The sequence below is a fragment of the Bradyrhizobium sp. NAS80.1 genome, from assembly GCF_001908205.1.
Classification (GTDB): Bacteria; Pseudomonadota; Alphaproteobacteria; order Rhizobiales; family Xanthobacteraceae; genus Bradyrhizobium.
The window spans coordinates 1-55062 of sequence record NZ_LGHL01000005.1; the positions used below are offsets into that span (position 1 = coordinate 1).

Below are 55062 nucleotides of genomic sequence, written 5' to 3' on the forward strand. Positions count from 1 at the left end.
TACCGAACTCGCTTTCCACGGCATCCACACCTCCCGCAGAACAAAAGCGGAAAGTGTAACCCATGTGTCCGGTACGTTCTGTCACCTATGTCTCGGGCCGCTCAAAAGGCTTAGTCGGGAATCGTTCGCTGGGTAGCGCGTACCGTCCTGTCATTTGCCAGCCAGCACGTGTTCGCAGAGCGGTTGGATCATGGCGCAAATTGCGTCCGGATTCCTTTCTGTCGAGTTCAGCATCTGGAACATGGCGTAGCTGGTCAGAGCAAAGAGTGTATCGACGACGTCGCGCTGACATTGTTCGTCGCGCCCGCCTTGCCGACGAACCAATACAGTCAAAGCCTTGCGACGACGCTCGTTTCGCGCGGCCAGGCTGTTGGCCAGCTCCTTGTCGATAGCCGCCGCTGCGTAGAGCCCGGCCAGAGCGTCGTCGGAACTCCAGAAGCCACAGAACACCATAACTAGTCGCGCCAGACCACCTTGAGGATCTGCGATCGCCATTGCGCTCGCGAGATCGTTCATTCCTCCCGCGACCGCAAGTGCGTCAAAGGCGGCTTCCAGCAGCCCATTCCGCGAACCGAATTGATTATAGACCGTCAGCCGCGTCACGCCGGCTGCCGTCGCCACTGCGTCGAGCGAGAAGCCCTCATTCTCCGGCCCACGCAGCAGCGCCAGAGCGGCCTGAAGCAGCCGCTCGCGCGTTTCAGCAGCCTTGGCATCCCGCTTGGTGCGCGAATACGACCTAGGGGGGGCGATCTTGAATCATGACTATACACTATGTATATGTAATTTGATGCTGCGCCAACACTCAAATTTTGGAGCCAATGGATGCCGTACTGGCTGATCGCGATTATTGCCCTTCACGTACTCTCATCCATTTTTTGGTCAGGCACGACATTTGTGCTGGCGTTGATGCAGGCTCATGCCGCGCACCTTGGTCACAGCGCCGCCGAGCGTCCGGATCGAGACGCCGAATTCATCGGCGAGATTGGCCGTATAGATCGGAGCGATTGGATCGGCGGCGATGTAATCGTCGATCTGCTGCACCAGCCTGACGGATCGCGCGCTTGCACTCGGGGCGTGGGGATCCGACAGCGGGTTAAGCCGAAACAGATCGTCGAAGGCGAGCAGCAGGCCCTCTTGGAGATGCGCGGCGACCTCCGTGGTTTCGAACCTATGCGGCTCGGCCGACGCGGTCCGCAGGATGTCAAGCACAAGCTGTCGCGCATAGAGATGAGCGGCGGGGTCGGCGATGCGAACCCATAATGTATCGGCGCGATCAAACCAGCCGCGATCCCTGAGCGCGGGTGAGAACATGATCAGCGCATGATGATTGATCTGGGGCTCGACGAAATGGCAATGATGATTGCCGCGCAAGGCGATGAAAAAGCGCGAGTCGAGGTCCATCCCGCTCGAGCTGGCCCGCAGATCGTCGGTCATCGGCAGGATCACCATGCCGCCCGGCGCGCGATAGACCGTATCGAGGATGCGCGCAAATGACCTTGCGACGATGATCCGGCACGCAGGCGAAGGACTCGAAGCTCCGGCCCTCGAGACTTGGCTGCTTCTCGAGGTGCGTCTGCACATTCATGCCCGTCTGAGGGCATCGGAAAACGATGAAATCCGCCATCAGCGTAGAATGACGATTCGGTGAATTTCATCTTTGATCTAGATCAGATTTGGAAACGCTCCAGGCGAACTGCTGACGCAACTGATCTAGATCTGGGCAATCCATGGTCTCGCAAAAGCGAAGGGGCCCCGAGGGCCCCTCCAGAAATCACCATCGACGATAGCCGTAGTAGTGGGGCCCATGGTGGTGGTGGTGGTGACCATAGTAACGGGGGCCATAATCGCGCGGTCCATAGTACCTGGGGCGGTAATACGGCGCCGGCGCGTAATACCCATAATAGTTCGGACGCCGGAAACAGCGCCCCCAGGCATCACAGACCATGTGGGCCTGCTCGACGTCAGAGACCTGCGGTGTCGCAGGCACTGGCGCGATAGGCATGGCGGACGCCGCCGGCGATGCCATGATGGCACCGAACAAGGATGCGGCGACGAGGCCAATCTTAAGCTTCATGATGTCTTCCTCTACTTACGCGATACAGGTTTATCGAAGATGTTCTGATCAAATTGTGGCGGGACGGAAATGTAATGCTGATGAACAAACCTTCAGCCAGTCCGCCGCAGGCCCGACTTCAACTGCGCTAGACTATTCTGGGTCGAACTCTTGACCGATGCTGTGCTTGCGTAGTTGCCTCGCAGGACGTCGTCGCCATGCTTTGATCCTGCGCAATTCGCCGGCACCGCTTCGCCCGTAGTCTTGCCGTTGTGGGCAGTTCTTCGAGGAATTCGAAGAGCAGGCTCATAGGTGTTTGGAGCTGTGCAATGGACAAGATGAGAATCGACAAGGGTGACTGGCTGGTCGTGTGCGACGGTCGTAAGGCGCTCATTCTGGAGAACCTCGGCGACGAGATGTTTCCGAACCTTCACACCAGGGAGGTGCATGAGCAGCCCAATCCCTCGACCAGCGCACAAGGGACCGATGCGCCGGGCCGGCTGCATGCCGCAGTCGGCGGCGCGCGTAGCTCGGTCGAGCAGACCGATTGGCACGATGAGGCTGAACGCGCCTTCCTGCGGAGCTTGGCCGGCCGGCTCGATGCCGCCGTCAACTCGGGCGAGACCTCGGCGCTAACCATGGTGGCCTCGCCACGCGCGCTCGGCATGATCCGCGCCGACTATTCGGACGTCGTGCGCAAGGCGCTTCAAAACGAGATCGGCAAGGACCTCGTCAAGCTGCCGGTCTACGAAATCGAGAAGCAGTTGCTGTTGTCGGGCGCCCCTAGGTAGGACGCCCGCGGAGGTCGGCGCCCCTCAGAAGCAGGGGTGCCGGCGGCCGTCCTGGCCGATATAGGCGGCCGAGCCTCGGTAGCAGTGGTTGGTCGACGGGCCATCGTAATAGGCGAAGGTGCCGGGGGTGATGCCGGGGCCGTAATTGTGCAGATAGCTGATCGGGTAGGGCAGCGCGTCGGCGTAATGGCGGTGGTACCGGTGATGTCCCCGCGCCTCCGCAAACGTGGGGGCTAGGATTGCAGCCGACAGGGCAGCAACCGCGGCTACAAGCTTCAACTTGCTCATCTCGATTCTCCGGAGCCCGCGCAAATAGGTCAGCCGTTTATAGCCATTTCGGCCGGCCAGGGCACCCGTCCGGCCTCCGGAAATCGGGGCTGACCCCGCAGATTTCCGGGTGGGTGTGACAGAATTGCCGGAAGTGCCGTCCAGGCCTGCCCATTTTTGGCCTTTTCGGGATGCTTAACGAATTCCCCACATAAGTATGACCAAAGAGAGTTCGGTTAAGAATCCTGTCGCCGGCCCCTGCACGTTTCCTTGGGGGTCTTTCGAGGCCGGTCCATTCTGAAGGCTTTCGTCGTCACGTCATCATGCGCATCACGCTCCTGAGCCTGCTGTTGCTGTTCGTCGCCGCCGCCACGCCGGCGCGGGCCCAATTGCACATCACCCGCGACCACGGCGGCTATGTCGAGGAGTACAAGGCCAAGTACAAGCGCGCCCGCGACAAGGGCGAGCGGGTCATCATCGACGGTATCTGCAATTCGGCCTGCACGCTGGTGCTCGGCATCGTGCCGATGAACAAGATCTGCGTGACGCCGCGCGCCAGCCTGGGCTTCCACCAGGCCTACTACGACAAGGCCTTCACCTTCGGCATCAAGGTCACCAGCGCGGAGGGAACGTCCGACCTGATGTCCTACTACCCCGACACAGTGAAGGACTGGATCCGCCGCAATGGCGGGCTCACCACCGACATGAAGAAGATCAAGAACGGTGTCGAGCTCTGGAAGATCATCGACCCCTGTCCGGAAGAATGGTGAGCGGCTGAGCTGAGCCGCCGCTTCCGCCGTCTGTCGCGGCGCAACATCGCTCGGGCAGAGATTCGCATTGCCGCATGGGCCCCGGTCGGGCAAGGAAGGCGGCAATGAATCATAATCAAGAAGCCCTGACCGCCCGCGCGGCGCCGGTCCTGTTCGTGGTGCTCTGGAGCACCGGATTCATCGGCACCAAATACGTCATCAACAACGCCGATCCCTTGACCTATCTCGCCATCCGCATGGCGGTGGTGGTCGGCCTGATGGCGATCTTCGCGGCGATTGCGCGGCCGAAATGGCCGGACCGCATCGGCATCGCGCATAGCGCGGTTGCCGGCATCCTCGTCCATGGCTTCTATCTCGGCGGCACCGCCATCGCGATCGCGCATTCGATCCCGGCCGGGCTCTCGGCGCTCATTCCTGGCCTGCAGCCGATCCTGACCTCGACCATCGCCAACCGCTGGCTCGGCGAGCGGGTGACGTCGGTGCAATGGGCAGGCCTCGTGCTCGGCCTCGGCGGCGTGGCGCTGATCCTGCACGACCGCCCTATGACCGGCGAAGCCGGGCTCGGCTGGCTTGCCTCGGTGGTTTCGCTGATCAGCATCACGCTCGGCACGCTCTATCAGCGCCGCTACTGCAATCACATCGACTGGCGCGCCGGCAATCTCGTGCAATACGTGTCCGTCACGATCTTCTTCACGGTCGGCGCCTTCCTTTTCGAGGACCGCGCGGTGCACTGGACGCGGGAGTTCGTGCTCGCGCTCGGCTGGCTTGCCGTGGCGCTCTCGATCGGATCGATCGGGCTGTTGTACTGGCTGATCCGCCACGCCGCGGCGACGTCGGTCGCGAGCCTGTTCTACCTGGTGCCTGCCGTCACGGCGCTGATGGCCTATTTGCTGTTCGGGGAAAAACTCGACCCGCTCGCGATCGCCGGCATGGCGATGTGCGCGGCGGCGGTGTTCGTGGTCAATCGCCGCTTCTAGGCAAACGCGGCCGGCTGATCTCGAAGACCGAGTATCACCCGGGCTGGCGCGCAGCCAAACGGCGAGGGTAGGGTATCGCGAGAGCGGTCTCCGGGCGCGCCGCCCGGATACCTGCTCGGGCGCTCCGATCAGCGCTTGGCCTTCTTCTTAGGCTTGACGGCTTTCTTCGCGGATTTCTTCACTGCCTTTTTCGCGGCTTTCTTGGACGCTTTCTTGGCCGCTTTCTTCGATGACTTCTTTGCAGCCTTCTTCGAAGCTTTCTTCGAGGCCTTCTTGGCCTTCTTCTTGGAAGGCTTCTTCGGCGCTACTTTCTTCGCGACCTTCTTGGCGGCCTTCCTGACCTTCTTGACGGCGGTGACTGCGGATTCCTTGGTCGCCTCCACTGCGGTGGTGACCGGCTCCATCGCCTGTTCGGTGATCGGCTTCTCGTCGTCCATATCGTCCCCCACGGTTTGTATGGAGCGATGACGATAGCGAGTTTCAAAGTTGTGTCAAAGTAACGCTCAACCTTTGCGGTTCTTTGCGTAGGCGGCCAACGCGCGCTCGCGGCCCTTGGCGTAATCGACGCGACACACAAGCAGAGTTTCATCTGCCGCGATCATGGCGGTCGGCTCGACCGAATCCCTATGCGCAATCGCGCATTGGGCAATTTCGCGATTCCGGGTTCGCTCGCCCCGGGATGAATTTGCGATTGCTATCCGCAACCGCAAAAAGTCACTTCGGCTGCGGGACGATGCGGATGTAGGGCTTCGGTTCCTTCCAGCCCTGCGGATAGATCGTCTTGGCTTCTTCGTTGGAGACCGAGCCGGCGATGATGACGTCCTCGCCCTGCTTCCAGTCGGAAGGTGTCGCGACGCGATGCTTGGCGGTGAGCTGGAGCGAGTCGATGACGCGCAGGATCTCCTGGAAGTTCCGGCCGGTGGTCATCGGATAGACCAGCACGAGCTTGATCTTCTTGTCCGGTCCGATGATGAAGACGTTGCGGACGGTCTGGTTGTCGGCCGGCGTGCGGGTGAGGGGGTCGCCCGAGGTCGAGGCCGGCAGCATCTCGTAGAGCTTCGAGACGTTGAAGTCGGTGTCGCCGATCATCGGGTAGTTCGGAGCGGCGCCCTGCGTCTCCTTGATGTCTTCCGACCACTTGGCGTGGCGGTCGACCGGGTCGACCGAGAGGCCCATTAGCTTGACGCCGCGCTTGTCGAATTCCGGCTTCAGCTTGGCGAGCGCGCCGAGCTCGGTCGTACAAACTGGCGTGAAGTCCTTCGGGTGCGAGAACAGTAGCGCCCAGCTATTGCCGATCCAGTCGTGGAACTTGATCTTCCCTTCGGTGGTCTCGGCTTCGAAGTCAGGGGCGGTGGCGCCGATCGGGAGTGTCATGATACTACCTCATCTCTTTGAATTTACTTGAGAATTCACCTCAGGCCGCAACCGCTATTATAGGGGCTCGGCGACGCCAAGGGAACCAGTTCAAGTAAAATATGTACTTCATCTCTGACGGGCCGATTTCCTAGCACCTTTCTGTTACAGGGGCGCCTGCGGCGAAACATCTCCACCGGGCTTCACGGTTTCATTGCCCCGATAAAGCCTTTTATGACCCGCATCACGCGCGCCCGATGCTCTCCGGAACCAAAATGGTCCTCGCAGCGACTAATCGGCAACCATCGAGAAAAGTCGCGATCCCCGTATCGAATCATTAACCACCCCTTTACGTCCGCATGAAAATGCTGGCCGATGAGAAGAAATCTGGAAGTGAACTATGTCTGCCGCTGCGCCTAAGTCTGCTGAGTCGCCGTCCCTCGAACCGTCCTGCCGCGATACTGCGGCCCATGCGCTGACCATCGTGCGCGACGGCGTGATCACGGGCGAAGGTCCCACCACAAAGGGCCGGGTGCATTTCTCCCGCTCGCTCGACGCCGATGATGCCGCCTGGTGCGTGCGCATCCTGACGGCCACAGCCGTTAACGACCAGCCGGTCAGCCGCGCCGAAGCCGAGGCGCTGTTCGAGATCAACGAGGCCGCGACCGAGCGTACCGACGGCGGCCGGTTCGACGATCTGCTCGCCAAGGCGGTTGCCCACTATGCCGCAAGCGCCTCAGGCCTGAAGGTGCCGCCGCGCAGCGTCGCGTTGTCGGCCGAGTCCGACGTCGACAGCTGGGCGCCGTCCTACGCCTCCAAGGTCAACAGCGAGATGCTGGAGTGGATCGCGGGCCAGATGCGCGGCAAGCGCCAGACCAACCGTCGCCTCATGGCGATGGTGGCGACCTTCCTGGGCGCCACCGCGCTGCCTCTGGCAGGCCAACTGCCGAACGTGTTCGACATCGGCATGTAAGATTTTGGTACTTGAGATTTTCGCGCCCCTTGCGGGGCGCGAGAGAAAGCGGCGGGGTCACTTCCCCGCCGTTTTTTGTTTGCCGGTCTCGGTCTCGAGTCCGAGCGTGCGGCCGGGGAAGCCGGCGGCGTCGAAATAGCGCTGGGTGCCGACGCGCTGGACGTTGAGCACGGTCTGCAGGCCGTTCTCGGACATCTTCGACTTCTCGACAGTCTTGAACGCCTTCGGCACGATGCCGTTGGGCAGGGCCTCCGACATCACCCGGCCGAGCAGGCCGCCGTTCTGTGAGCCGCGCAGGCCCATGAGCTGGACAGCCGTCATGCCGACGTCAGCATTGCTGACCGGCAGCTCGTCGACGAAGCCAGCTTTGAAGTCCGGTCCGATCGCGGCCATGAAGTTGAACGTGTCGCCCCGGCTGAAGCTGCCATGCATGCCCTGGCCCTGGCGCAGCACCGTGTCGGCCACCTGCACCGAGCAATTGGTCGGCGCCTCGCCGCACTCGCTGGCATAGGAGCGGAAGTTGACGACGATCGCCGGCGTCGGCGTCGCAGACTTGCCACGCAGGTTGATGCTCGACAGCGGCAGGGTGCCGGGGAAGCGGCCGAGCGAGTCGTCGACGAACAGACCGGAGATGTAATCCTGCTCGAGCAGCGCCTTGACGGTCTTCGCCGCCAGCTTCTTGTCCCTGTTCGGCAGATAGATCAGGTCCGAGCCGCCGTTGGTGGCGATGACGAGGTCAGGCTTGGTCGGATCCTCGCCGAGCACGCCGTTGCCGGCCTTCGGGTGGGCATTGCCGGTGACGGCGGCATTCTTGTCGTTCGGGTCGAACAGTGGCAGGTCGAGCGCTTTCGCAAGGTCGAGCGCCAGGAAGCCCATCGGCAGGAAGTCCTTCGGCGTGTCGTCATAGCTGACCTTGGCCGAGGGGCTGGTCTTGCTTTCCTTGGAGATGGTCGAGAAGCCGTGGTCGGCCTGGATCATGATGTTGGTGTTGGCGGCGAGCCCGAGCTCGTCCAGCGCCTTGCGGATCTGCGCAAGGTTGTTGTCGGCGTTCTTGATGCTCGCCATCGTGCTCGGGCCGTTGATGCCCGGCATGATCTGGTTGAGGCTGTCGCCCTGATTGTGCTGGGTGCCATCGGGATCGCGCGACCAGAACACCAGCACGAACGGCTTGTTGCGTGCCTTGAACATCGGCAGCACGACCTTGGTGGCGACGTCGGCGAGATAGGCCTGCTGGGCGACGTTGGCGACCGTGGTGCCCGGCGTCTTGGCATCGCCCGCCTTGCCATTGTCGCCGCGGCCGGGGGTGGCAAGGGCGAGACCCGCCTTGATCAGGGCTTCCTTCATCTCGTCCGATAGCGCCACGCCGTTCTTGCCGCCGGTGGAATCGTCGATCACGATCGAATGGTTGCCCGGCTTCTCGGGATGATCGGTATGGTCGAACTGATAGGTCGGGCCGACCTTGCCGATCGCCGCGGTGCTGAGGCCCTTGTCACGGGCCATCTTCAGGATGGTCTCTTCGCTCAGAAAGTCGCCCTTGAAATGCTCGTCGATGTCGCCGAGCACGGCGTCGTTCTCGATGAAGGGGACCACCGTGTCGCCGGCCGGTACGGAGGTGTAGTTGGTCCAGATCGTATTGGAGAACACGCCGGTGTCGCCGAGATAATGGCCCGTCGAGATCGCCGAGCCGTTGGCCATGGTGAAGGTCGGAAACAGCGAGTGCGAGTTCTTGAAGTTGACGCCCTTGTCGCGGACTTCGGCCATCGCCGGCGCCGTTTCAGGGGTGACTTTCAGCGCGCGCAGTCCGTCCGGAATGAACAGGATCAGGTTACGGGGCGTGTTGTTCTGGGCAAAGGCAAGTCCGGTAGACAGCACGGTCAATCCGGCGGACAGCAACACCAGTGAGCGGCGCATCAAATCTCTCCTGCGGTGAGGCGGCATGGCCGCGACCGCGGCCTCCGGCAATCGTTTAGTTTTGCAGCATGACAGTTTTGTTACAAGGCCCGTCGGCTATGCAACAGAGATGGGAGAGGGTGGGGACGATAGGGTCACAGTCTCATTATCGAGCACCAACGAGGCGCAATTGGCGCACGATGACCGGCGGAGCCGCCCGACTATCTATGACAAATTCCGAATTCAAACAGAATAACGTTGGGTCTCCCCGGGACTTGGATGCCTCGCCTGGCCGGCAATGCAAGCCACGTGAGCCGGCGCTCATTTCGGCGCGATCTCCACCCGTGGATTCTGAGCCAGCGCCTGCGCTGGTTTCACCGCGACGGGATAGCCTCCGCCGTTGGCGAGATCGCGCCGCAGCGATGGCGTCGCCGCATGCAGCGCGAAGATAATCGCGATCTGAGTCCGGTTCTGGAGTCGGTATTTGCGCATGATATTGCCGATATGCGCGCGCACCGTGTTCTCCGAGATCTTGAGCTCGAAGGCGATGTTCTTGTTCTGCATTCCGCGCGCGATCAGCACCATCAGCTGGCGTTCACGTGGCGTTGGTGTAATCGAAGTTTCCGGGCTCATGACTAGTTCCTCCTCCCTGGCCGTTGAGTTGATGTGGCCATCCCAGCATGCTGTCATTCCGTCTTGAGCGCCTCGATTGGACTGAGCTTGGACGCCTTGTGTGCAGGATAGAAACCGAAGATGAGGCCGGTCACGATCGAGAAGACCAGGGCCAGGGCAATTGCTTCGCTGTCGACTGACGTGATCCATCCGGCCATGCGGGCGACTGTCATCGACAGCGTGACCCCACCGACAACGCCGATGGCGCCGCCGAGGAGGCAGAGTACAAGCGCTTCGCAGAGGAACTGGAGACGGATGTCCCGCATCCGCCCACCGAGCGCCCGGCGAATTCCAATTTCCTGCGTTCGTTCTGTGACCGACACGATCATGACGTTCATGATGCTGATGCCGCCGACGAGCAGCGAGACCGACGCGATAGCGACGAGCAGGAGCGCCACGGTGCGGATTGCTCCCTGCTGCGCTTCCATGGCCGCCGCCGGATCCTGGACCTTGAAATCGTCTTCCTGGCCGGCGAGGACCCGGTGACGCTGCCGCAGCAGGCTTTCGATCTCGGATCGCGCACCCGCCATTTGGCCGTCGGCGGCCACCTTGGCGACGATGTAGGCGACCGAGTCCCGGTTGATGCCGCTCGCGCTGCCGAGGAAGCGCAGCTTGGCGGTGGCGAGGGGGACGAACGCGACGTCGTCCTGCGCCGGCCCCTTGCGGTCGAGCACGCCAATCACCTCAAGCGGGACCTTCATGATCCTGATCTGTGCGCCGATCGGATCGTCGCCCGGTGCGAACAGCTCGCGCGCGACCGTACTTCCGAGGATCGCGACCTTGCCGGCGCCAGCTTCCTCGGCGCCGGAGAAATAGCGCCCAGAGGCGAGCTGCCAGTCGCGCGCCATGAAGTGCCCGGTCGTCGTGCCGTTGATCGTCGTGTTCCAGTTCTTGCTCTCGTGGATGACCTGCGCCGTTCCGGCGATCGAGCCGGCCGCGGCTTGAATCTCCGGAATCTGCTCGAGGATGGCCTGCACGTCGCTCTCGGTCATGGTGAGCTTGGTGCCTTCCTTAAGGCGGACGCCGCCCTGATAGACTGCGCCGGGCGTGATCATCAGCACGTTGGCGCCGATCGAGCGGATCTGCTCCTGGAGGCGAAGCTGTGCGCCGGCGCCGATCGCGAAGACGGTGACAATCGATGCGACGCCGATGACGATGCCGAGCATTGTGAGGACACTGCGCAGCGGGTTGAGGCGCAAGGCGTGCAGAGCGATCTGGAAGCCCTGGAGCATCGTCATGATGCAAAGCTCCGTTTCGGCAGCAGCGGAGCCCGCGCCTCGTCGCTGACGATCTCTCCGTCATGCAGGCGGATCGTGCGACGGCACTGGGTCGCGATGCCGGGATCATGGGTGATCATCACGACGGTCTGGCCGCGCTGGTTGAGCGCGGCGAACAGCGCCAGGATCTCGGCGCCGGTGCGACTGTCCAGCGCGCCCGTCGGCTCGTCGGCGAGCACGATCAACGGGGAGGCGATCAGAGCACGTGCGATCGCAATGCGCTGCTGCTCGATCCTGCGGACGTCGGCCTGCGCGCCGTCCACGGAATAGGCATTGAGGGACACCATCACCTCAGCCTCGCGCTCCTGGGCGACGTGGGCGGTAAATTCCGTCTGAGCATCATCGACGGTCGACGTCGCCACCACATTTTGCGACTGCAGTGCGAGCTTGCGCTGAAGGGTCTTCTGCGCCGAGGCCTTGACCGCCTGGGCGCTCTCGAGCTTGGCGGCAAGCACGTCGCGGCTGCCCTTTGCGTTCTGCAGATCGATCCTGGCGCGATCGAGCTTGGCCCGCTCGATATCCACGAGGGAGTTGGCGACTTCGAGCGCCGCCTTGGCCTCGTCGACCTTGGCCGCGAAGCTGCGTGGATCGATCAGCGCGAGCGGCTGGTCCTTGCTGACGGTGTCATTGAAATCGACATAGACCCGCGCAAGCTGCCCGGACAATTGGGAACCCACCTCGATCGTCTTGACCGGTTGCAGGGCACCCGTGACGGTCACGGTCTGCTCGATGCTGCCGCGCTGTATCGAGGCGTAGCGAAAGGCAGGTGCGTCCGACTCGAAGATTGGGGCTTCGCGTGCACCGGGTGCGAGGAGCTGTTTTGTCGACTCGGAGGCGCGTGTGACCCCGGCAGCCGCAGTTCCGGCCGCGCCGGTGATAGTGGCCGATCCCGCGGTGTAGACCGCGGCGAGGCCGCATGCAGTTCCAAATAAGGCAATAACTGGCGCAAATCGCATATCAAGACCCCCGCCCTTGAAATGACCTTGCTGGCGGAAAAAACTGGAATCGAGAGATGGCTGCAATTAGCCCGAAGCGATCCCGGTGTCTCAGCAGTATGTCGTCGTTCTTAAGGCGACGGGCGGGCGCGCTCTATGATCCAGAAGTAAAGTCCGCGACTGCGCCTTTTCGTGATTTGCGCAGAACCCATACCGGGCGTATTCAAATGGATCAGCACGGTATCGAACTCGATAGCTGACTGAACGTCTCGTCTGATCTGGCGGAAGTAGTGGCCGGTCGGTGTTTAGTTTGGCGTAAGGGTGGCAACACCGTGACACAGTTGGCCATACCAGTGGCTCGACGCCGGAGTGGCGCATCCTCGAGATTGCGGCACCGAAGGAGGCCACGAGCCCCTTCGATCACGAACTCCGAAATGTTAACTGCTTCACTCGTATCCACCGGGCGATAGCTCGTTGCCGGATCATCGAGCCCCTATTCGGGGAGTTAGCTGCGATGAATTCAAACCAAGCCGCAGTTTCAAACCAAGCGACAGTTTATGTCGTTGATGACGAAGCCCAGATTCGAAATGCGATTGGCAGCCTCTGCGAGGAGACCGGACATCAGGTCAGGTTGTTTGCCTCAACGGACGAGTTTCTTGCCGAAAGTCTAGCTAGCGGACCATCCTGCCTGGTGCTCGACGTCCGCTTTCCCGGCACGTCGCCGACCGGCCTCGAGCTTCAGCGCAAGCTGGCGGAGTCGGGCGTGCAGATACCGATCGTCTTCATCAGCGGCCACGCGGACGTGCGCGTCTCGGTCGAGGCCATGAAGCGCGGGGCGGTCGAGTTTCTGCCGAAACCATTCCGCGAGCAGGAGATCCTCGATGCGATCAGGCACGGCATCGAGCGCGATCGCCGGCGCCTGGAGCGCGAGAGTGCGGAGCACGAAGCGCGCCAGCGCGTCCAGACGCTGACGGCACGGGAGCGCGAGATCATGCTGCTGATGGCGGAGGGGCTCGTTGCCAAGCAGATCGCGGCCAAGCTCGGCGTCAGCGAAGTGACGGTGAAGGTGCACCGCGCCAGAATGATGCGGAAGCTGGGGTTGCGTTCGCCGATTGAGGTTGTGCGATTGATCGACAGCATGGGACTCGAGGCGGAGCGCTTCGGTGCTGGACATTCGCAGATCTAGATTTGCGGACGGCAAGTTATCGCGCGTCGTCTAGTCCGGATCGACTAGCATGAACTACAGTCTGTCGCATCGCATGAGATCAGTTCAGAGCCATCCCTATGATGTCGGCCAGCATCACGACCGGCATCCGAACCCAGTCAGACAACTTTGGCTAGAAAGGGATACTCCATGCGAAAATTGCTCCTCGCTTCCGCTGCCGTGTTCGCTCTGTCCTCCGCGGCTCACGCTAATAACACCGCAAACACCTTCCAGATCGGCGCAGTAAACGCCTCCGCCGTGAACCAGCAGGGCCACGTGAACGACTCTTCGACCACCTTCCAGCTCGGCCTCGTGAATGCCGCGAGCACCATGCAGGGCACGACCTCTCCGTCGCTCAACAATGCGAGCTCGGTGACCCAGATTGGCGTCTTTGGCAACGCGGCCGCCACTGGAGAGGTTGCCACTGGCAACAACGCCAGCTCGATCAGCCAGACCACGCTCTTCGGCCTCCCGCCGAACAACGCCGCCGCCGTTGGGCAGATCGGTGGTGGACTCAACACCAGCACCATTACTCAGCACTAAGCCAGCCCCGTATCGGGCCCGGGCGCGTCCACCGAGCGGCGCGTCCGGACGATACTCGACAGGCCATACTCGAAATCACCGCGATCAGGTTGCCTGAGCGGGGCGGCGGGTCGACGGCTGGCATTTCGCAGAGGATATGACATGCGCATGAAACACCTCTTCACGACGGTCGTCATGCTGAGCGCGCTGACCGCTGTCGAGGCCCAAGCTGCCAACTCGGTTAGCGTGTTGCAGATCGGTACGACAAATCTCTCGTCCACAGTGCAGGCCGGCCCGGTGAACAACACCGCGACGACGCTGCAATTCGGCGCGACCAACACCGCATCGAGTTTGCAGTTGGGATCGCTGGCCTCGGTCAATTCGGCCACGATAGGGCAGGGCGGCACGACCCCCACCGCGACTAATAACGCCGCGGTCGGCCAGGTCGGCGGCGCCAACACGAGCTTGATCGGTCAGATTGGTTTGAACAATGCTGCGGGGGTGTCCCAGTTCGGCATTCTGAACGGCTCCATGATTTTGCAGCAGGCTCCGTGACCTGAGATCGTGTTTGGCTCGGCAGATAGTGTGGAGGCATGTGATGAACAAGCATCTTCTGATCGGTGCGCTGGCAGGTCTCGTCTCCTGTTGCGCAGCGAACGGCCCGGCGCAGGCGCAAAGCGCCGACATCAAGACGATCGTCTCGATTAACGGGCCGCCAGTCGTCTTGAACCAGAGCAGTTCGACCAATATGGCCGGCGTGTTCATGATCGGCGGTAGCACCAGCGCGACTGTCACTCAGAACGGCACGAATAACGCTGTCGGCATCCTGCAATTCGGCGGGACGACATCGGCTTCTGCCGGGCAGACCGGCATGAATAATTTCGCCTTCGTCGGTCAGACCGGCCAGTCGGCGACGAGCTTCGTGTCGCAGATCGGCGCGATGAATACGGGATCGATCGCGCACTTCGGCAGGGTCAACTCGTCGACAGTGGTCCAGACTAGCCCGTAAGGTAAACGCGGGCTCGCCTCGGTCAGGAACCGGCAAGGAGGAAAGGCGATGAGGTTGAGGTACGGTAAGCAGCTATTGGCGCTGTCCGCGTTGCTCGTCGCCATCAGCGTTGCGTCCGATGCATCGGCCGGATCCAGGCCATCGCGATTCGCCGGATTCCAAGGCGGCGGACTCATGCAAGGCGGTGTCACGGACCCGAGCGTGAGCATCGAGGTGAGCATCGAGACAGTCGTGGAGTTCGGCAACAATGCGAAGCCGGTCACGATCGTGGAGAACAGCAGCATCAATATCGCTCGGGTGATCCAGTTCGGCGGGACGGGAACTGTCGATGCGACCATTGTCCAGAACGGCACACGCAACTATGTCGATGTGATCCAGGTCGGTGGCACCACCAACGCGGCGATCGGCCAGTCCGGCGTGAACAACATCGCCGACATCACGCAGGTCGGCAATTCCACTAACGCGCTCCTGCTCCAGATTGGTGACATGAACACGGGGACGGTGCAGCAGTTCGGGCGGTTCAACTGGTTGTCGATCTTCCAATTCGGGCGGTAGTCGAGAAGGTGAGGTGTGAGATGAGGTTCACCATACTCGCGGCAGGAATGGTCATCATGGCAGCAATAACAGCCGGACCGGCCGGCGCCGGCGAGACCGGCGACGGCCATACCACCGTGGTCCAGGACGAGAACGGCACGGCCGTCATCACGCAAAGTGGTGATCCGGCACAGGCCGAGGTCAGGGTCGACAAGGAGCCCGGACGCACGACGGTCTACCGTCGTAGCGATGGAAACACCGCGATCGTATCCCAGGGCACGGGAAACGCGCAGGACTTGCTCGATTGGCTGCGCAAGCAGCAGCCCCACTGACGTACCGAGCCCATCGTCGGTGAGAGAACGACGGGCCTGGTTGCAAGCGGGCGCTACGGGAGCGTTCCGGACGTGTTCGGCTCGCGCGATCAACTCCGGTCAACTGGTTATGAAACAGCGGTCCATTGAACGAAGTGCTTGAAACCAGCCGGGAATTCCAGACGTCATGCCGCACCACGCTCCCCGTCGATCCCGCGCCTTAACCAATAATTAATTATCCGTTTGCCGGCGGGTTACGGCCCGGCTTAGCGTGCAATGGGGAGCCGCTATCGCGAAGCCAATGAGTTGGTGCGTATCATGATGTCCAGATCACATGGGGCGTTGCTCGCCTCACTCAGCGCAACTGCGCTGCTCCTTGTTGCCAGTGACAGTTTTGCCAGGCCCGGTGGCGCGGCCGCGCATGGGCTGACCGCCGCGCCTTCCCGCGCGGTCGCGCGTCCGCCGATCGCGCCGGGTGCTCGGTTCCGCGGCCGTAACAATCCCTGGGTCTATTGGCCGGGCGGAGGAGCGTTCTTCTACGATGGCACGACCTACAGCCAGCCTTTCATCGATGCAGGGCAGCCGTTCTCCAACGACGAGCGCTACGCCTACTCGTATGACGTTCCCTGGGACTGGACGCATCGCTTCCCGCCGAACGTCGTGCCGTCCGACCGGCCCTATGTGCCGAGCTGCCCGACCGAGCAGGTGACGGTGCCCGGCCGCGGCGGCGGCGAGCACACCGTCAATATCATGCGCTGTTACTGAGCGGCGCCGTCGCTAGAGCGTTTTCGAGCGAAGTGGATACCGGTTCGCGTAAAGAAAACGCGTCAAACCAAGAATCTAGAGCCCCGTTCCGATTCCATCGGAACGGAAATGGCTCTAGCCGAGCTCAAAGCTTGTCACGCCGAAGACGCGGTCGATCCGTGGCGGCTTGATCGGCCCTGTGTACATCCGCGCCGTCTCGAACACCGGCTTGAGGCCGAGCGACTCTGCGACCGCAACCGCCTCGCGATTGACGGCGGGGACGTCGAGAAAGACTTCGCTGCCACCTGCACTTTCCAGCAGGGCCTGCACAACGGCGTCCGCCGCCGCGCGATCGTCGGCGACGAGCGGGCCGATCTTGTGGCCGGTCCGGCAAGGCCGGATGACGCCCCATGCGGCGAGCTTACCATCGCGCAGCAGCGCGCGGCCGATATGGCCGGCCGTATTGAACCAGGCGCGCAGGAAGGGGCTACGCGCTGCAGGGAAGACCGTGGCGTCGTCGGCTTCAACAAGCGCGAATGGAATGTCGTTGATTGCTAGAACATCAGCGGGTGGCTTCGGCGGCGGCGCGACGATGCCGCCATAGCGGATATTCGCGTAAGCAAACTGGAAGCCGGATTTCCTGTAATTGTCCTGCTGTGCCACGACGCCGTCGAGCCCGATTACGCGAGCGCCCGCATGCGCGATCGCCGCGTTCCAGATGCGCAGGCCGTAGCCCGAGCCACGAAGATCCGCACGCACGATGTAGAAGCCAAGGAAGGCGAAGCGATCATCGTAATTGACGCAGGAGACGGTCGCGACCGGCTCGCCGTCGATCTCGCCAACGAAGAAGCCCTCCGCGTCGGGAAGCGCGAAGCAGGCGGCATCCGCAAGACCCGGATTCCAGCCTTCTGCCGCGGCCCAGTCGACGGCAATGGCGACCTCCTCGGGGCGCAAATTGCGGATTTGCAAATCGCTCATCTTACAAGTCACTCATGGATGCCTTCGACAGTGGACCTGCCGGCCGGTCCGGCTGTAGAAGGCCTCATGATAGGCCGAGCCTGCGGCTCGCCTCAACACAGGGATGATCGGTCATGGCAGCAGAGAAGGTCGCACTCGTCACCGCGGGCGGCAGCGGCATGGGGGCAGGGGCTGCGCGGCGGCTCGCGGCCGACGGATTTCGCGTTGCGATCCTGTCGTCCTCTGGCAAGGGCGAGGCGCTGGCGGCCGAGCTCGGCGGGATCGGTGTCACCGGCTCCAACAAGTCGAACGACGATCTGAAGCGTCTCGTCGACGGCGCGCTTGCCAAGTGGGGCCGCATCGACGCGCTCGTCAACAGCGCTGGCCACGGCCCGCGCGCGCCGATCACGGAGATCACCGACGAGCAGTGGCACACCGGCCTCGATACCTATCTGCTCAACGTGATCCGTCCGACGCGGCTGGTGACACCGGTCATGCAGGCGCAGAAGGCTGGCGCCATCGTCAACATCTCGACCGCCTGGGCGTTCGAGCCGAGCGCAATGTTTCCGACCTCCGCGGTGTTCCGCGCTGGTCTTGCCGCTTTCACAAAGATCTTCACCGACACCTATGCCGCCGACAATATCCGGATGAACAATGTTCTGCCCGGCTGGATCGACAGCCTGCCGCAGACCGATGCGCGCCGCGACAGCGTGCCGATGAAGCGCTACGGCAAGGTCGAGGAGATCGCGGCGACGATCTCGTTCCTGGCCTCCGACGGCGCAGCCTACATCACGGGGCAAAACATCCGCGTCGACGGCGGGCTGACGCGGTCGGTCTGAGCAGGCCGTTTCGAATCGGGGGGCGCATGTGACGCGGGCTTGCGCGCGTCACTGCATGAGGGCAACGCGCAGCCCTTGGGGGCACAAGGTTCAGAGCGAAGCCGCGAGCCGCGACAGCGCCGGCAGGATCCTATAACGGACGATCTCGTGCGGATATTCGCTGCGATTGGCGAGCAGGACGATGCCGATCTGTCGCGCCGGGACGAGGCCGAGATAGCCGGAGGCGTTGTTGAGGCCGCCCGGCTTGTCGACGATGGTGACGCCGGGAAGGTGCACATTCTCCCAGGCCATGGCCTCGCCGAATCTATCGTCGATGCGGAAGGCCTCGCGCTGCGTTATTCGCAGTGCATCGCGCAAATGCGGGTCGATCGACCGGCCGTCGGCGCAGGCCGACACGAAAGTCGCGAGGTCCCGCGCTGAGGAGAACATCTGGCCAGTCCCGGGGAAGTCAAAGTAGCTCTGCTGGTTGCCGGGCTGCCCGATCGCCTCTCCCTGATACGAATACCCTTGCACGACGCGCTGCATCCACGCCGCATCCATGACAGCGCGGTCGTCTTCACCGCGCTCGGGGACGCAGGTCGCATTCATGCCGAGCGGCCTGAGGATGCGCTGCTCGAACAGCGTTGCGATCGGGGCGCCGTAACATCGCTCGAGCACGAGCTGAAGCAGCACGTAGCAGGCATGGCTGTAAACGCGCTGCTTGCCGGGAACTTCGCCGGCCTGTGGCTTCCAGGCGTTGAACATGTCGATAAACTGCGCCCGCGTGTATGAGTTGTCCGGCCAGGGCGGATGGTCGGTCGACAGCAGCATGCCCGACGTGTGCGTGGCGAGCTGGCCGACGGTGACGCGGTGGACATAGTCGCCGGTGAGCTCGGGCAGATACTTTGACAGGCGGTCGTCGAGCCGCAGCTCGCCGCGAAGCGTGCCGAGCGCGACCAGCGTCGCCTCGAAGGGCTTTCGCAGGGAGCCGAGGTTGAACAGCGTATCCGATGTGACTGGCCTGCGTGTGGTGTCGTCGGCAAAGCCATAGTTGAAGAACTCGACAACGCCGCCGGCACAAAGCGCGGCAGCGACGCCGCCCGGCTGGTCTGGCGTCACGGTGGGCGCCAGCTCACTGGCGACGATGTCGCGCATCTCCGCGATCATGTCAGAATCCGCGAATGCACGACGCGACCCGCCAAGCGCGATCGCAAGAGGAACGAGCGCTGCCCGGGCGAGGGCCCGGCGGGTGAGATGAAATGAGGTGACAGTAGACGGCACGGCTCTGGCGAATGATGTGATGTGCCCCCGAATCTCTTTTAACGGGGAGGGAGACGCCCCCCAATTCACGATTGCGCGTTGTGGGTTCCGCTGGTGGTTGCCCTGCGACAAAATTACTTAGCTGTTGAGCTAACTATTGTTGACGCCGGGCGATGGCGACTCTATAGTTAGCTTCATGGCTAACCAATTATCCCAGCTCGACCAGGTTTTCGCAGCCCTTGCCGATCCCACCCGGCGGGCGATCGTGATGCGGCTCTGCGCCGGCGAGGCCTCGGTCGGCGAGCTCGCAGACCCCTTCGACATGGCGCTGCCGAGCTTCATGAAACATATCCACGTACTGGAGACGAGCGGGCTCGTTCAGTCGGAAAAATCCGGCCGCGTGCGCACCTGCCGCCTCGGCCCGGACGCGCTTGTCGGCGCGGAGTACTGGTTCCAGCAGCAGCGCGCGATCTGGGAATCGCGGCTCGACCGGTTCGAAGCCTACGTGATGAAGCTCAAGAGAGAGAAGGAGAGGGCCGCCGCCAAGCGGCCGTCCCGCACAACCAAAAGGAAAGGTACTGAGTGATGACGAATTCTGCCAATGCTGCCCTGTCGCAATGGTCGCTCGACCGCGAGATCGTGATGTCGCGCGTGATCGACGCGCCGCGCGATCTGGTGTTCGAGGCGTGGTCCGACCCAAAGCATCTGCCGCAATGGTTCGGGCCGAAAGGTTTCAAGATCGAGACCTTCGAGATGGACGTGCGCGTCGGCGGCGTCTGGCGCTTCAACATGATCAGCCCCGACGGCACCGTCTATCCGAACCGCATGCGCTTCCGTCGCATCGAGCGGCCAAAGCTGATGGAGATGGACCACGGCGTCGACCAGGACGAGGATCCCGGAATGTTCCGCTTCACCGTCACCTTTGCCGAGCAGAGCAATGGCAAGACGGTGCTAATGATGCGGCAACTGACCTCGAGCACTGAGCAGCGCGATGGCATGATCGGCTTCGGCGCCGTTGAATACGGCTATCAGACGCTGGACAAGCTCGCGGCGTATGTGGGCGGGATGAAGAAATAAGCTCCCCGCATTATTCCGGGGGCCTCGAAGAGGCGCCCCGGAATAAGCTTGGAAACGAGCGGGGAGAGCGGTCACCTTCGCGAATATGACAGCGCGCAGCGCAATTATGACAGCGCCATAACGTAGATTTTTGTCGCGCCACGTTTCTGATTCATGACAGAATTGCTACCGCTAGATGTAACATCGATTACGGCGGAGCGATTCATGTTGCAGTGGCAGGCACGGTCAAATCCCCTCGCGTGGTGGTGGGGTTCCCTGACGCTGGTCAGCGCTGCCAACATCCTCGTCTGGTTCATGCTGTACCGCGAGTTTTATCCGACGGTTGCCGGCAGTGTTGGTGGCGGCTCGGATATCGGCCTGATGTTTCTGCTTTGCGCAGCCTATGTGTTCGGCTGTGCGTTCCGCTCGGTGCTGCCGCGGGCCGACGTACAGCGCATCTGTCTTTTCGATACCTGGCTCTCCAGCGTCTTCGTCGGCCGTACGGTCGCGACCGTGGCTGAGGTGTGCTTCGCCGCGCAATGGGCGATCATCCTGCATCAGCTTGGCGGCATGACCGGCGCGGAGACTGCCGTGAACATCGCGCTCGTGATCGTGCCCATCATCATTATCGCGGAGTGCTTCTCCTGGTACGCGGTCGTTACCACCAACTTCCTCTACAACGCCATCGAGAACTCGCTGTGGGCGGTGACCTTTTTCCTCGCGGGAATCGCGCTGTGCCGCCTGATGCCGGAATTCCAGGGACCGGTGCGCTGGGCGCTGATCGCCGGCATCGTCGGCATCGCCTGCTTCCTCGCCTTCCTCGTCACAGTCGACGTGCCGATGTATCTCAGCCGCTGGCGGGCAGGGCATGCCGAGGGCAACAAATTCCTCGGCTTCCTCGAAGGGTTGCACGACGTCAGTACGCGATGGGTGGTGACCCACGACATTGCGCACTGGAAGGGCGAGCTGACCTGGATGTTCCTGTATTTCAGCGCGGCGGTGTGGTCGAGCCTCGCACTCTGCGCGCTCTACGCCATGGAAGGCTATCTCACGCGCTATCTGGCCTGACGGCTAGAGCCCCGTTCCGATGGGATCGGAACGGGGCTCTAGATTCCTATTTTGACGCGTTTTCTTGACGCGAACCGGTATCCACTTCGCTCGAAAACGCTCTACTTGCCGACCAGGCTGCACTTGCTGCGGTCGAGTGGGCGAAAGGCCTGGTCCGGCGGGATCGTCGCGACCAGCTTGACGAAATCCCACGGGGCCTTGGATTCCTCGGGCGTCTTGACCTGCACCAGATAGAGATCGTGCACCATGCGCTGGTCTTCGCGGATGCGGCCGTTGGTGGTGTAGGCATCGGACACTGGCGTCGCCTTCATCTTGGCCATCACGGTCGTGCTGTCGTCGGAACCAGTATCCTTCACGGCTTGCAGATAGTGGCGCACGGCGGAATAGACGCCGGCCTGGATTTGCGACGGCATCGCCTTGCGGCGTGCATAGAACGTATCGGAGAATTTCCGGGCTGCCGGCGAGACATCCTCGAAGAACGAGGTGACGATGAGATCGCCGCGCGTGGCCTTCAATCCGACCGCCTCGATGTCGACGTTCTGGAACGACATCGGCACGATCTTCATGCCTTGGTCGGCAAGACCAAATTCTTCCGCCTGCTTGATCGCTGTGGCGTTGTCACCAGCGACGTTGATTGCCAGGATCTTGGCGTCCGACGCTTGGGCCTGGAGCAGGAACGAGCTGTAATCGGGCGTGCCGAGCTGCGCCTTGACGCCGCCGGCGACCTTGCCGCCGAGCTCGGCGATGCGGGCGCGCGCGGTCGCCTCGATCGAATGGCCGAAGGCATAGTCGCCGGTGATGAAGAACCATGGCTCCTTGCTGGTCTGCATGATGCCGGAGACCACGGCGGTCGCGGTGGAATAGGCGTCCTGGGTCCACTGCACGCTGGTCGGTGCGCAGGCGTCATCGGTGAGCTGGTTGGCGCCAGCACCGGAGACGAGGAAGATCTTTCCATTGCCGCGGACCAGCTCCTGCACCGCGAGCGCAGCGCCGGAGCTGCCGCCGTCGGCAATCGCCTGCACGCCGTCGCTGAACCACTTGCGGGCGAGCGATGCAGCGAGGTCCGGCTTGTTCTGGTGATCGGCCTGCAGGATCTCGATCGGCTTGCCGTTGATCTTGCCGCCAAATTCCTCCGCCGCCATCCGTGCCGCCTCGACCGAGCCCGGGCCCATGGCGGTCGCGAACACGCCGTTCATGTCGGTGAGCACGCCGATGCGGATGGCGTCGCCCTTGATCTCGGCATGCGCGACGCCCGTGAGCGCCAGCATGACCAGCAACGATGCGGTGAATGTCTTGCGATAGAGGCCCATGATGTTTCTCGATCCTCGTTGAAGCGTGAGCGCGGCCATCGTCGCGGCGGATGGAGCCGCGCGGTGAAGCAAAGGAGTGCCTTAGTTGACGATCTTGCAGGCAGGGTCCTCAGGCCCAAAGGCCTGGTCGCCGGGAATCCTGGTCAGGATGCTGTAGTAGTCCCAGGGGTATTTCGATTCCTGAGGCGTCTTGACCTGGGCGAGCCAGAGGTCGTGCACCATGAGACCGTCGGCGCGAAGCTTGCCACCATGCGCGAAGAAGTCGTTGATTGGCGTGTCGCGCATCCTGCTTGCGACTTTGCGCGGATCGTCGGTCCCGGCTGCCTTGATGGCGTTGAGATAATGCGTGACCGCGGAATACACGCCCGCTTGCCACATCGTCGGCATACGCTGCATCTTCGCGAAGAAGCGTTTTGACCAGGCGCGCGTCTGGTCGTCCATGTCCCAGTAGAAGCCGGTCGTCAGCAGCAAGCCTTGTGCGCTTTGCAATCCGAGCGCATCGATGTCCGTAATCAGCGCAAGCAAGGCTGCCATCTGCTGTCCTCCCTGGAAGAGGCCGAACTCGCCGCCTGTCTTGATCTCGTTGACATTGTTCGGCGGGCCGCCGGCGATGCCGATGATCTTCGCTTTCGATGCCTGCGCTTGAAGCACGAAAGACGACATGTCGCTGGTTCCGAATGGCGGCCGGGCCGAGCCCAGCACCTTGCCGCCCTCGCGCGTGATCACATCGGTGGCGTCCCGTTCCAGCGCATGGCCGAACGCAATATCGTCGGTGAGGAAGTACCAGGTTTTGCCGCCGCGCCTGACCACTTCCTGAGCCGTACCGACCGCGAGCGCGTGCGTGTCGAACACCCACTGCATGGTGTAAGGCGAGCAGAATTTGCCATGAAAGTCCGCCGTTCCTGTCGCCGTTACGATGAGCAGCTTCTTTTTCTCGCTCGCGACCGTTTGCACGGCGAGCCCCACCGCCGACACCGGAACATCCACGATGAGGTCGACCTGTTCGGTGTCATACCATCGGCGCGCGATGGCCGCGCCAATGTCCGGCTTTATCTGATGGTCTCCGACGATCAGCTTGATCGGCTTGTCCAATACGCTGCCACCGAAATCGTCGATGGCCATTTGAGCTGCGGTCACAGAGCCTTGGCCGGTCGGCGTCGAGGAGGGCCCCGTCATATCCGACAGCACGCCGATCTTGACCACATCGTCGGAAACCTGAGCCTGAGCGGCTGTCGCACCCAGAACGAGCGCCGTCGCGGCAAGCGCACGGACCAAGCTGTACATGTCGTTTCCCTCCCTGGTATTTCTTGATCTTGTTATTGTATTGATTGATCGAAGGACGGTGGTCACGCCGCCTCAGTGACGACCTTGTTGCGCAAGGTTCCGATACCGGAGATCTCGACCTCGACGGTGTCGCCGGGGCGCATCCACAGTGGTGGCGTGCGCTTGGCGCCGACACCGCCCGGCGTCCCTGTCACGATGACGTCGCCGGGGACGAGAGGGCAGATCGTCGAGATGTAGGCGATCAGCTCGGGTATCGCCGTGATCAGGAGGTCGGTGGTGGTGTCCTGCACCACGGTGCCATTCAGGCGCGTCTGCAGAGTGAGCTTTGACGGATCAGGAATCTCGTCCGCCGTCACCAGCCACGGGCCGAAGCTGCCACTTTCGGCAAAGGTCTTGCCGGACAGGAACTGGCTGGTGTGGCGCTGCCAGTCGCGGATGCTACCTTCATTGTAGCAGGAATAGCCGGCGATGTAGTCGAGCGCGCGGCCTGCCGGGATATGGCGGCCTTCCTTGCCGATGACGAGCGCGAGCTCACCCTCATAGTCGAAATCGTCGCTCACTTTCGGCTTCACCACCGGCTGGAGATGGCCGACCTGACTGCACGGGAAGCGAACGAACAGCGCCGGCTTCTCGGTGACGGTGCGGCCGGTTTCGGCGACATGGTCGCGGTAGTTGAGGCCGACGCAGATGATCTTGCCGGGATCGGGGATGACGGGTGCGAAGGTGATCTTGTCGAGCGGATGATCGGGCGCTGCGGAGGCGACCAGCTTTGCGGCCTCGGCAACGCGATTTGCCTCAAGCAACTGCCGCAGTGTGGTGCAGCCCGCGATGCGCGTGCCGAGATCGACGACGCCGTCGTCCTTGACGGCGCCGAAGGAGGCGCGTCCGGCGGCAATAAAAGAGAGCAGCTTCATAAGATATCCCTAAGAGATGTTCGGTCAGGCCGCGGACGGCACATGGGTTGGAGGAGTGATGGCGGCGACGAGCCGGTCGAGCTCGGAATCGTTGCGAGCGGTGCCGCGTACATAGCGGTCGGGGCGAATGAGCGCGGCGATGATTCCGTGCGCGCGGAGCCAGTGGCCGACACCTTCGGCATCGTCGCTGGACAGGATTTTGATCCCCGCCTGCGAAAGAGCGTCCCGAAAATGAGGAGAGAGCGCCGCGGCTGTTTCGGCGAGCAGCACGTGGTTGTAGCCGCTCAGATCGTCGCTGCGGCTGCCGTCGCTGAGCGTGAACTGCGGCGCCAGATGTCCGGCCAGCGGCAGCTCCCCGAACGCAACCCCGGGGCCGAGCAGGGGCTTTTTCACCTCGAGCTTGACTGGCGCATTCTCCCGCGCTTCGCCGGCGGCAAGGCCCGCTTCGATCGCCTTGGTGTTGATAACGCCGCCGAGCCGAACGGCGAGCTCGATGAACTCGCGGACGTGCGGTATACGCTCGCTCTGATAGGTGTCGAGCAGGCTGGCATCGGCGCCACCGCGCAGGACAGCGCCCAGCTTCCAGGCGAGGTTGGCGGCATCGCGAATGCCGGCGCACATGCCCTGGCCGAGGAAGGGCGGGGTTTGATGCGCGGAATCGCCCGCAAGCAGCAGCCGATTGCTCCGCCATTGCTGCGCGATGACGGAATGAAAGGTGTAGACCGCTGCGCGCTCGATGTCGGCATCGTCGGGCGTGATCCAGCGCGAGAGCAACTCCCAGACCTTCGCCGGCTGCGCGACCTCCTGGGAGTCCTCGTCGGGGAGCACCGTGATCTCCCAGCGTCGCCGCGTGCCGGTGCCGCGCACATACGTCGCCGGTCGCCGCGGATCGCAATGCTGGATGCTGTAGTCGCCGAGGTCGTCGCGTTCGCGCTTGAGCAGCACGTCGATCACGAGCCAGCGCTCGTGGAAGCCGAAATCGTCCATGCCGGAACCGATGAAGCGGCGCACCAGCGAGCGGGCGCCGTCGCAGCCGACGACATAGGCCGCACGGACTTCACTGAGCTTTCCATTGGAGAGGTCCTCATAGCGCACGCGGGCGCCGGTCTCGTCCTGGTCCAGCGCGAACACGTCGCAGCGATTGCGCAAGGTGACGTGCGGCCAGCGGGCGAGACCACCGATCAGCACATCCTCCAAATCGGGCTGATGGAATCGGTAGCTGAGATTCCAGCCCATCGGCGTGAGCGTCTGCGGCCGTGACCAGTCCAGCAGCATCCGGCCGTCAGCGTCGAGGAACAGCATCCCCGGGCTGAGGATGAGATGCGGCAGGATCGCATCCGCGAGGCCGAAGGCCTGGAACACCCGCATGCATTCGTCGTCGAAATGCACCGCGCGGGGCAAATGATAGGTTCGCGCCTCGCGCTCCAGCACCAGCGTCCGCACGCCGCACAGGCCAAGCAGGTTGGCGAGGGTGGCGCCGACCGGGCCGCGGCCGACGATCACGACGTCGAAGTCTTCAGGGGCGGATTTATCTTGCATGGGGCTATCTGTTCCCCAAGCCATGCCGCCGCTTCAACGGCGCCGCGCCAAGTGTCCACCCTGCGGACGGCCCCCGCCGCCATCATGGCCGGGCTGACCCGGCGATCCTGGTCTTGCCGCGAGCTTCGGGCATGACGACGTGGAGACATCCAGCGCAAAAGAAGGCCAATCAGGCCGCCGATAGCTATACTTCGACCGGAATAGCCGCGGCCGCCTCCTGAAGCTGGCTCGCGAACTGCGTGATCGCCTCGTCGATCCCGAGCGCCGAGCGGATCCAGATGATGGAGATGCAGCCGAACACGGCGCCGTTCCGCACGATGGGGACGGCAATCGAGGCGGTCTTGGGATTGTATTCACCCTCGCTGCGGATCGCGTAGCCCCGCGCGGCAGTCTCGGCAATCATGCGGTCGAGGCGGCCTTCGTCGAGAAAGGGACGGTCGTCGGCTTCGTCGATGCGGCGGAGATGGTTGACGATTAGGTCGCGCTCGTGCGCGGGGCAGGCGGCAAGATAGGCGCGGCCCGCGGACGTCCGCAGCATCGGCAGGCGCTTGCCGATCATGCCGCGGTCGATCGAGAGCGGGCTGCGGGAATGGGTGGTTTCCTGCACCACCATCGCCGCGTTCTCGTAAGTGGAGAGATCGACCGGCCAGACCAGGGCCTTGCTGAGCTCAGCCAGATAAGGCGCAGCCGCCTGGCAGATCACCACGCCCGGGTCGTAACCGTCGCCGAGGCTGAGCGCCCGCCGGGTCACGCGAAAGCGGTCGTCGCTGGCGCTGCGCGCAATATAGCCGAGTTCCTCCAGCGTTTCGAGCAGGCGATAGACGGTGGGACGGGGCAGGTCGAGCGCACGGGCGACGTCGCCGGCACGTATGCCGCCGGAGCGGTTGACCTCCTGCAGCACGTCCAGCCCGCGCTTGAAGGCGCGGACGCCCTCCGATTGCCGCGGCTGGCCGGTCCGCGTCCGCTCCTTGGACACTTCGCATTTCCTCCCTTGTGGCACATCGCGGCGCGACTATCGTCGTTGCGAACGCGAAGCGATTGCGGGACGCACCGTAGGATCGCGCGCGGCCGGTATCAAGTTCGCCGCAGTGCGACGAAGCGATACCCTCGGGAGGACGTCGATGGAAATCACCGCGCTCGGCTATATTGGGATCAATTCATCGCAGATCGACCAGTGGAGCCGGATGGCGACCGGGCTGCTTGGCATGCAGCAGGTCGATCGCGGCGGCAGGATGCGCGCCTTCCGCATGGACGATCGCAAGCAGCGGCTCATCGTCGACGGCAGCAGCGATGCGGGCCTCGCCGTGATGGGCTGGGAAGTTCCCTCGACCGCGGAGCTGGACCAGTTGGCCGGGCGGCTGGAAAGCCACGGCGTCAAGGTGGTCCGTGGATCACGCGCGCTTGCCGATGAACGGCATGTCACCGAGCTGATCACGTTCGCCGATCCCGCCGGCAACCGGTTGGAGGCTTTCTGCAAGCCTGAACTTGCGACCGAACCCTTCAAGCCGGGCCGGCCGATCTCGGGCTTTCGCACCGGCGCGCTCGGGATGGGGCATGTCGTGCTCAACGTCGAGGACGTCGAGCCGCTGTTGCCGTTCTATCGCGATGTGCTCGGCTTCCACGTCTCCGATTTCGGCCTGAAGCCCTACGGACTTTATTTCTTTCACGTCAACGGCCGCCACCACAGCTTTGCGATGGTCGGCTCGGGGCGCAAGGCGCTGCATCATTTCATGGTCGAGCTTGGCAGCCTCGATGATGTCGGGCAAGGCTACGATCTCGCGCAGATGGACGAGGGCCGCATCGCCTATACGCTCGGACGGCACACCAACGATCACATGACCTCGTTTTATGTGAACACGCCCTCCGGCTTCTTCATCGAATATGGCTGGGGCGGGCGCGTGATTGATCCCGAGACCTGGCAGCCGCACGAGACCTTTGACGGGCCCTCGCTGTGGGGCCACGAGCGGCTCTATATGCCGGAGGAGCAGCGCAAGCGCCTGCGCGACATGCGGCTCGATGCGGCGGCCCGCGGCGTGCGCGTTGCCGACCCACGCGTGCCGCCACTGAACTGCGCGTGGCTGGACTCGGTGGTCGCGCGCGAATGATCCTCAAGCCGTAACGCGGGCGGCGATCAGGCCTCGTCGAGATCGACCTGCGTCAGGATTCCCTGACGCAACGCCAGCCGGACCAGCTCGATGTCGGATCCGACGCCGAGCTTGTCCTTGATGAGCGAGTGCAGGTTCGCCACCGTCTTCGGGCTGACGTGCAGCGTCTCGGCGATCTCCTCGGTCGTGTTCTCGGCGAGCAGCAGCCGCAGCACTTCGAATTCACGCGCGGTGAGGACGTCGGCGGCCGAGCTCTCGCCGGCGAGCCGGCTCAATGCAAGCTCATGGTCGATGTCCGGGCTGATGGCAATCTTGCCGGCGAGCACGTCCATCACCGCGCGCACCAGCGTCTCGGGCGGGCTGGTCTTGGTGACGTAACCTCTCGCGCCGGCGCGGATCGCCTGCACGGCGAAACCGGCATTCTCATGCATGGTGAAGACGAGGATCCTTGCCGCCTTGTCCCATTTCCTGATCCGCCTGACGGTCTCGATGCCGCCGATGCCGGGCAAGCTCAGATCCATGATGACGAGGTCGGGCGCCTCGGATTTGAACAGACGATAGGCCTCAGCGCCATCAGCCGCCTCGGCCACGACGCGCAATCCCGGCTGCTTTTCGAGCACAGAGCGGTAGCCCTCGCGGACGACGGAATGGTCGTCGACCAGCAGGATCGTTGCGTCGCCTGCGCTCATGCCGCGTGCTCCAGAGCCTGCCGATCGGCCGCGGCGAGCGGAATGGCGACGCGCAACGTGGAGCCGCCATGCGGCCCGGTCTCGAAGCTCAGCCTGCCGCGCAAGGCCGCAACGCGCTCGCGCATGCCGAGCAGGCCCATTCCGGATTTCGCGGCGGGCTCGGTCGACCGTCCGTCATCGTCGATCGCAAGCGCGATCTCGTTGGCACGCATCGTCAATTCCAGGCTGACCTTCGTGGCCCCGGCATGCTTGGCGGCGTTGGTGAGCGCCTCCTGCACGATGCGGTAAAGGTTGGCGCTGATCGTGGCCGGCAAGGTTTCGAACGCGCCGTCGAAACGGATCGAGAAACGGGTCTCGCCGCGGCTACGCCCGTTCCAGCCCGCAACCAGGCCTTCGAGGCTGGCCACGAGGCCCAGCTCCTCGACGTCGGGCGGGCGCAGCCGGAACAGTGCGCCGCGCAGCGTCTCCATCATGCCGGTTGCGGTCCGCGCGATGCCGTCGCATTCGCTGAGCAGGGAAGGGCAGTCCTGCGCGGCGGTCTGGCGGGCGGAGGACGCGAGCGCGCGGATGGCGGCCAGCGACTGACCGAACTCGTCGTGCAGCTCGCGCGCGAGATGGCGGCGTTCCTCGTCCTGAAGCGCGATCAGTTTCCGGGTCAGCTCGCTGCGCTCGGCAAGCGCGGTGTCGAGGCTTTCAGCGAGGTGATTGAAGACATCGCGAACCGCGGAGAGCTCGGCGAGATCGAACGGCGGCAGCCGCGTGGTGAGGTCATTGGCGGCGATCCGCTCGAGGCCGGTGCGGATCATGCGGGTGGGGCGCAGCGCGCGCGCCAACGCGGCATAGACCAGTGCGCACAGCAGCGGCAGTGCGATCGCAAGGGCGATCATCAAGCGGCCGGCTTCGTGCCAGGCCTCGGCCGTTTGCACGGCCGGATCGACCGAGACCACGGCCTCGCCGAGCTTCACTCCGCGCACGATCACTGGCCGTGCCGCCTCGCGGCCGGGGTCGAACAGGTTGCGATAGAAGGCCGCGAAGGCCTGCGGCGGCGGGCTCGCCGGAATAGGTGCGCCACTACAGAACCGCTGGATAATCGCGCCGCTCGTGCCACGGAATGCCAGACACAGGCCGGGTGTCATCACGTAGGTCGAAACGGGGTCAAGGTTCGGAAAGTCCGAGCGCGGGCTGGCCACCCACTCGATTTTGCCCTGTTGCAGCTCCAGCGTCTTCGCCACGATGGCGGCGACACTGTCAACGCGCGCATGTGCTTCACGGTCAGCCGTAACAAGGAAATAGGCGGAGATCGCGGCGAAGCAGGCGGCCGATACGGCGGCCACGCGCAACGTCAGACGGACCTTGAGATCGAACTTCGGGCGGTTCCACATCGGCGGACACCTGGCGCGAATGGGATTGTTGCCTGCCATTAAACGGCAGAAAGCAAGCGGCGCAAAGCGCTACGCGCTATTGCGGTGCAACGTCGTGAAATTTTCCCGGCGCTCGCCGGGACCGGCGCTGCTGCATGGCCTGAGGCTGCCGTCCATGTTGCGGCGCCGCTCCATTACACGAGACCCCGAATGCGCCGCACCCGGTTGATCCTTTCTTCTTTTGTCCTCTTCGTCCTTCCGGCGGCCTATTCGCCGGCCCATGCCGAGGCCGCCATCGGCGTTGCCATGGACGACTTCAGCTATACCGATACGTCGGCCGAGCCGGCGAACCAGACCGCCGCCCACGAGCGGCGACTGTCGGCGTTCATGTCCGCGCTCAGACGGGACATCAGCGCTGACCAGCGCTACCGGCTCGTGCCGTCTGCTCAAGACGGCGCGGCGCTCAAGGTCATCGGCGGCATCCAGAAGACGAGCACGCTGGTGCAGTGGGCCAAAGTCGCTGTGATCGACGTTGGCGCCAGGAAGATCGTAATGGACAAGCTCTACACCTTCCGCGGCGACAATGATGAATCATGGGAGCGCGCCGAGATCTTCGTGTCCCGCGAGATCATGGCCGCGCTCGGCACACCCGCGCCGATCGCGCTTGCCGTGTTCGATTTCGAGCTGGAGGACACGACCGCAGCCTCAGCGAACGCCTCGGCCTCCTCGGATGCGTCGTACCTCGCCGAGGTCACGAGTAGCGTGCGCGATGCCCTCGGCCAATCCGGCCGTTACCGCATCGTCGATGTCGGCGGCGAGGCGCCGAAGGCGCGCGCCCTGCGCGATTGCGACGGCTGCGAGGCGGCGATTGCGCAAAGGCTCGGCGCGGATCAATCGCTGATTGGCGTGGTGCGGCGGGTCAGCCGCACCGAATACACACTCGGCTTCCAGGTTCGCGATGCCAGAACCGGCGCGGTGCTGGCGCGCGGCGACAGCGGCCTGCGCATGGGCGCGGACTATTCATGGAAGCGCGGCGCCGTGCGGCTGGTCAGCGATCGGTTGATCGAGAGGCAGGCACAGCCCTAGAACGTCAACTGCACCTTCATCGACTGGGAGCGATCGCTGGCGAGCTCGAAGGCGGCGACCGCGCTCTCGAACGGCATGGTGGCGGTGATCAGCGGCTGCACGTCGATCAGGCCTTCGCCCATCAGCCGCACCGCGAGCTCGAACTCGGGGTCGAAGCGGAAGGTGCCGCGGAGCTGCAATTCCTTGGCGACGATGGTGTTGATCGGCAGTGTCATCTCGCCGCCGAGGCCGAGCTGCACCAGCGTGGCGCCGGGACGGAGCACGTCGAGCGCGGTGCGGAGCGCAGCCTGGTTGCCGGAAGCTTCGAATAGCGTGTCGAACACGCCCTTGCCCGCGCGCCAGGGATCGAGCGCAGTGGCATTGGTCGCGACATTGATGGCGTGAGTAGCGCCGAGTTTTCGGGCCACCGCAAGCGGTGCATCGGCGACGTCGGTGACCACAATCTCGGCGGCGCCGCCGAAGCGCGAGACCAGGATCATCAGCGCGCCGATTGGCCCGCAACCGGTGATCAGCACGCGCTTGCCGAGCAGGGGGCCGGCCTGCTTGCCGGCATGCAGGCACACCGCGAGCGGCTCGGCAACGGCGGCCTCGGCGAGCGTCAGCTTGTCGGCGATCGGCACGGCCTGCGTCGCATCGACCGTGATGAACTCGCGAAAACCGCCTTGCACATGCGGAAAGCGCATCGCGCTGCCGAGGAAGCGCATGTCGAGGCACTGGTTGCGCATGCGCTCCTCACAATGCAGGCACCGGCCGCACGGCTTGCTCGGATTGACCGCGACGCGCGTGCCCGGCTTGACGCCGGTGACGCCGTCACCGACGGCCGCGACCACGCCGGCGATCTCGTGCCCCAGCGCCATCGGCTGCTGGATGCGCACGACTCCGAAGCCGCCGTGGTGGTAATAGTGCAGGTCTGAGCCGCAGATGCCGCCGTTTGCGATCTTGACGCGGACTTCGCCTGGGCCGGGCTCTGCATCGGGAAAGCTGTCGATCCGCAGGTCTTTCGGTGCATGGATGACGACGGCACGCATGGCTTGCTCCCTCAACGTTTTGCGGGTCACATCGCGGCGATCATGCCGCCGTCGACATAGATGATCTGGCCGTTGACGTAGGTCGAGGCATCGGATGCCAGGAAGATCGCCGCGCCCACCAGCTCGTCCGGCTTGCCCCAGCGCTTGGAGGGGATGCGGCCCATCAGCCAGTTGTTGAAGTCGGTGTTGTTGACCAGCGCCTCGTTCATGTCGGTCAGCATATAGCCGGGGCCGATCGCGTTCGCCTGGATGCCATGCTGGGCCCATTCCACTGCCATCGAGCGGGTCAGGTTCTTGATGCCGCCCTTGGCGGCGGTGTAGGGCGCAATCGTGGGGCGCGCCAGCTCACTGCCGAGCGATCCGATATTGATGATCTTGCCGCGCTTGCGCGGGATCATGCGCTTGGCAGCCTCGCGGCCGATGACGAAGGCGCTGGTGAGATTGGTCTCGATCACCTTGCGCCACTCGTCGGTGGTGAACTCCACCAGCGGCTTGCGGTGCTGGATGCCGGCATTGTTGACGAGGATATCGACCGCGAGGCCTTGTCTGTCGAAATCGTTGAACGCCGCGACGATCGCAGGCTCATCCGTGACATTGAAGGCCGCCCCCTCAGCCTGGTGGCCGGCGGAGCGAAATTCAGCGACGGCCTGCTCGACGCGCTTGGGGTCAACGCCGTTGATGATCAGCTTGGCGCCAGCCTTGGCCATGCCTTCGGCAATGGCGCGGCCGAGGCCGCGGGAGGAGCCGGTCACCAGCGCGGTGCGGCCGGAAAGGTCGAAGAGGGCGGTGCTCATCTCAAGAATTCCTCAGGCGTTGGAGCGGCGCACGGTGAGATCACTGCGGTCGAACACCGCGGGGAGGAGGTCGACGCCAAGGCCGGGGCCTTCCATCGGGAAAACGTACCCGTCCTTGATCACCGGCATCGCGGTGACGAGCTCATTGTACCAGCCCTTGTAGAAGGCGCGCACCGATTCCTGGATCAGCGTGTTGGGCTGGCTGAACGACATGTGGATGGCGGCGATGAAACCGACCGGGCCGATGCAGTCGTGCGGCGCGAAGGGCCGGTGATAGGTCTCAGCCATCGCTGCGATCTTGCGCCCCTCGGTGAGGCCGCCGGTCCAGCACAGATCCGCCATCACCACGTGCATGGCATCGCGGTCGAGCATGTCCTTGTAGGGGAAGCGCGAGCCCAGCGTCTCGCTGGCGCAGACCCAGACGTCGGTCGAGCGCGCATATTCGGCCAGCGCCTGCGGCGAGTTCATCCGGATCGGGTCCTCGTACCAGGTCGGCTTGTACGGCTCGAGCGCGCGCGCGATCTGCTTCGCGGTCGGCAGGTTCCAGAGCGAATGGAGCTCGACCATGATCTCCATCTTGTCGCCGACTGCTTTGCGGATCTTCTCGAACGGCTCGATCGCCTGCTTCATCTGCGCGGCGGTGATGTAGAGACCCTTGTTCTCCTGCGCCGCAGGATCGAACGGCCAGATCTTCATCGCCGAGATGCCGCTCTCCAGGAGGCTTTCGGCGAGCGCATCGGCACGGTGCATGAAGCCGTCGAGATCCTCGTAAGGACCTTTGGAGGCGCCGAGATTCCAGTTCGCGACCGGGCTGATATTGGTCGAGCGGACATATTGGGTGCCGGCGCAGGTGTTGTAGATGCGCTGCTTGTCGCGGCAGAGGCCGCCGAGCATCTGGTGGACCGGCTGATTGCAGACCTTGCCGAACAGATCCCACAGCGCGATGTCGATCGCCGAGGCCGCGCGGTATTCGACGCCGGTCGAGGACTGCGCCATCGGCAGGTTCAGCATGTCGCGATGGATCGCCTCGATGTGCAGGGGATCGCGGCCGAGCAGGCGGCCGGCAAAGGTGTCATGGATCTGCGCTTCGACGGCGCCTGCGCCGTAGAAGGTTTCGCCGAGACCGATCAGGCCCGTGTCGGTGTGGATGCGTACCCAGATGACGTTGGAGAATTCCTCGGTGCGCAGTGTCTCGATCGACGTGATCTTCACGGCAAAAGTCCTCCCCTCGCAGGCGCGTAGCGCCTGCCTTTGTTGTCATTCCACGCTCTTGAATGAAGCGGGCCGGCGGCTGTCTTACCCCTGCTTGTAATATATCACAACATGTTTTAAGGGTGCCACAAATTAAGGCGCCACCCTGCAACGAGAGCGCGGGCTGACGGGAGAGGACGACATGGCACGGCGCAAGCGCGCGCTCGAGGTGGTGAGAAACGACGATGACGGCGAGGGCAAACCCAGCCGGCGCAACCGTCTCAACTTTTTCGAGCTCGCCTATCAGAAGATCGAGGAACTGCTCGTCCACTGCGAGCTCAAGCCCGGACAATTCATGACGATGCTGGAATTGCAGCATATTACAGGCTTTGGGCGCACACCGGTGCATCACGCCGTCAATCGTCTCTCCGCCGATACATTGATCATCATCCGTCCGCGTCACGGCCTTCACATCGCGCCGATCGATCTGTCGCGCGAGCGCATGCTGCTCGGCTTGCGTCGCGACATGGAGCGTTTTGTGATCCGGCTTGCGGCGGACCGCGCCAGCCTCTCTCACCGCAATCAGGCGCTGCACATCGAGCGCCTCCTGCGCGAGCGCCGCGCCAGCCTGACCCTCGACGAATTCAACAGTCTCGACCGCCGCATCGACGCGCTGGTACTGGAAGCAGCCGGCGAGCCCTTCCTGGTGCACACGATGCGGCCGTTGCACACGCTGTACCGCCGCATCGGCTACATCCATCACCGCTTCATGCCGGGGCAGGCCGAGCTATCGGGCACGATCGACCACCATCTTGCCATTCTCAGTGCGGTCGGCGGCCGCCACGTCGAGGACGCCGTGAAGGCGAGCGATGCACTGATCGACTACATGGATTCGATGTTCGTGGGCATGGAGGCGGGGATCGACCCGCGCCTGCTCGATTGCAGCATCGAGCCGCTACTCGACGCGTAAAGAGTTTTGAAGAGAGGACCAAGTATGTCAACGATGGCCATGCCACAACCGACCGCGAGCGAAGCCGCGGTTCGCTACCTCATTACGAACTACAGCCCCAAGGGCAACAAGATCGGCTGGCTGATGATGGCCTCGATCCTGGTCGAGGCGTGGGATCTCTATTCGATCGCCTTCGTGCTGATCTTCATCCGTGAGCAGTACAATCCCGATCCGCTGATGCTGGGCCTTGCCGCGGCCGGTACGCAGGGCGGTGCTCTTATCGGCGCACTGCTCGGCGGCTGGCTGTCTGACAAGATCGGCCGCCGCGTGATGTTCCTGGTCACGATGGTGATGTTCATCGTGCTCGCCCTGGCGCAGGCCTTCGTGCCGAGCGTCGGCTGGCTCGTGGTCATCCGCTTCCTGCTCGGCATTCCGCTCGGCTCGGACATCTCGACCGGCTACACCTACATCATGGAATCCATGGCCAAGGGCGAGCGCGAGGTCATGGGCAACCGCTGGCAGTTCATGTTCGCGGTCGGCGAGGTCCTCACTATCGGCGTCATCGTGATCTTCCTCCTGATCGACATGCAGCACGAGATGCTGTGGCGCGTGACGCTCGGCCTCGGCGCGGTGCCGGCGCTGATCATCCTGATCATGCGTCACGACGTGCCGGAGACGGCAGTGTGGCTGGTGCAAAAGGGACGCTACCGCGAGGCCAAACAAGTTGCGCGCGAGATGTTCAACGACAATCTCGACATGCTGCCCAACCACGACGTAGAGGCGCCGAAGGTCAGCACCCGCGCGTTCCTTGCCGACCTCAAGAAGGACCCGATCCGCTGGCGCGCCACGATCTATGGCTGGATCGCCTGCTTCGCCCAAGGCAGCGAGTTCTCGACCTTCGCGTTCTACCTGCCTGTGCTCTTCGTCATGGTCGGCGTGTCGAGCGTGCTCGGCAACAATCTGGTGACGATGGCGCTGTTCTGCTTCGCGGCTCTGTCCGGCTGGGTCGGTCCGCTCCTGACGCCGAAGATCGGTCATCGCGGCATCGCGATTGCGGGCTTTGGCATCGTGCTGGCCTCGCTGCTGGTCGCGGCTTTCGCGCTCTACACCGACAACAAGATGCTGCTGCCGTTCGCGGCTGCCGCCATGCTGTGGGGCCATTACTGGGATGCTTCGAACTGCATGACGATCCCGACCATGGTCGCCAAGCCGAAATATCGCGGCACGGCCAGCGGCTTCGCCTACATGTTCGTGAAGCTGCCGTCGTTCCTGGCGATCTTCCTGTTCCCGTCGCTGTTTGCAGCGATCGGACAGGCTGGTGCCACGCTGTTCGTCGCGATCTTCCCGCTAATCGGATTGCTCGCCGCAATCTTCATTCTGCCGGAAGTCTACGGCTACGAGAACGACTGACGATGCGTCTTACCCGATCGCGGCCGTGATGGCCGCGATCGGGCTCTTCCTCGATACGCCGCGCGACGGTTATGGGCTCAGGAAGAGGGGATCGATCCCGGTGCCGTGACCGAGCAGGCCGATCGCCTGAAGCTGGGCGCTGTGCAGGTCGATTTGCACGATGGCAAACAACGCCAGAAGGATCACCGCCGATAAGACGAGCAGCGGAGGGGATGTCTCGCTCTGGCCTGTACCCGGCGCGGTGAAGCCCTGAATCGAACGACGCAGGGAAAAGCTCTGCGGCAATGCCTTCGATCGGGTCCGCATGATGGACCTCCTCGCCGCGCCGTATGTGGCCGCGCGACAAGCTGAAGTATAGGTCTGGCTGCGCCGGCGACATTGATGCGCCGCAAATTGCGCGCGATTACCGGATCGCGGCCGCTAGAGCTGCGATCAAGGCGGGCGGCGTCACCAGCATGCCGAGCTTGAGGAATCGCCAGGCGCCGACCTCGATCTTCTCGCGGCGGAGCGCGACCAGCCAGAGGATGGTCGCGAGCGAGCCGGTGACCGACAAATTGGGGCCGAGATCGACGCCGATCAGGATGGCGCTGACGACCGTTGCGGGCAAATGATCGCTGGCCGCGACCGAGCCGGCGACGAGCCCGATCGGCAGATTGTTGGCGATGTTGGTGGCGATCCCCGTCGCGATGCCGACACTCCAGGCGGCTTTCGGGACCGATTGCGCGACGGCTTCGTGCAGGAGCGCGCTGAGCTGCCCGATCACGCCGGTCTTGATCAGCGCTTCCACCATCACGAAGAGCCCGCCGACGAGCGGCAATACACTCCACGAGACGCCCTTGAGCACGGGCAGGGCTGACTGGCGGCTGAGCAGCAGGACGATGGCGGACGTTACCACACCGCAGATGAAGGTCGGCAAGCCCAGTTGCTTGTCCAGCGCAGACGCCGTGACCAGCACGACGCCGATGGCGATGATGCCAGCGGCCGTCAGCTTGCCGCCGCGGCCGAGCTTTGGATGCGGCACGCTGCGCGCAATCGTCTCTTCCTTCAGGGCGCGGTGCTGGGTCAGGCGCAGCACGACATAGGTGAGCACGATCGCAGCGGCCGAGGGCATGGCGAACAGACGCAGCCATTCGGTGAGCCCAGGCATGCGCGCGCCAAACACAACGAGATTGGCGGGGTTTGAGATCGGCAGCACGAAGCTCGCGGCATTGGCGATGAAGGCGCAGACGAACAGATAAGGCAGGGGCTTGGCGCCGGCTGCGCGCGTCGCTGCATAGACGGCCGGCGTCAGCACGATCGCGGTGGCGTCGTTCGAAAGCAGGACGGTCACGGCAGTACCGACGAGGAAGATCAGCAGAAACAGCCGCTGCGGCGAACCACCCGCATGTTCCACCGCGAACGCTGCGAGATAGTCGAACAGGCCTTCGAGCCGCGCCAGCTCGGCGATCAGCATCATGCCGATCAGGAAGAGATAGACGTCGACGCCTTTTGCGATTCCGGTGAGTGCATCCTGCCATGGCATGAAGCCGAGAACCACCAGGGCACTCGCACCGATGACGGCCCAGATCGCCTCGGGCAGCCGAAACGGACGAGTGATGACACCTGCGGTCGCGGCTGCGATCATGCTCCAGGCCCAGATGGCGTCATGCGGCGCGGTCGGCACGTTTAGTTCCTGATGTGAAGTCGGTTCATTCGGCAGCGATAGCGGAAGTCGACGCCGCTGTCTTCCCCTGTTGCCGCAGGGTACCGTCGGCAGGTGTTCCCCTCAAAATTTCACAGCCAACAGCACCGTGCCGGCGCCGATCATGGCGATGCCGATCCAGCCCTGGGCCGTTGGGCGCTCGCCGAGAAAGGCGAAGGCGAAGAGGGCCACCAGCACGACGCTGAGCTTGTCGATCGGCGCCACCAGCGTCGCGGGCCCGAGCTTCAGCGCGCGGAAGTAGCACAGCCACGACGCGCCGGTTGCAAGTCCCGAGAGTATCAGGAACAGCCAGGTCTTCGACGAGACCGCCGACGGCGCAGCGAACTGGCCAGTGAAGAACAGCAACACCGAGAAGGCGAGCAGAACAACGATGGTGCGGATGAAGGTCGCGAGATCCGGATTGATGTTCTCGACGCCGACCTTGGCGAAGATTGCGGTCAGTGCCGCAAAGCAGGCGGAGAGAAGCGCCCAGGTCTGCCAGGCGGAGAGGAGGGCGGGTTTCATGGGGTTACCTGATCGGGTTTGACGCGTTTCATGTGTGAGAGAGGACGACTGCGGGGGAGGGACATTCACCGCGCCATCGACGCGGGGGAGGGACATTCACCGCGCCATCGACAACTTCTCCGTGATCGCCTTGCGCAGGATGCGCGACAGCGATTCTACCGAATACGGCTTCTGGATCAGCTCGAATCCGCGATGGGCGTTTTCGGCGAGGACGTTGCTGTAGCCGCTGGTGAGCACGATGGGCAGGCCCGGATAGCGTTCGCGGATGATGCCGGCGAGCTCGACACCGTTCATGCCGGGCATGATGACGTCGGAGAAGACGAGGTCGACGGCAAATTCGTTCTCGCCGAGGATTGCGAGCGCCGCATTGGCGTTGGCGACTCGGCGGACGACATAGCCGAGGTCTTCCAGGAGCTCGGTCGAGAATTGGCCGACATCGTCATTATCCTCGACTACGAGCACGCGGTAGCCGCGCCCGGTGGTGGCCGCCTCGCCGGTCAGCGCCGCGGCTTCCTTCTCGGCGGTGGGGCTCTTCGCCTGCGGCAGGTAGATGGTGAAGGTAGCGCCTTCGCCTTCGGTGCTCGTCACCGCGATGTCGCCCTCGGATTGCTTTGCGAAGCCAAACGCCTGGCTCAGGCCAAGCCCGGTGCCCTTGCCGACCTCTTTGGTGGTGAAGAACGGCTCGAAGATGGCATCGATGTTTTCCGGCGCGATGCCGCTGCCAGTATCCGTGACCGAGATAGCGACATAGTCGCCGCCGCGCGCCGACTGTGCGCGCAGGCTAGGGATGCCTGCGACCTTGCGCACTGCGATGGTGAGGCGACCTCCGCCATCCATGGCGTCGCGGGCGTTGATGGCGAGGTTGATCAGCGCGGTCTCGAACTGCGCGATGTCGGCCACCGTGAAGCAGTCGGCATCGTGCACTTCGACTGCGATCTCGATGCTGCTACCGACCAGCGGCCGGACCAGCTGCGCCACGCCCTCGACCTGACTGCCGACATTGAAGATCTGCGGCTTCAGCGGCTGCCGGCGCGCAAAGGCCAGCAGCTGCGCGGTCAGCTTGGAGGCGCGTTCGACGGTGTCGGAGATGGCGTCGACATAGCGGCGCCGGCGCTCCTCCGGCAGCTCGCGCCGGCGCAGGAAGTCGGTGGCCGAGCGGATGATGGTGAGGAGATTGTTGAAATCGTGCGCGACACCGCCGGTTAGTTGGCCGATCGCTTCCATCTTTTGTGACTGCCGCAGCGCTTCCTCGCCGCGGCGGCGTTCAGTGATATCGACGGCCTCGGGCACCGCGCCGGTAATGTTGCCGTGACGGTCGAGCACGGGCCGCATGCCGAACTCGAAATCGCGCTCCCCGATGGGCAGGCGCAGTCGCATCTCCATCCGCACTGCTTCGCCCCTCAGCACGGTGTCGAAGGCCTCGCGTACGGTTGCGCTCATGCCGTGCGTTCCGGTGAACCAGGGCGTTTCCCACAGCAGCTTGCCGATCACTTCCGAAGAGCTCGCCTTGATGCCGTCGAGCGCGGTGTTGTTGGCGTAAAGCAGTTCTCCCTTGAGATTGACGAGGCCCTGATACTGGTTGCTGGTCTCCAGCATCGCGCGCAGCCGCGCCTCGTTGGATTCGAGCTCGGCGGTGCGCTCGACGATGCGCTCTTCCAGCGTCTCGTTGAGCCGGCGGAGCGCGATCTCGGCCTGCTTGGCGGCAGTGATGTCGTGGGCGACGCCGATGAAGCCGATATGCTTGCCGGTCGGGTCCCAGCGTGGCTGCGACTCCGAGCGCAACCAGCGCCACTCGCCCTTGGCGTCCTTGTAGCGCGCCTCCAGCACGAAAGGCTTGAGCGACGCCTCGCCCTGGACGGATTGCTGCAGCACATGCGGCAGGTCGTCCGGATGCAGCACCTTGCGCCAGTCGAAGGCGATGGCTTCGTCGTAGGGCAGGCCGACGAAGTCGACATAGGCCTGGTTGGCGAAAGACCGGGTGCGGTCGAGCTTCGTCACCCAGATCGGCACCGGCGCGCTGTCGGCGATCAGCCGGAAGCGCTCCTCGCTTTCGCGCAAGGTCTCGCGGACCAGCATCTGGTCGGTGACGTCGATATGGGCGCCGACGAGGCGGATGGCGCGGCCGTCGCCGTCGCGCTCGATCTTGGCGACGACGCGGATCCAGCGGGTCTCGTCGTCGCTGGGGCGGATGATGCGGTATTCGGCTGTGTAGTCCGCGCTGGTCCCGGCCAGCGCACCGAAGAAGTGTTTCACCGCGGCGTCGCGGTCCTCGGGATGGATGCGGCTGACCCAGTCCTCGTGAGACTCGCCGGCGGCCTCGGGAGGCAGGCCGTGGATCATCAGATATTCCGGCGAACGGCGGTTCTTGAAGCCATCCCGGAAGTCCACCTCGAGGCCGCCAACCTTGCCGATGCGCTGGATGCGTGCCAGCTCCGCCTCGCGCTCCTGAAGCGCGCGATAGGCGTCGTCGCGCTCGCGCGCGATTTCTTCGAGGTGCTGGCGAAGCCGTTCGGCGGCGCTGGTCTCGGGTAAAGGTTCGTTCAAGGCAATGGCCGTTGTGATGCGGAAGCGCACAAGCCGGACGCATATTCACACAGACGGAGCGTGCTGGCCATTGCTGAAAGAGATTAGGCTGTCGGGAAAGCGCCCGCGGCCTGCCTGACGCTATTATGCCGGAGGCGCTCCCCCCGGACTGGCAGCAGAACTACGTTACGCCACGACACATCCCTGGGAGCACTTCGCCGAGACCTGGGCGCACTATCTCCACATTGTCGACACCCTGGAGATGGCCACTGAGTTCGGCATGGAGGTGCGCCCAAAGGTCGATCGCGACGGGGAGTTGACGGCGCGCATCCGTTTCAACCCCTACGAGGCAAGGGATGTCGAGGCGCTCGTCAACGCATGGCTGCCCATCACCTTCGCCATGAACAGCGTCAACCGCGCCATGGGGCTGCGCGACCTCTATCCTTTCATCCTGTCGCCGTCGGTGGTCGCCAAACTGGGCTTTGTTCATAGCTTCATGCGAGACGCGGCCATGGCCAGGAGGCCGTAGGCCGTCCCCGGGGGCTCGGCAGGCCGTTTCGGTCTTGTGCTGGTACGCCAGAGGGCCCGGATTTAGACCGTTGCCTCCGGCCCATTTTGATGTACCACGGGAGCCACACGGCCCGTTCCCCATAGGCCCCAACGGCCAGGGAAGGGTCCCGCCCAAGGTCGAGACTCAAGAAAAGCATGTTCAAACGCATTCTGATCGCCAATCGCGGCGAAATCGCCTGCCGGATCATCAAGACCGCTCGCCGCATGGGAATTCAAACCGTTGCGGTCTATTCCGAGGCCGACCGCGATGCCCTTCATGTCGAGATGGCCGACGAGGCGGTGCTAATCGGCCCGCCGGCCGCGGCCGAGAGCTATCTGGTGATCGAGAAGATCGTGGAGGCCTGCCGCAAGACGGGCGCGGAAGCCGTGCATCCCGGCTACGGCTTCCTGTCCGAGCGTGAGGCGTTTCCGCGCGCGCTGGAAGCCGCCGGCATCGTCTTCATCGGCCCCAACCCGGGCGCAATCGCGGCGATGGGCGACAAGATCGAGTCCAAGAAGGCGGCTGCCAAGGCCAAGGTCTCGACCGTGCCGGGCTATCTCGGCGTCATCGAGGACGACAGGCACGCGGTCCGCATTGCCGACGAGATTGGCTATCCCGTGATGATCAAGGCCTCCGCCGGCGGTGGCGGCAAGGGCATGCGCATCGCGCATTCGAAGGCCGAGGTCGCCGAAGGCTTCAACCTCGCCAAGGCCGAGGCCAAGGCCTCGTTCGGCGACGACCGCGTCTTCGTCGAAAAATTCATCGTCGATCCCCGCCACATCGAGATCCAGGTGCTGGGCGACAAGCACGGCAACGTGATCTATCTCGGCGAGCGCGAATGCTCGATCCAGCGCCGCAACCAGAAGGTCATCGAGGAGGCGCCGTCGCCGCTGCTCGACGAAGCCACCCGCCGCAAGATGGGCGAGCAGGCGGTCGCGCTTGCCAAGGCCGTGAACTACGATTCTGCCGGCACCGTCGAGTTCGTCGCCGGGCAGGACAAGAGCTTCTACTTCCTGGAGATGAACACGCGCCTCCAGGTCGAGCATCCCGTCACCGAGCTCGTCACCGGCATCGACCTCGTCGAGCAGATGATCCGCGTCGCCGCCGGCGAGAAGCTCGCCATCGCGCAGAAGGACGTCACGCTGACCGGCTGGGCGGTGGAGTCGCGCCTCTATGCCGAAGACCCGTTCCGCAACTTCCTGCCTTCGATCGGGCGCCTGGTGAAGTACCGCCCGCCGGCGGAAGCCAGCCACGACGGCATCACCGTGCGCAACGACACCGGCGTGCAGGAGGGCGGCGAGATTTCGATCCATTACGATCCGATGATCGCCAAGCTGGTCACGCACGCGCCATCGCGCGCCGCCGCGATCGAAGCGCAGGCGACTGCGCTGGATTCGTTCTATGTCGACGGCATCCGCCACAACATCCCGTTCCTGTCGGCGCTGATGCACCATCCGCGCTGGCGCGAGGGTCGGCTGTCGACCGGCTTCATCGCCGAGGAATTCCCCAAGGGCTTTGCGGTGCGCGTGCCCGAGGGCGAGGTCGCGCGGCGGATCGCCGCGGTGGGCGCAGCCATCGATCACGTGCTCGGCGAGCGCAAGCGGCAGATCTCGGGCCAGATGGGCGGCCGCGTCGTGCAGCGCGAACGCCGCCGCGCGGTCTGGCTTGACCATCAGGAGATCTTGCTCGAGGTCGCACGCGAGGAAGACGCAATCGCGATCCGCTTCATCGATGCCGAAGGCAAGGCCGGCAATGCGCATCTGTTGCACTCGCCGTGGAAGCCGGGCGATCCGGTCTGGCAGGGCACCATCGACGGCCAGTTCGTCGCGGTGCAGGCGCGTCCGATCGCCAACGGCATCCGCCTCGCGCATCAGGGCGTCGAGGTGCCGGTCTATGTCTGGACCGAAACTGAAGCGACATCCGCGCGGCTGATGCCGGTCACCACCGCCTCCGACACCGGCAAGAAGCTGCTCTGCCCGATGCCCGGCCTCGTCGTCTCGATCGCGGTGACCGAGGGGCAGGAAGTCAAGGCCGGCGAGACGCTCGCGGTCGTCGAAGCCATGAAGATGCAGAATGTGCTCCGCGCCGAGCAGGACGGCACGGTGAAGAAGATCCACGCCAACGCCGGCGCAACGCTCGCGGTGGACGCGCTGATTTTGGAGTTTGCGTAAGGGCTCCAGTGTATAACAGTCGACCCTCACCCTGAGGAGCCGCGCATGCGCGGCGTCTCGAAGGGCGAGGCCACCAGCCGGGCCTTCATCCTTCGAGACGCGCGCAAGAGCGCGCTCCTCAGGATGAGGATTTAGAGTGAGGCAACCATGGCCTTTCGTTCCCGTCGCGAGAAACTGCGATCGATCCTGTCGGGGGCGCCCTGCGTCCATCCGGGCTCGGTCTACGACGCCATCTCGATCCGCATTGCCGAGGATCTCGGCTTCCCGCTCGGCATGTTCGGCGGCTCGGTCGCCTCGCTTGCTGTGCTTGGCGACCCTGATATCACGTTGATCACGCTCACCGAGCTCGCCGAACAGATGCGGCGGATGTCGCGCGCGGCGGCACTTCCTGTGCTGGTCGATGCCGATCACGGCTATGGCAATGCGCTCAACGTCCGCCGCACGGTGCAGGAGCTGGAAACGGCGGGCGCCGCCGGTCTCACCATCGAGGACACGCTGCTGCCGGCCGCCTTCGGCGAAGCAAAGACGCAGCTGATTTCACTGGAGGAGGGCGTCGGCAAGATGAAGGCGGCGCTCGACGGCCGCGGCGATCCTTCGCTCGTCATCATGGGCCGCACCGGCGCGGCCTCCATCACCTCCATCGAGGATGCGATTCGTCGCGCAAAGGCCTATGAGGTGGCCGGCGTCGATGCGCTGTTCTTCACCGGCATCAAGTCGCGGGCCGAGCTCGAGGCAATCGCGGCCGCCACGCATCTGCCGATCGTGCTCGGCGGCGCGCCGGATGAATTGAACGCGATCGACTATCTTGCGAGCCAGCGCGTGCGCATCGCGCTCCAGGGCCATGCGCCGATCGCGGCTGCCACACAGGCCGTCTACGAGACGCAGAAGGCGTTGCGCGAAGGTACGCCGCCCAAGAACCTCAAGGGCCTCGCATCGCCAGATTTGACCAACCTCGTCATGCGCGAAGCCGGGGTGAAAGCGCGCAGCGCCGATGTCCTGGGACTAAAGAAATGAGCCGGGTGATCCTCCAGGTCATGATCCGCGGCCGCGTGCAGGGCGTCGGCTATCGGGCCTGGGTCGAATATCAGGCCACAACGAGCGGCCTTGAAGGCTGGGTCCGCAATCGCCGCGACGGCAGCGTCGAGGCGCTGTTTGCAGGCACACCGAAGCACGTCGCCGAGATGGTCGCGCTGTGCCGACACGGTCCGCCGTCCTCGCGCGTGGACAGCGTGACCAGCGAGACCGCCAGCACGGACGAGCTGAATTTGCGCGGGGCAGGGGAAGCGTTCTCGGTCTTGCCGACGGTGTGAGAGCCAAGTCTCTTTCCGCGTGGCCGGTGCGCTCCCTCGCCCCGTTCTTACGGGGAGAGGGGTGGGGTGAGGGGCCTCTCTCCACGCATGAGATTGCCGCGTGACCTGTACCCCCTCACCCGGATCGCAAGAGCGATCCGACCTCTCCCCGCAAGCGGGGCGAGGTGAACAATCACCGCGCGAGCTTGGCAATTGCCTCGCTGAGCTCGTGGATTTCGTAGGGCTTGCGCAGGATCGCGAAATCGCCGCGCACGCCGGCGGCGACGTCGCTGTAGCCGGTGGCGAGCAGGATTGGCAGGCCAGGGCGGATCTGGCGCAGATGATGGGCGAGGCTGAGCCCGTCCATCTTTCCGGGCATGACGATATCCGAGAACACGAAGTCGACGCCGTTATTCTCGATTTCGCGCAATGCCGCCTCGGCATCGGCGACCCGGCGCACGTCGTAGCCGAGCTGCTCCAGAAGACCGATACTGACGAGGGCAACGTCGGGATTGTCCTCGACCAGCAGCACCGTGCCGCGGCCGCGGAACGGCACTTCTCCCGCCGTCTCGCGCGATGGCGCGCCGTCTCCGCGCGGCAGGAGGATGGTGAAGGTCGTGCCCTTGCCGAGCTCGCTTGCGACCTTCACCGTGCCGCCGGCCTGGTGGGCGAAGCCGTGCACCTGTGAGAGGCCGAGACCGGTGCCTTTGCCGATCGGCTTGGTCGTGAAGAACGGCTCGAAGATCTTGTCGAGGACGTCGTCGGGAATGCCAAGCCCGGTGTCGGCGATGCTGATCGCGAGGAAGTCGCCGGCGAGGGGCGGTTCGTCGAGCACCGTGTTGCGCGCCCCGATCGTCACCGTGCCGCCGTCCGGCATCGCATCGCGGGCGTTGATGACGAGGTTGAGCAGTGCGGTCTCGAGCTCGGAGACGTCGGCCGTGATCGGCCAGGCGTCGGGCTCTATCTCGATGGCGAGGCGCACGGCGCTGCCGACGCCGGCGTCCAGCACCTCGCGGATCGAAGCGACGCGTTCGGCAAACTCGATCGTCTGCGGGTTGACGCTCTGTCGCCGCGCGAAGGTGAGGAGCTGGTTGGTCAGCGCGGCGCCGCGCTTGGTCGCAGTCTCGATCGCCGACATGGCGCGCTCGAGCTTGGCGTCGTTGGTGGCGCTCCTCTTCAGGACATGCAGGCTGCCGCTGACGATCATCAACAGATTGTTGAAGTCGTGGGCGATGCCGCCTGTGAGCTGGCCGAGTGCATCGAACTTTTGCGACTCGGCGAGCTGCTTCTGCATCGCTTCGAGCTTGAGCTGGGAACTACGCCGTTCGGTGATGTCGCGGGTGATCTTGGCGAAACCAACCAGCACGCCATCCTCGTAGATCGGATCGATCACCACGCTGGCCCAGAAGAATGTGCCGTCCTTGCGGACGCGCCAGCCTTCCTCCTCGTAGCGGCCCTTTTCGCGGGCGATGCTGAGCGCCCGGGCGGGCTTGCCGGCGGCGCGGTCGGTCTCGGTGTAGAAGCGGGAAAAGTGCTGGCCGAGGATCTCCGCGGGTGAATAGCCCTTGATGCGTTCGCCGCCGATGTTCCAGCTGGTGATGATCCCGCTGGGATCGAGCATGTAAAGGGCGTAGTCGGCAACCCCTTCAACCAGCAGCCGGAAACTGCGCTCGCTTTCGAACAAGTCTCTCTGCTGACTGAACTTTTTCGCCATTCCAGGACCCCGCCTCGACGGTGGCAAACGTCCATGGGATGGTTTGGTTCCCATACGTGGGACGTTTTTAGGCAAATTCCGTGGACAAGTATGCAAGCCCCGGACGTCCAAAATGTTTCAAGCCGCCGCGCTCCGGAATGTCGCCGTCACCGCGCGCAGCGCCGCGAGCTTGGCGGGATCGCTGACCTTCGAATGCAGCATTACCTTCGAACTGCCGAGTTTCGGCAGCTTGTGGGTAGGTCCGATGTCGACCAGTCCGGGAGGCGCGATCCGCCGTGCCAGCGGCGCGATCGCGAGCCCGGCCAGCGCAGCGGCGACCACCGCCGTGACACCGCCGCCGACAAAACGTTCGCGCCAGGCGATGCCGGCCTTGTCCAGCGCGCGCACGGCAATGGCGCGGACCCCGCAAGGCGGGGCAAGCGTCGCGAGCGGCAGTGGTTCACCCTTCGGCAGGGCGAAGCGTCGTGACGCGAACCAGCCGAACTCATCCTCGGCGAGCTTTTCGCCGCCGCGCCGGCTGCCTTCCTGGCGGACGATCACCGCATCCAACTGCCCCGCGTCGTATGCATCCTGCATCTCGCGCGAGAAGCCGATGGTGACGGCGAGGCTGAGATTTGAGGACATCGCATGCAGCCGTTCGAGCAGCGGCACCAGATCGGGGCCAGCGGCGTGATCGGAGATGCCGAGCGAGAGCGACCGTGCGGCCGGTGCCTCGCCCGACAGCGCGCGGTCATGCGCCGCGATCAGCGCGCGGGCGCGATCGAGGAAAGCAGCGCCGTCGGATGTGAGCCGGACCGCGCGGGGCGAGCGCTCGACGAGACGCTTGCCGAGCAGCGTCTCCAACCGCTGGAGTTTCAGGCTGACGGCGGCTTGCGTCGTGCCAAGCGCTTCGGCGGCGCGCGTAAAGCTTTGGAGGTCCGCAACCAGCAGGAAGGCCTGGACGGTGGCGATGTCGAGCGTGGCTTTCATTATGAATGATTATCACTGATACCAGCAGAGATAAGATACCAAAATGACGATGGGAGGTCTAGCTTCTCACTAACGCCGCGCAGACCCCGCGCGACATTTTTGGGAGAATGACCATGCCCCTGATCACCGTGTCCTACACCAGCGCGCGCCAGTCGCCCTCGCTGAAGGCCGACATCGCGAACGCCGTGTCCGAACTCACTGCAAAAATCCTGCATAAGGATCCAGAGGTCACCGCCATCATCGTGAAATCGGTCGATGCCGATGACTGGTTCGCCGGCGGCAAGTCGCTCGCCGAGCAGAAGCTCGCAAGCTACTGGATCGACATCCACGTCACCGAAGGCACCAACACCAAGGACGAGAAGGCGGCCTATCTCGCCGCGATGTTCAAGCGCATGGCCGGAATTTTGGGCCCGCTGCATCCCGAGACCTACCTGCATGTCGACGAGGTCAAGGGTGATGCCTATGGTTTCGGCGGCCTGACCCAGGAGCGGCGCTACATCGCGGGCAAGCTCGAGGTTTCGCTGCAGTCAGCCTGATGCTGCAGGCCGCCGGTGAGCGATCTCACCCGCGGCTTGCACGTGTTGCAGCTCGATCGTCAGTTCGCTACCCGGAACTGAACTTCAGCCTTGTTCAGGAAACACGTCTTGTCGAACAGTGTCAGGTCCAACGGGTTTGGCAGCCTGACATCATCGAGATCGGGGCAGGGCTTGATCGACGGATCATAGGAGCGGTCGATCTGCGAGATGAAGACGACGATCAGACCCTTCTCGCGTGCGAAGGATTTCAGCGCGCGCACCTGAACGGTCAGCTCGGGGTTTTCCCGCCTCTGGTCGAGCAGTTGCAGATAGTCGACCACCACCAACGAGCCGCGAGGCACTGCAGCCATTCGCTCGACGATGTAATCGGCGCTGATGGCATCGGAGCAGTCGACGTCGAACAGTTTGTCGAACTGCACCGGGTCCACGCCGATCGCGCGCAGGCGATCCAGAACATCTGTCTCGGTATATTCGAGCGAGAAGAACGCAGCGCGATGGCCCGACCGCATGGCCTCGACGGCAAGTTCGAGGCTCATCAGCGTCTTGCCCTGACCGGGGCGCGCCCCGACCAGCACCAGGTCACCCAGCCGGAATTGGGGGAATAGCCGATTGGCCGGCGTCACTGCGGCAGCTTTCGCCGCGAGCATGCTCCAGGCACTAAAGCCTTCCGACGTGGCCACGCGGTCAAGTGCGTCGTGGAGCGGGATGCCTTCGTCGCGGGACAGGCGCTTGGCCTTGCGCTTCAGATGATAGATCGGCGCAGACAACTTCATCGAGAGAACCTCCCATTGCGAGCTGAAGCGCAATCCCTCCTTATGCCTGGCGCTCGAACAGTCGGCCCAATGATCAATTCGCCCGGCATGATCTGTACTTTCCCGGCGGAGGGGGGAGGCGTGGGCGGCACCGGAATCAAGCATAGCTCATTCCGCGTCAGCGGAGAATGAGAGAGGCAGGTCGCTCTGCAGAAAGAAGGCTAGCCGACCGCTTCCGCCACCAGCGCGCGCGTCGGTCCGAACAATTCTTCGAACGCCTGTCGGAGCGCGATGTCGACCTCGGCCATCGTCACGATCTGGCCGAGGTCGACCAGCGAGGTGACGCCATAGCGGGGATCGGCGACGCCACAGGGCACGATGCCGGCGAAATGCGAAAGCTCGGGCTCGACATTGATGGCGATGCCGTGGAACGACACCCAGCGTTTCAGCCGCACGCCGATCGCCGCTATCTTGTCCTCATGCTCGGGCCCCTTGTCGGGCCGCTTCACCCAGACGCCGACCCGGTCCTCGCGCCGCTCGCCGCGGACGTTGAAGGCGGCAAGGGTCCGCAGGATCAACTCCTCCAGGCTCGCGACATAGGCCCGCACATCGGGCCGGCGCCGCTTGAGGTCGAGCATGACATAGGCCACCCGTTGGCCCGGCCCGTGATAGGTGAGCTGGCCGCCACGCCCGGTGGCGAAGGTCGGGAATCGGGGATCGAGCAGGTCGGAGGCCTTGCCCGAGGTGCCGGAGGTGTAGAGCGGGGGGTGCTCGAGCAGCCAGACCAGCTCTGGAGCCTCGCCTGCCGCGATTGCAGTGACCCGTGCCTCCATGGTCGCGACCGCGTCCGGATAGGGCACGGGGGGCGTCTGAAATCCGCCATTCCACCGGCGCGCCGGCGGAGGCGGAAAACGACGTCAGATCGAGCTGTTGGCGGGGGTTTTGAGGCGAATTAACCATTGGCTAACCATAACGTGGTGATCATCGCGGGAGCAAATACAGAGTCCCAACTCCCAAGTCTCAAGTTGCGGCGGTCCTGACAGTGCCAACTCTCGATAAAGTCACCGTGGATCTCATGGTCGTCCTCGGGACGACCACCATGCCGATCCATCAAGTATTACGTCTTTCCCGCGGCGCCATCATCGAACTGGACGCAACCGAGGCCGACGAAGTCAAGGTTTTGGCCAACAATTTGCCGGTCGCCTCCGGCGTCGTGCTGGTCGACCGCAATCGGATCGCGGTCGAGGTCAAGCAGATGCTGCCGCGCGCGGTCGGGACCCGGTAGTGCCCGGGGCACGCGATAGCGGCCCGGGCACCTGTTAGGGCCTGGGCACCCGTTAGGGCCGATCCGGGCGGGGTCAGGATTTCCTCCCAAGCTTGTGGATTTCAGGGCCTTTGCAGGCTTGTATCCCCCTGATGGATTTGTTAGATCGGCGCCGCTGATCCGGCCAGCCGCAAGACCTCAGGCCGGTATCTCCTAGCGCTCGTGGCGGAACTGGTAGACGCGCTGCCTTGAGGTGGCAGTGGGTAACACCGTGGGGGTTCGAGTCCCTCCGAGCGCACCAATTTAAAACCCAGCAAGCTCAATGGCTCGCGGGGTTTTTCACTCCTCAAATATTACTTCCACATTAGCAACACTTGCTCGTTGAGGCAGTGCCAATGACAACAACGTTGTCAGCGTTCCTATGTAGCAATTGTTGTTTTCTTTGAGTCTTTTCACGTACGAGAGTTTTATACTGACGCACCAGAACAATGTGTCACGCTACTTGGGTCACCAACACGTGCAGGTGAAGAGAGTTGGTGGTTGCCCAAGAGGCATTCCCATAAGAGCCCCAATGACAGTCATTTGGTCTTGCCCTAAGTGTGATGAAAAGACTGCGCAGATGTGCCCTACCTGTGAGGGCCGGGGGTTCATCTCCACCGCTGGCGTAGGCATGCCTGAGGATGCCCAACAAGACATAGACAGCGAGGGTCCACGAGATCAATTCGTGACTGATAGTGGGGATTCGGGGAGACTGCGCTGGCGAAGGATGCGCTCGAAGTAGAACCCAAAGTATTCCTGGTTCCTCCCGGTGCCGTCGGCATAGGCGGCTGCCTGGGCGGTCGGCGCGCGACCAACGCCGTGCTGATGATTCCTCGCGGGGGGGCGATTAAAGGGCTCGGCGGTAGGGCAATAGAGCGGGCGTCACGAGCAGGCCGCGCACGCCGAGCTACTTGGGGCGCTGAACATCGAGGATATCCAACACCGGACAATCCGGTGCGGTGCTGCCCGTGCACCGCGCGACGGTTCTTGCCAGCAAATGCTCCAGCTTGCGAAGGTCGGCGATCTTGGCGCGGATATCGTTGAGGTGGTGTGCCGAGATCTCACGTACTTCGCGGCATGAGGCCTTTTCGGGGCCGCCAAGCCGCAGCAAGGTGCGAACCTCGTCGAGCGAGAAGCCAAGTTCGCGCGACCGCCGAACAAAGGCAAGGATGCGTCGCTCAGTCGGACCATAAACGCGCCGACCGTTGGCTGCACGCGATGGAGGCGGCAATACCTTGATCTTTTCGTAGTAGCGAATCGTTTCGATGTTCACGCCGGTCAGTTCCGAAAGCTGCCCGATCGTCAGCTGTTCCGCTCGCGAAGCCGTGATCCGGCGCATGGCCAATTCCCTTGATCCTGTAGTCACTACAGGATGTAGGGTCGCTTCCATGACGATCAAGCAAGAGAATACTGCCACGGAGTCCGGCCACGGGCCGGCCCTGCTCGCCTTGAGCGGCATGCTTGGAGCGCTCGCCGCTTCGTCATGCTGTGTCCTCCCGCTGGTGCTGTTCAGTCTCGGCATCAGCGGCGCGTGGATCGCCAACTTCACTCGCCTGGCGCCGTATCAGCCCTACTTCATTGCGGCGACGATCGCTTCCCTTGGTGCCGGTTATTGGCTGGTCTATCGATCCGCAAATCTCGCTTGCGCCGATGGAGAGGCATGTGCGCGCCCGATCTCAAACCGGCTGGTCAAAGCGGCGCTTATCCTGGCGACCGTGCTGGTCCTGGCCGCACTTGGCTTCGACTTCGTTGCTCCGCTGCTGTTCGACACATGAAATGGAGGTCCCATGAACAAGCTCCTCACCCCCTTGGTAATCGCGCTTGCTATGTCGGCATCGTCCACGGCGTTTGCCGCCGAAAAGACGATCACGCTTGCGGTCAAAAACATGGACTGCGCGGCTTGCCCGCACACCGTAAGAGCAAGCCTTGAAGCTGTACCGGGCGTGGTCAAGGTCGCTGTATCGTTCAAGGAGAAGACGGCGATCGTGACCTTTGACGAGAACAGGGCCGATGTGGCGGCACTCACGACGGCCACCACAAATGCCGGGTATCCTTCGGAGCCCAAGAGCTGATGAACGCAATGATCCCTGAATCGGTTATCAGCTGCCCGCATTGCGGCACCTCGAAGTCGGAAACGATGCCGACCGACGCTTGCCAGTTCTTCTACTTGTGCGCAGGCTGCGGCGCAAAACTCCGCCCAAAAGAGGGTGATTGCTGCGTGTTCTGCTCGTACGGCTCCGTGCCGTGCCCGCCGATGCAAGCCGAGCGTTCGGAGAGTGCTTCATGCTGCAGCGCTTAGGCTCGGCAGCCCAGGCGCCAGCACTCTGGCAGTAGCGTAGCCCAGCGTAGAAATCGGCGGGGTCGTACTCTCATCTGCGGGCTCCATTCGCGCGGCGTCATCGGGTAGACACACTTCGGCGCAGAGCGCGAGGGCGCGCGCGGCCGGTCGGCCCCAAGCCAAGGGCTTCAGGATCACTCCGGACGCGCGATAATCTGGTGATGGGCGTCAATCCCGATTTGGCCGCGCTCCGCTCCGTGCGGTTGGCCGCCACTATTGTAAATGACGAGGACGGCATTGTCGTGCGTCAGCATGCTCGGCAGAGTCACGGTGACGCTGGCGGTGCCGTCGGATTTTGCGGTGAAGCTGTTCGTCTTCCCGGTGCCGTCCATCGGAGTGAACGTGATCGGCTTCGTATCGAAATGATTCTCGAAGAGGCTGTAGCTCGCGTTCGGCTGCAGGTTCTTGAACGTCGCATTGAGCGTCACCTTGCCGTCCTTCTCCGCAATCGTGACGGTACCGGTGGCGGAGAGCCACGACTGGAGATCGAAGCCCAGCGGGTTGTGCTCGGCGTTGAATAGCTTCGACGTCTTGGGATCCTGGTCGATGAAAGGTGGCCGAACGCCGGCGACGTGCTTGATGCCCTGCGGACCGGTGGCTTCCGGAGCGGCAGAATCCTCGACGAAGACCTGCGGGTCGAGCGTCTTCGGCTGCTTGGTTTCCGCCGAGAAGAAAGCCGCGTGCGTGACGAACTCAAGCTTCAGGGGCGAGGCCGCGAAGACACCTCCGACGGAAGCGAAAAGCAGTCCGGCTGCTGCGGCCGCGGGGACGAGACGTCGTTCGAGCGTTTTGTACATTGGGGTATCGTTGCCTTTAGAGGTGACCGAACGAGCACGCCGCGCCCCCCCGGCGCCGCGGAGGGCACCAGCGGACACGGAGGCCCGACACCCTCAGTTCGCTGCGTCCCGCCGCGATGTTACCAGCGGAGGCGTCTTTTTTTTTAGTCCGACCAGAGGAGCCTATTCGCAGCAGCGGCCAGACTCCTGGGCCGGAGGACACGGAACCGTCCCATAGGAGCAGAAGACGCAGCAATCGCCGTCCGCGGCACTCGTTCAGGTGGCGATAATACTCCGGCAGTTGTGTCCAAGGGGCGGTTACGTTCGTGCAGCTCTCGTTTCAAACCTTGCAGTGCGTCCGGCGTTTGCTCCCGTGGTCGTTGCATCTCTATTTGGACGGGAGCAATTGCGTAGCCAGCGTAGAAATCGGCGGGGGTCTTGTCCGCGATCGCTACGCGTCCGAGCTGCGATTCGATCAACCACAATTCGGCAGAGCGAGACGCGAAGCATCGCTACGTCGCGGATGACGGTTGGGCACTCGATCCGAAGCGCCGGCCCATAGCTCGGCAAGTACGACCCCACATGCGGAGACAGACTGGCGGCCCTATCGTGTGCGGCGGTCCGGCGTGTGACGTGAATGTATTGATCTAGGTCAAACAGCAGAAGGGGCTCAGTGGGAACGTATGCCGCTGTTATCTCAGTGACGGTGACTAACCCGGAACACCCTGTCTCGAATGCCGTGTCCGGCCTTTGATGCCGATCCAGCGCGAACGATTCAGGCGATCGGTGAACTCGACGCCTTCGACAACAGCGTGAAGGCGGCGTCCCATAGGG

56 protein-coding genes, 1 tRNA gene and 6 pseudogenes are annotated in these 55062 nt (G+C 63.6%); 29 read left to right on the forward strand and 34 right to left on the reverse strand.

Features of this window, described 5'->3' with window-relative positions:
- Positions 1-150: 150 nt before the first annotated feature.
- The 3 genes and pseudogenes from AC629_RS00790 to AC629_RS00800 form a co-directional block, all read right to left on the reverse strand.
- Complete coding sequence (locus AC629_RS00790; RefSeq protein WP_084802884.1) at positions 151-750, reverse strand: TetR/AcrR family transcriptional regulator; 600 nt, start codon at positions 748-750, stop codon at positions 151-153.
- A gap of 153 nt (positions 751-903) precedes the next feature.
- Positions 904-1521 (reverse strand): annotated as a pseudogene (locus AC629_RS00795) (AraC family transcriptional regulator); the annotation flags it as partial.
- A gap of 250 nt (positions 1522-1771) precedes the next feature.
- Positions 1772-2074 (reverse strand): hypothetical protein, encoded by a 303-nt coding sequence (locus AC629_RS00800; protein ID WP_084802885.1) that lies wholly within the window; start codon positions 2072-2074, stop codon positions 1772-1774.
- Positions 2075-2382: 308 nt separating this feature from the next.
- Here AC629_RS00800 and AC629_RS00805 point away from each other — a divergent pair, with 308 nt between their 5' ends.
- Positions 2383-2844 (forward strand): host attachment protein, encoded by a 462-nt coding sequence (locus AC629_RS00805; protein ID WP_084802886.1) that lies wholly within the window; start codon positions 2383-2385, stop codon positions 2842-2844.
- Positions 2845-2868: 24 nt separating this feature from the next.
- On the opposite strand, the gene AC629_RS00810 is transcribed toward AC629_RS00805, so the two are convergent.
- Positions 2869-3132 carry a hypothetical protein gene (locus AC629_RS00810; RefSeq protein ID WP_084802887.1) on the reverse strand — a complete coding sequence of 88 codons (264 nt, stop codon included), beginning with the start codon at positions 3130-3132 and terminating at the stop codon, positions 2869-2871.
- Between the two features lie 302 nt (positions 3133-3434).
- Here AC629_RS00810 and AC629_RS00815 point away from each other — a divergent pair, with 302 nt between their 5' ends.
- Together AC629_RS00815 and AC629_RS00820 are read left to right on the forward strand one after the other, a co-directional pair.
- On the forward strand, positions 3435-3881 hold the full coding sequence (locus AC629_RS00815; protein ID WP_084802888.1) for a hypothetical protein: 447 nt from the start codon (positions 3435-3437) through the stop codon (positions 3879-3881).
- A 104-nt stretch (positions 3882-3985) separates the two neighbouring features.
- Positions 3986-4858, forward strand: coding sequence for a DMT family transporter (locus AC629_RS00820; RefSeq protein WP_084802889.1), 873 nt, complete (start codon positions 3986-3988; stop codon positions 4856-4858).
- A 128-nt stretch (positions 4859-4986) separates the two neighbouring features.
- On the opposite strand, the gene AC629_RS00825 is transcribed toward AC629_RS00820, so the two are convergent.
- Both AC629_RS00825 and AC629_RS00830 read right to left on the reverse strand, forming a co-directional pair.
- Entirely contained in the window at positions 4987-5295 is a 309-nt protein-coding gene (locus tag AC629_RS00825; RefSeq protein ID WP_084802890.1) for a histone, read from the reverse strand.
- Positions 5296-5572: 277 nt separating this feature from the next.
- Positions 5573-6232, reverse strand: coding sequence for a peroxiredoxin (locus AC629_RS00830; RefSeq protein ID WP_084802891.1), 660 nt, complete (start codon positions 6230-6232; stop codon positions 5573-5575).
- A 379-nt stretch (positions 6233-6611) separates the two neighbouring features.
- Between AC629_RS00830 and AC629_RS00835 the strand changes: the two genes are divergently transcribed.
- Entirely contained in the window at positions 6612-7184 is a 573-nt protein-coding gene (locus AC629_RS00835) for a hypothetical protein (protein ID WP_084802892.1), read from the forward strand.
- 57 nt (positions 7185-7241) lie between these two features.
- Here the strand turns inward: AC629_RS00835 and AC629_RS00840 are convergent, their stop codons facing one another.
- The 5 genes and pseudogenes from AC629_RS00840 to AC629_RS48165 all read right to left on the reverse strand — a co-directional run.
- A complete protein-coding gene (locus tag AC629_RS00840; RefSeq protein WP_084802893.1) occupies positions 7242-9095 on the reverse strand; it encodes an alkaline phosphatase family protein in 1854 nt (617 codons plus the stop codon).
- A 300-nt stretch (positions 9096-9395) separates the two neighbouring features.
- Complete coding sequence (locus AC629_RS00845) at positions 9396-9707, reverse strand: response regulator transcription factor (protein ID WP_245331656.1); 312 nt, start codon at positions 9705-9707, stop codon at positions 9396-9398.
- Positions 9708-9760: 53 nt separating this feature from the next.
- The gene (locus AC629_RS00850) at positions 9761-10984 is read right to left on the reverse strand and encodes an ABC transporter permease (RefSeq protein ID WP_084802895.1); all 1224 of its coding nucleotides are present in this window, start codon (positions 10982-10984) and stop codon (positions 9761-9763) included.
- Positions 10981-11253, reverse strand: a pseudogene (locus AC629_RS47590) (macrolide ABC transporter ATP-binding protein); the annotation flags it as partial. The gene AC629_RS00850 and the pseudogene AC629_RS47590, both read right to left, overlap by 4 nt.
- Before the next feature lie 345 nt (positions 11254-11598).
- Positions 11599-11979: pseudogene (locus AC629_RS48165) on the reverse strand (efflux RND transporter periplasmic adaptor subunit); the annotation flags it as partial.
- 493 nt (positions 11980-12472) lie between these two features.
- Between AC629_RS48165 and AC629_RS00860 the strand changes: the two are divergent.
- The 7 genes from AC629_RS00860 (at position 12473) to AC629_RS00890 (ending at position 16303) form a co-directional block, all read left to right on the forward strand.
- Positions 12473-13144 (forward strand): response regulator transcription factor, encoded by a 672-nt coding sequence (locus AC629_RS00860; protein ID WP_084802897.1) that lies wholly within the window; start codon positions 12473-12475, stop codon positions 13142-13144.
- A 168-nt stretch (positions 13145-13312) separates the two neighbouring features.
- Positions 13313-13705 carry a curlin subunit CsgB gene (locus tag AC629_RS00865; RefSeq protein WP_084802898.1) on the forward strand — a complete coding sequence of 131 codons (393 nt, stop codon included), beginning with the start codon at positions 13313-13315 and terminating at the stop codon, positions 13703-13705.
- Between the two features lie 141 nt (positions 13706-13846).
- Positions 13847-14239 (forward strand): curlin, encoded by a 393-nt coding sequence (locus AC629_RS00870; RefSeq protein WP_084802899.1) that lies wholly within the window; start codon positions 13847-13849, stop codon positions 14237-14239.
- A 43-nt stretch (positions 14240-14282) separates the two neighbouring features.
- Positions 14283-14693, forward strand: coding sequence for a curlin (locus AC629_RS00875; RefSeq protein WP_084802900.1), 411 nt, complete (start codon positions 14283-14285; stop codon positions 14691-14693).
- A 201-nt stretch (positions 14694-14894) separates the two neighbouring features.
- Positions 14895-15248: a curlin gene (locus AC629_RS00880; protein WP_245331657.1), complete on the forward strand. Its 354-nt coding sequence runs from the start codon at positions 14895-14897 to the stop codon at positions 15246-15248.
- 20 nt (positions 15249-15268) lie between these two features.
- Entirely contained in the window at positions 15269-15559 is a 291-nt protein-coding gene (locus AC629_RS00885; protein ID WP_084802902.1) for a hypothetical protein, read from the forward strand.
- Positions 15560-15856: 297 nt separating this feature from the next.
- Entirely contained in the window at positions 15857-16303 is a 447-nt protein-coding gene (locus tag AC629_RS00890; protein WP_084802958.1) for a hypothetical protein, read from the forward strand.
- Positions 16304-16417: 114 nt separating this feature from the next.
- Here AC629_RS00890 and AC629_RS00895 read toward each other — a convergent pair whose 3' ends face one another.
- A complete protein-coding gene (locus AC629_RS00895; protein ID WP_084802903.1) occupies positions 16418-17260 on the reverse strand; it encodes a GNAT family N-acetyltransferase in 843 nt (280 codons plus the stop codon).
- A 113-nt stretch (positions 17261-17373) separates the two neighbouring features.
- On the opposite strand from AC629_RS00895, the gene AC629_RS00900 reads away from it, so the two are divergent.
- Positions 17374-18078, forward strand: coding sequence for an SDR family oxidoreductase (locus AC629_RS00900; protein ID WP_084802904.1), 705 nt, complete (start codon positions 17374-17376; stop codon positions 18076-18078).
- Between the two features lie 90 nt (positions 18079-18168).
- Here AC629_RS00900 and AC629_RS00905 read toward each other — a convergent pair whose 3' ends face one another.
- Positions 18169-19224, reverse strand: coding sequence for a serine hydrolase (locus AC629_RS00905; protein WP_084802905.1), 1056 nt, complete (start codon positions 19222-19224; stop codon positions 18169-18171).
- 289 nt (positions 19225-19513) lie between these two features.
- Between AC629_RS00905 and AC629_RS00910 the strand changes: the two genes are divergently transcribed.
- The 3 genes from AC629_RS00910 to AC629_RS00920 all read left to right on the forward strand — a co-directional run bounded on the left by AC629_RS00910 (position 19514) and on the right by AC629_RS00920 (position 21441).
- Positions 19514-19903 (forward strand): ArsR/SmtB family transcription factor, encoded by a 390-nt coding sequence (locus AC629_RS00910; protein WP_084802959.1) that lies wholly within the window; start codon positions 19514-19516, stop codon positions 19901-19903.
- Positions 19903-20394 (forward strand): SRPBCC family protein, encoded by a 492-nt coding sequence (locus tag AC629_RS00915; RefSeq protein ID WP_084802906.1) that lies wholly within the window; start codon positions 19903-19905, stop codon positions 20392-20394. The genes AC629_RS00910 and AC629_RS00915 overlap by 1 nt, the downstream gene beginning before the upstream one ends.
- A gap of 204 nt (positions 20395-20598) precedes the next feature.
- Positions 20599-21441, forward strand: coding sequence for a hypothetical protein (locus tag AC629_RS00920; protein WP_084802907.1), 843 nt, complete (start codon positions 20599-20601; stop codon positions 21439-21441).
- A 101-nt stretch (positions 21442-21542) separates the two neighbouring features.
- On the opposite strand, the gene AC629_RS00925 is transcribed toward AC629_RS00920, so the two are convergent.
- The 5 genes from AC629_RS00925 to AC629_RS00945 form a co-directional block, all read right to left on the reverse strand.
- The gene (locus AC629_RS00925) at positions 21543-22751 is read right to left on the reverse strand and encodes an ABC transporter substrate-binding protein (RefSeq protein ID WP_084802908.1); all 1209 of its coding nucleotides are present in this window, start codon (positions 22749-22751) and stop codon (positions 21543-21545) included.
- An 81-nt stretch (positions 22752-22832) separates the two neighbouring features.
- Positions 22833-24035, reverse strand: coding sequence for an ABC transporter substrate-binding protein (locus tag AC629_RS00930; RefSeq protein WP_084802909.1), 1203 nt, complete (start codon positions 24033-24035; stop codon positions 22833-22835).
- Between the two features lie 62 nt (positions 24036-24097).
- Positions 24098-24949, reverse strand: a complete 852-nt coding sequence (locus AC629_RS00935; protein ID WP_084802910.1) for a fumarylacetoacetate hydrolase family protein — start codon at positions 24947-24949, stop codon at positions 24098-24100.
- Between the two features lie 24 nt (positions 24950-24973).
- Positions 24974-26488: a bifunctional 3-(3-hydroxy-phenyl)propionate/3-hydroxycinnamic acid hydroxylase MhpA gene (mhpA, locus tag AC629_RS00940; RefSeq protein WP_084802911.1), complete on the reverse strand. Its 1515-nt coding sequence runs from the start codon at positions 26486-26488 to the stop codon at positions 24974-24976.
- Between the two features lie 184 nt (positions 26489-26672).
- Positions 26673-27464: a DNA-binding transcriptional regulator gene (locus AC629_RS00945; protein ID WP_084802912.1), complete on the reverse strand. Its 792-nt coding sequence runs from the start codon at positions 27462-27464 to the stop codon at positions 26673-26675.
- Between the two features lie 145 nt (positions 27465-27609).
- Here AC629_RS00945 and AC629_RS00950 point away from each other — a divergent pair, with 145 nt between their 5' ends.
- Positions 27610-28593, forward strand: coding sequence for a VOC family protein (locus AC629_RS00950; RefSeq protein WP_084802913.1), 984 nt, complete (start codon positions 27610-27612; stop codon positions 28591-28593).
- A gap of 26 nt (positions 28594-28619) precedes the next feature.
- Here AC629_RS00950 and AC629_RS00955 read toward each other — a convergent pair whose 3' ends face one another.
- Positions 28620-29282, reverse strand: a complete 663-nt coding sequence (locus AC629_RS00955; RefSeq protein ID WP_084802914.1) for a response regulator — start codon at positions 29280-29282, stop codon at positions 28620-28622.
- The gene (locus AC629_RS00960; protein ID WP_084802915.1) at positions 29279-30664 is read right to left on the reverse strand and encodes a sensor histidine kinase; all 1386 of its coding nucleotides are present in this window, start codon (positions 30662-30664) and stop codon (positions 29279-29281) included. The genes AC629_RS00955 and AC629_RS00960 overlap by 4 nt, the downstream gene beginning before the upstream one ends.
- 189 nt (positions 30665-30853) lie before the next feature.
- On the opposite strand from AC629_RS00960, the gene AC629_RS00965 reads away from it, so the two are divergent.
- On the forward strand, positions 30854-31729 hold the full coding sequence (locus AC629_RS00965; protein WP_084802916.1) for a DUF3280 domain-containing protein: 876 nt from the start codon (positions 30854-30856) through the stop codon (positions 31727-31729).
- On the opposite strand, the gene AC629_RS00970 is transcribed toward AC629_RS00965, so the two are convergent.
- Genes AC629_RS00970 through AC629_RS00980 form a run of 3 tightly spaced genes read right to left on the reverse strand, consistent with a single transcriptional unit; the run spans position 31726 to position 34763 of the window.
- The gene (locus AC629_RS00970) at positions 31726-32757 is read right to left on the reverse strand and encodes an L-idonate 5-dehydrogenase (RefSeq protein WP_084802917.1); all 1032 of its coding nucleotides are present in this window, start codon (positions 32755-32757) and stop codon (positions 31726-31728) included. The genes AC629_RS00965 and AC629_RS00970 overlap by 4 nt on opposite strands.
- A gap of 26 nt (positions 32758-32783) precedes the next feature.
- Entirely contained in the window at positions 32784-33551 is a 768-nt protein-coding gene (locus AC629_RS00975) for a glucose 1-dehydrogenase (protein ID WP_084802918.1), read from the reverse strand.
- A 12-nt stretch (positions 33552-33563) separates the two neighbouring features.
- Positions 33564-34763 carry a mandelate racemase/muconate lactonizing enzyme family protein gene (locus tag AC629_RS00980; RefSeq protein ID WP_084802919.1) on the reverse strand — a complete coding sequence of 400 codons (1200 nt, stop codon included), beginning with the start codon at positions 34761-34763 and terminating at the stop codon, positions 33564-33566.
- A 181-nt stretch (positions 34764-34944) separates the two neighbouring features.
- Here AC629_RS00980 and AC629_RS00985 point away from each other — a divergent pair, with 181 nt between their 5' ends.
- Positions 34945-35712: a GntR family transcriptional regulator gene (locus tag AC629_RS00985; RefSeq protein ID WP_084802920.1), complete on the forward strand. Its 768-nt coding sequence runs from the start codon at positions 34945-34947 to the stop codon at positions 35710-35712.
- Between the two features lie 24 nt (positions 35713-35736).
- On the forward strand, positions 35737-37101 hold the full coding sequence (locus AC629_RS00990) for an MFS transporter (RefSeq protein ID WP_084802921.1): 1365 nt from the start codon (positions 35737-35739) through the stop codon (positions 37099-37101).
- Between the two features lie 69 nt (positions 37102-37170).
- On the opposite strand, the gene AC629_RS00995 is transcribed toward AC629_RS00990, so the two are convergent.
- From AC629_RS00995 to AC629_RS01010, 4 genes are all read right to left on the reverse strand, one after another.
- A complete protein-coding gene (locus AC629_RS00995; RefSeq protein ID WP_084802922.1) occupies positions 37171-37407 on the reverse strand; it encodes a hypothetical protein in 237 nt (78 codons plus the stop codon).
- 97 nt (positions 37408-37504) lie between these two features.
- Positions 37505-38725 (reverse strand): arsenic transporter, encoded by a 1221-nt coding sequence (locus AC629_RS01000; RefSeq protein WP_084802960.1) that lies wholly within the window; start codon positions 38723-38725, stop codon positions 37505-37507.
- 141 nt (positions 38726-38866) lie between these two features.
- Positions 38867-39307 (reverse strand): EamA family transporter, encoded by a 441-nt coding sequence (locus AC629_RS01005; protein WP_084802923.1) that lies wholly within the window; start codon positions 39305-39307, stop codon positions 38867-38869.
- A gap of 96 nt (positions 39308-39403) precedes the next feature.
- Complete coding sequence (locus AC629_RS01010; RefSeq protein WP_084802924.1) at positions 39404-41881, reverse strand: hybrid sensor histidine kinase/response regulator; 2478 nt, start codon at positions 41879-41881, stop codon at positions 39404-39406.
- Between the two features lie 101 nt (positions 41882-41982).
- On the opposite strand from AC629_RS01010, the pseudogene AC629_RS01015 reads away from it, so the two are divergent.
- The 4 genes and pseudogenes from AC629_RS01015 to AC629_RS01030 form a co-directional block, all read left to right on the forward strand.
- A pseudogene (locus tag AC629_RS01015) lies at positions 41983-42359 on the forward strand (putative zinc-binding metallopeptidase); the annotation flags it as partial.
- Between the two features lie 176 nt (positions 42360-42535).
- On the forward strand, positions 42536-44551 hold the full coding sequence (locus AC629_RS01020) for an acetyl-CoA carboxylase biotin carboxylase subunit (protein WP_084802925.1): 2016 nt from the start codon (positions 42536-42538) through the stop codon (positions 44549-44551).
- 147 nt (positions 44552-44698) lie between these two features.
- Positions 44699-45565: an isocitrate lyase/PEP mutase family protein gene (locus AC629_RS01025; RefSeq protein WP_084802926.1), complete on the forward strand. Its 867-nt coding sequence runs from the start codon at positions 44699-44701 to the stop codon at positions 45563-45565.
- Entirely contained in the window at positions 45562-45861 is a 300-nt protein-coding gene (locus AC629_RS01030; RefSeq protein ID WP_084802927.1) for an acylphosphatase, read from the forward strand. Before AC629_RS01025 ends, AC629_RS01030 begins: the two co-directional genes overlap by 4 nt.
- Before the next feature lie 172 nt (positions 45862-46033).
- Here the strand turns inward: AC629_RS01030 and AC629_RS01035 are convergent, their stop codons facing one another.
- Together AC629_RS01035 and AC629_RS01040 are read right to left on the reverse strand one after the other, a co-directional pair.
- Complete coding sequence (locus AC629_RS01035; RefSeq protein WP_084802928.1) at positions 46034-47554, reverse strand: PAS domain-containing hybrid sensor histidine kinase/response regulator family protein; 1521 nt, start codon at positions 47552-47554, stop codon at positions 46034-46036.
- Positions 47555-47671: 117 nt separating this feature from the next.
- The gene (locus AC629_RS01040; protein ID WP_084802929.1) at positions 47672-48523 is read right to left on the reverse strand and encodes a LysR family transcriptional regulator; all 852 of its coding nucleotides are present in this window, start codon (positions 48521-48523) and stop codon (positions 47672-47674) included.
- A gap of 113 nt (positions 48524-48636) precedes the next feature.
- Between AC629_RS01040 and AC629_RS01045 the strand changes: the two genes are divergently transcribed.
- A complete protein-coding gene (locus AC629_RS01045; protein ID WP_084802961.1) occupies positions 48637-49059 on the forward strand; it encodes a tautomerase family protein in 423 nt (140 codons plus the stop codon).
- Positions 49060-49118: 59 nt separating this feature from the next.
- Here AC629_RS01045 and AC629_RS01050 read toward each other — a convergent pair whose 3' ends face one another.
- Complete coding sequence (locus AC629_RS01050) at positions 49119-49832, reverse strand: DNA helicase (RefSeq protein ID WP_084802930.1); 714 nt, start codon at positions 49830-49832, stop codon at positions 49119-49121.
- Positions 49833-50032: 200 nt separating this feature from the next.
- A pseudogene (lipB, locus tag AC629_RS01055) lies at positions 50033-50771 on the reverse strand (lipoyl(octanoyl) transferase LipB).
- Positions 50772-50853: 82 nt separating this feature from the next.
- Between lipB and AC629_RS01060 the strand changes: the two are divergent.
- Together AC629_RS01060 and AC629_RS01065 are read left to right on the forward strand one after the other, a co-directional pair.
- The gene (locus AC629_RS01060) at positions 50854-51096 is read left to right on the forward strand and encodes a FliM/FliN family flagellar motor switch protein (protein WP_084802931.1); all 243 of its coding nucleotides are present in this window, start codon (positions 50854-50856) and stop codon (positions 51094-51096) included.
- Positions 51097-51291: 195 nt separating this feature from the next.
- Positions 51292-51376, forward strand: a tRNA-Leu gene (locus AC629_RS01065).
- A gap of 645 nt (positions 51377-52021) precedes the next feature.
- On the opposite strand, the gene AC629_RS01070 is transcribed toward AC629_RS01065, so the two are convergent.
- Positions 52022-52453, reverse strand: a complete 432-nt coding sequence (locus AC629_RS01070) for a MerR family transcriptional regulator (protein WP_084802932.1) — start codon at positions 52451-52453, stop codon at positions 52022-52024.
- Between AC629_RS01070 and AC629_RS01075 the strand changes: the two genes are divergently transcribed.
- The 3 genes from AC629_RS01075 to AC629_RS48170 are packed head-to-tail and all read left to right on the forward strand — an operon-like array spanning position 52452 to position 53413.
- Positions 52452-52889, forward strand: coding sequence for a mercuric transporter MerT family protein (locus tag AC629_RS01075; RefSeq protein ID WP_502692994.1), 438 nt, complete (start codon positions 52452-52454; stop codon positions 52887-52889). The two genes, AC629_RS01070 and AC629_RS01075, sit on opposite strands and share 2 nt — an antisense overlap.
- 12 nt (positions 52890-52901) lie before the next feature.
- Complete coding sequence (merP, locus tag AC629_RS01080) at positions 52902-53186, forward strand: mercury resistance system periplasmic binding protein MerP (RefSeq protein ID WP_084802934.1); 285 nt, start codon at positions 52902-52904, stop codon at positions 53184-53186.
- Between the two features lie 8 nt (positions 53187-53194).
- Positions 53195-53413, forward strand: a complete 219-nt coding sequence (locus AC629_RS48170; protein WP_502692995.1) for a GDCCVxC domain-containing (seleno)protein — start codon at positions 53195-53197, stop codon at positions 53411-53413.
- Positions 53414-53586: 173 nt separating this feature from the next.
- Here AC629_RS48170 and AC629_RS01090 read toward each other — a convergent pair whose 3' ends face one another.
- On the reverse strand, positions 53587-54249 hold the full coding sequence (locus AC629_RS01090) for a hypothetical protein (RefSeq protein WP_210418978.1): 663 nt from the start codon (positions 54247-54249) through the stop codon (positions 53587-53589).
- 162 nt (positions 54250-54411) lie between these two features.
- Positions 54412-54492: pseudogene (locus AC629_RS50075) on the reverse strand (GDCCVxC domain-containing (seleno)protein); the annotation flags it as partial.
- Positions 54493-55062: the final 570 nt, after the last annotated feature.

Bases quoted from the DNA above. Each gene is read 5' to 3' on its own strand.
- AC629_RS00800 (WP_084802885.1), bottom strand. From the start codon at position 2,074: ATGAAGCTTAAGATTGGCCTCGTCGCCGCATCCTTGTTCGGTGCCATC.
- AC629_RS00805 (WP_084802886.1), top strand. From the start codon at position 2,383: ATGGACAAGATGAGAATCGACAAGGGTGACTGGCTGGTCGTGTGCGAC.
- AC629_RS00810 (WP_084802887.1), bottom strand. From the start codon at position 3,132: ATGAGCAAGTTGAAGCTTGTAGCCGCGGTTGCTGCCCTGTCGGCTGCA.
- AC629_RS00815 (WP_084802888.1), top strand. From the start codon at position 3,435: ATGCGCATCACGCTCCTGAGCCTGCTGTTGCTGTTCGTCGCCGCCGCC.
- AC629_RS00820 (WP_084802889.1), top strand. From the start codon at position 3,986: ATGAATCATAATCAAGAAGCCCTGACCGCCCGCGCGGCGCCGGTCCTG.
- AC629_RS00825 (WP_084802890.1), bottom strand. From the start codon at position 5,295: ATGGACGACGAGAAGCCGATCACCGAACAGGCGATGGAGCCGGTCACC.
- AC629_RS00830 (WP_084802891.1), bottom strand. From the start codon at position 6,232: ATGACACTCCCGATCGGCGCCACCGCCCCTGACTTCGAAGCCGAGACC.
- AC629_RS00835 (WP_084802892.1), top strand. From the start codon at position 6,612: ATGTCTGCCGCTGCGCCTAAGTCTGCTGAGTCGCCGTCCCTCGAACCG.
- AC629_RS00840 (WP_084802893.1), bottom strand. From the start codon at position 9,095: ATGCGCCGCTCACTGGTGTTGCTGTCCGCCGGATTGACCGTGCTGTCT.
- AC629_RS00845 (WP_245331656.1), bottom strand. From the start codon at position 9,707: ATGAGCCCGGAAACTTCGATTACACCAACGCCACGTGAACGCCAGCTG.
- AC629_RS00850 (WP_084802895.1), bottom strand. From the start codon at position 10,984: ATGACGATGCTCCAGGGCTTCCAGATCGCTCTGCACGCCTTGCGCCTC.
- AC629_RS00860 (WP_084802897.1), top strand. From the start codon at position 12,473: ATGAATTCAAACCAAGCCGCAGTTTCAAACCAAGCGACAGTTTATGTC.
- AC629_RS00865 (WP_084802898.1), top strand. From the start codon at position 13,313: ATGCGAAAATTGCTCCTCGCTTCCGCTGCCGTGTTCGCTCTGTCCTCC.
- AC629_RS00870 (WP_084802899.1), top strand. From the start codon at position 13,847: ATGCGCATGAAACACCTCTTCACGACGGTCGTCATGCTGAGCGCGCTG.
- AC629_RS00875 (WP_084802900.1), top strand. From the start codon at position 14,283: ATGAACAAGCATCTTCTGATCGGTGCGCTGGCAGGTCTCGTCTCCTGT.
- AC629_RS00885 (WP_084802902.1), top strand. From the start codon at position 15,269: ATGAGGTTCACCATACTCGCGGCAGGAATGGTCATCATGGCAGCAATA.
- AC629_RS00890 (WP_084802958.1), top strand. From the start codon at position 15,857: ATGATGTCCAGATCACATGGGGCGTTGCTCGCCTCACTCAGCGCAACT.
- AC629_RS00895 (WP_084802903.1), bottom strand. From the start codon at position 17,260: ATGAGCGATTTGCAAATCCGCAATTTGCGCCCCGAGGAGGTCGCCATT.
- AC629_RS00900 (WP_084802904.1), top strand. From the start codon at position 17,374: ATGGCAGCAGAGAAGGTCGCACTCGTCACCGCGGGCGGCAGCGGCATG.
- AC629_RS00905 (WP_084802905.1), bottom strand. From the start codon at position 19,224: ATGATCGCGGAGATGCGCGACATCGTCGCCAGTGAGCTGGCGCCCACC.
- AC629_RS00910 (WP_084802959.1), top strand. From the start codon at position 19,514: ATGGCTAACCAATTATCCCAGCTCGACCAGGTTTTCGCAGCCCTTGCC.
- AC629_RS00915 (WP_084802906.1), top strand. From the start codon at position 19,903: ATGACGAATTCTGCCAATGCTGCCCTGTCGCAATGGTCGCTCGACCGC.
- AC629_RS00920 (WP_084802907.1), top strand. From the start codon at position 20,599: ATGTTGCAGTGGCAGGCACGGTCAAATCCCCTCGCGTGGTGGTGGGGT.
- AC629_RS00925 (WP_084802908.1), bottom strand. From the start codon at position 22,751: ATGGGCCTCTATCGCAAGACATTCACCGCATCGTTGCTGGTCATGCTG.
- AC629_RS00930 (WP_084802909.1), bottom strand. From the start codon at position 24,035: ATGTACAGCTTGGTCCGTGCGCTTGCCGCGACGGCGCTCGTTCTGGGT.
- AC629_RS00935 (WP_084802910.1), bottom strand. From the start codon at position 24,949: ATGAAGCTGCTCTCTTTTATTGCCGCCGGACGCGCCTCCTTCGGCGCC.
- mhpA (WP_084802911.1), bottom strand. From the start codon at position 26,488: ATGCAAGATAAATCCGCCCCTGAAGACTTCGACGTCGTGATCGTCGGC.
- AC629_RS00950 (WP_084802913.1), top strand. From the start codon at position 27,610: ATGGAAATCACCGCGCTCGGCTATATTGGGATCAATTCATCGCAGATC.
- AC629_RS00955 (WP_084802914.1), bottom strand. From the start codon at position 29,282: ATGAGCGCAGGCGACGCAACGATCCTGCTGGTCGACGACCATTCCGTC.
- AC629_RS00960 (WP_084802915.1), bottom strand. From the start codon at position 30,664: ATGTGGAACCGCCCGAAGTTCGATCTCAAGGTCCGTCTGACGTTGCGC.
- AC629_RS00965 (WP_084802916.1), top strand. From the start codon at position 30,854: ATGCGCCGCACCCGGTTGATCCTTTCTTCTTTTGTCCTCTTCGTCCTT.
- AC629_RS00970 (WP_084802917.1), bottom strand. From the start codon at position 32,757: ATGCGTGCCGTCGTCATCCATGCACCGAAAGACCTGCGGATCGACAGC.
- AC629_RS00975 (WP_084802918.1), bottom strand. From the start codon at position 33,551: ATGAGCACCGCCCTCTTCGACCTTTCCGGCCGCACCGCGCTGGTGACC.
- AC629_RS00985 (WP_084802920.1), top strand. From the start codon at position 34,945: ATGGCACGGCGCAAGCGCGCGCTCGAGGTGGTGAGAAACGACGATGAC.
- AC629_RS00990 (WP_084802921.1), top strand. From the start codon at position 35,737: ATGTCAACGATGGCCATGCCACAACCGACCGCGAGCGAAGCCGCGGTT.
- AC629_RS00995 (WP_084802922.1), bottom strand. From the start codon at position 37,407: ATGCGGACCCGATCGAAGGCATTGCCGCAGAGCTTTTCCCTGCGTCGT.
- AC629_RS01000 (WP_084802960.1), bottom strand. From the start codon at position 38,725: ATGATCGCAGCCGCGACCGCAGGTGTCATCACTCGTCCGTTTCGGCTG.
- AC629_RS01005 (WP_084802923.1), bottom strand. From the start codon at position 39,307: ATGAAACCCGCCCTCCTCTCCGCCTGGCAGACCTGGGCGCTTCTCTCC.
- AC629_RS01020 (WP_084802925.1), top strand. From the start codon at position 42,536: ATGTTCAAACGCATTCTGATCGCCAATCGCGGCGAAATCGCCTGCCGG.
- AC629_RS01025 (WP_084802926.1), top strand. From the start codon at position 44,699: ATGGCCTTTCGTTCCCGTCGCGAGAAACTGCGATCGATCCTGTCGGGG.
- AC629_RS01030 (WP_084802927.1), top strand. From the start codon at position 45,562: ATGAGCCGGGTGATCCTCCAGGTCATGATCCGCGGCCGCGTGCAGGGC.
- AC629_RS01035 (WP_084802928.1), bottom strand. From the start codon at position 47,554: ATGGCGAAAAAGTTCAGTCAGCAGAGAGACTTGTTCGAAAGCGAGCGC.
- AC629_RS01040 (WP_084802929.1), bottom strand. From the start codon at position 48,523: ATGAAAGCCACGCTCGACATCGCCACCGTCCAGGCCTTCCTGCTGGTT.
- AC629_RS01045 (WP_084802961.1), top strand. From the start codon at position 48,637: ATGCCCCTGATCACCGTGTCCTACACCAGCGCGCGCCAGTCGCCCTCG.
- AC629_RS01050 (WP_084802930.1), bottom strand. From the start codon at position 49,832: ATGAAGTTGTCTGCGCCGATCTATCATCTGAAGCGCAAGGCCAAGCGC.
- AC629_RS01075 (WP_502692994.1), top strand. From the start codon at position 52,452: ATGGCCAATTCCCTTGATCCTGTAGTCACTACAGGATGTAGGGTCGCT.
- AC629_RS01070 (WP_084802932.1), bottom strand. From the start codon at position 52,453: ATGCGCCGGATCACGGCTTCGCGAGCGGAACAGCTGACGATCGGGCAG.
- merP (WP_084802934.1), top strand. From the start codon at position 52,902: ATGAACAAGCTCCTCACCCCCTTGGTAATCGCGCTTGCTATGTCGGCA.
- AC629_RS48170 (WP_502692995.1), top strand. From the start codon at position 53,195: ATGATCCCTGAATCGGTTATCAGCTGCCCGCATTGCGGCACCTCGAAG.
- AC629_RS01090 (WP_210418978.1), bottom strand. From the start codon at position 54,249: ATGTACAAAACGCTCGAACGACGTCTCGTCCCCGCGGCCGCAGCAGCC.